Source organism: Pseudonocardia sp. T1-2H, assembly GCF_038039215.1.
GTDB lineage: Bacteria > Actinomycetota > Actinomycetes > Mycobacteriales > Pseudonocardiaceae > Pseudonocardia.
In genome coordinates, this window is the sequence record NZ_JBBPCL010000001.1 from 3809316 (window position 1) to 3865176 (window position 55861).

At 73.2% G+C, this 55861-nt stretch carries 59 protein-coding genes and 1 pseudogene (2 of these 60 only partly in view); 18 read left to right on the plus strand and 42 right to left on the minus strand.

All coding sequences use genetic code 11. The features are described from left to right. Positions 1-1004, minus strand: the start of a protein-coding gene (locus WBK50_RS18795; protein WP_341336861.1) for an ATP-binding protein. It extends 1819 nt beyond the left edge of the window; 1004 of the gene's 2823 nt are visible here — the first part of the coding sequence; its start codon is at positions 1002-1004; its stop codon lies beyond the left edge, outside the window. Between the two features lie 50 nt (positions 1005-1054). Beyond that, positions 1055-2035 (minus strand): LysR family transcriptional regulator, encoded by a 981-nt coding sequence (locus WBK50_RS18800; protein WP_341336862.1) that lies wholly within the window; start codon positions 2033-2035, stop codon positions 1055-1057. Positions 2036-2300: 265 nt separating this feature from the next. Here WBK50_RS18800 and WBK50_RS18805 point away from each other — a divergent pair, with 265 nt between their 5' ends. After that, a complete protein-coding gene (locus WBK50_RS18805; protein WP_341336863.1) occupies positions 2301-3071 on the plus strand; it encodes an IclR family transcriptional regulator in 771 nt (256 codons plus the stop codon). Here the strand turns inward: WBK50_RS18805 and WBK50_RS18810 are convergent. After that, positions 3056-4795: a PHA/PHB synthase family protein gene (locus WBK50_RS18810; protein ID WP_341336864.1), complete on the minus strand. Its 1740-nt coding sequence runs from the start codon at positions 4793-4795 to the stop codon at positions 3056-3058. The two genes, WBK50_RS18805 and WBK50_RS18810, sit on opposite strands and share 16 nt — an antisense overlap. 94 nt (positions 4796-4889) lie before the next feature. On the opposite strand from WBK50_RS18810, the gene WBK50_RS18815 reads away from it, so the two are divergent. The 4 genes from WBK50_RS18815 to WBK50_RS18830 all read left to right on the plus strand — a co-directional run bounded on the left by WBK50_RS18815 (position 4890) and on the right by WBK50_RS18830 (position 8617). Next, positions 4890-5864, plus strand: coding sequence for a magnesium transporter CorA family protein (locus tag WBK50_RS18815; RefSeq protein WP_341336865.1), 975 nt, complete (start codon positions 4890-4892; stop codon positions 5862-5864). Positions 5865-6035: 171 nt separating this feature from the next. Beyond that, positions 6036-7859 (plus strand): sugar phosphate isomerase/epimerase and 4-hydroxyphenylpyruvate domain-containing protein, encoded by a 1824-nt coding sequence (locus WBK50_RS18820; protein WP_341339438.1) that lies wholly within the window; start codon positions 6036-6038, stop codon positions 7857-7859. A gap of 61 nt (positions 7860-7920) precedes the next feature. Next, positions 7921-8406: a DUF3043 domain-containing protein gene (locus WBK50_RS18825; RefSeq protein ID WP_341336866.1), complete on the plus strand. Its 486-nt coding sequence runs from the start codon at positions 7921-7923 to the stop codon at positions 8404-8406. Positions 8407-8464: 58 nt separating this feature from the next. Beyond that, the gene (locus WBK50_RS18830) at positions 8465-8617 is read left to right on the plus strand and encodes a hypothetical protein (protein WP_341336867.1); all 153 of its coding nucleotides are present in this window, start codon (positions 8465-8467) and stop codon (positions 8615-8617) included. A gap of 10 nt (positions 8618-8627) precedes the next feature. Here the strand turns inward: WBK50_RS18830 and WBK50_RS18835 are convergent, their stop codons facing one another. The 10 genes from WBK50_RS18835 to WBK50_RS18880 all read right to left on the minus strand — a co-directional run bounded on the left by WBK50_RS18835 (position 8628) and on the right by WBK50_RS18880 (position 16570). Beyond that, the gene (locus WBK50_RS18835; RefSeq protein WP_341336868.1) at positions 8628-9665 is read right to left on the minus strand and encodes a Gfo/Idh/MocA family protein; all 1038 of its coding nucleotides are present in this window, start codon (positions 9663-9665) and stop codon (positions 8628-8630) included. Then, the gene (locus WBK50_RS18840) at positions 9662-9832 is read right to left on the minus strand and encodes a hypothetical protein (RefSeq protein ID WP_341336869.1); all 171 of its coding nucleotides are present in this window, start codon (positions 9830-9832) and stop codon (positions 9662-9664) included. The genes WBK50_RS18835 and WBK50_RS18840 overlap by 4 nt, the downstream gene beginning before the upstream one ends. A 27-nt stretch (positions 9833-9859) precedes the next feature. Further along, the gene (gene aroQ / locus WBK50_RS18845; protein ID WP_341336870.1) at positions 9860-10315 is read right to left on the minus strand and encodes a type II 3-dehydroquinate dehydratase; all 456 of its coding nucleotides are present in this window, start codon (positions 10313-10315) and stop codon (positions 9860-9862) included. Positions 10316-10358: 43 nt separating this feature from the next. Then, positions 10359-11840 (minus strand): MFS transporter, encoded by a 1482-nt coding sequence (locus tag WBK50_RS18850; RefSeq protein ID WP_341336871.1) that lies wholly within the window; start codon positions 11838-11840, stop codon positions 10359-10361. Further along, positions 11837-13261 carry an NAD(P)/FAD-dependent oxidoreductase gene (locus tag WBK50_RS18855; protein ID WP_341336872.1) on the minus strand — a complete coding sequence of 475 codons (1425 nt, stop codon included), beginning with the start codon at positions 13259-13261 and terminating at the stop codon, positions 11837-11839. The genes WBK50_RS18850 and WBK50_RS18855 overlap by 4 nt, the downstream gene beginning before the upstream one ends. Beyond that, positions 13258-14298 carry an MBL fold metallo-hydrolase gene (locus WBK50_RS18860; RefSeq protein WP_341336873.1) on the minus strand — a complete coding sequence of 347 codons (1041 nt, stop codon included), beginning with the start codon at positions 14296-14298 and terminating at the stop codon, positions 13258-13260. Before WBK50_RS18860 ends, WBK50_RS18855 begins: the two co-directional genes overlap by 4 nt. 12 nt (positions 14299-14310) lie before the next feature. Continuing rightward, positions 14311-15144, minus strand: coding sequence for a shikimate dehydrogenase family protein (locus WBK50_RS18865; protein WP_341336874.1), 834 nt, complete (start codon positions 15142-15144; stop codon positions 14311-14313). Positions 15145-15151: 7 nt separating this feature from the next. Then, the gene (locus WBK50_RS18870) at positions 15152-15427 is read right to left on the minus strand and encodes a hypothetical protein (protein WP_341336875.1); all 276 of its coding nucleotides are present in this window, start codon (positions 15425-15427) and stop codon (positions 15152-15154) included. Then, the gene (locus WBK50_RS18875) at positions 15424-16143 is read right to left on the minus strand and encodes a DODA-type extradiol aromatic ring-opening family dioxygenase (RefSeq protein WP_341336876.1); all 720 of its coding nucleotides are present in this window, start codon (positions 16141-16143) and stop codon (positions 15424-15426) included. Before WBK50_RS18875 ends, WBK50_RS18870 begins: the two co-directional genes overlap by 4 nt. 133 nt (positions 16144-16276) lie before the next feature. Continuing rightward, positions 16277-16570, minus strand: a complete 294-nt coding sequence (locus WBK50_RS18880; protein ID WP_341336877.1) for a hypothetical protein — start codon at positions 16568-16570, stop codon at positions 16277-16279. A 157-nt stretch (positions 16571-16727) separates the two neighbouring features. On the opposite strand from WBK50_RS18880, the gene WBK50_RS18885 reads away from it, so the two are divergent. Further along, the gene (locus tag WBK50_RS18885) at positions 16728-17783 is read left to right on the plus strand and encodes an amidohydrolase family protein (RefSeq protein WP_341336878.1); all 1056 of its coding nucleotides are present in this window, start codon (positions 16728-16730) and stop codon (positions 17781-17783) included. Positions 17784-17787: 4 nt separating this feature from the next. Here WBK50_RS18885 and WBK50_RS18890 read toward each other — a convergent pair whose 3' ends face one another. From WBK50_RS18890 to WBK50_RS18930, 10 genes and pseudogenes are all read right to left on the minus strand, one after another. After that, complete coding sequence (locus WBK50_RS18890) at positions 17788-18186, minus strand: hypothetical protein (RefSeq protein ID WP_341336879.1); 399 nt, start codon at positions 18184-18186, stop codon at positions 17788-17790. Position 18187: 1 nt separating this feature from the next. Continuing rightward, entirely contained in the window at positions 18188-18754 is a 567-nt protein-coding gene (locus tag WBK50_RS18895) for a hypothetical protein (RefSeq protein ID WP_341336880.1), read from the minus strand. Between the two features lie 25 nt (positions 18755-18779). Then, complete coding sequence (locus WBK50_RS18900; RefSeq protein WP_341336881.1) at positions 18780-19073, minus strand: hypothetical protein; 294 nt, start codon at positions 19071-19073, stop codon at positions 18780-18782. A 38-nt stretch (positions 19074-19111) separates the two neighbouring features. Next, positions 19112-19336 (minus strand): annotated as a pseudogene (locus tag WBK50_RS35195) (antibiotic biosynthesis monooxygenase); the annotation flags it as partial. Between the two features lies 1 nt (position 19337). Beyond that, entirely contained in the window at positions 19338-21158 is a 1821-nt protein-coding gene (locus WBK50_RS18905; RefSeq protein WP_341336882.1) for a 2-oxo acid dehydrogenase subunit E2, read from the minus strand. A 19-nt stretch (positions 21159-21177) separates the two neighbouring features. After that, positions 21178-22578 carry a dihydrolipoyl dehydrogenase gene (gene lpdA, locus WBK50_RS18910; protein ID WP_341336883.1) on the minus strand — a complete coding sequence of 467 codons (1401 nt, stop codon included), beginning with the start codon at positions 22576-22578 and terminating at the stop codon, positions 21178-21180. Then, complete coding sequence (locus tag WBK50_RS18915) at positions 22575-23561, minus strand: alpha-ketoacid dehydrogenase subunit beta (protein ID WP_341336884.1); 987 nt, start codon at positions 23559-23561, stop codon at positions 22575-22577. The genes lpdA and WBK50_RS18915 overlap by 4 nt, the downstream gene beginning before the upstream one ends. Continuing rightward, positions 23551-24570, minus strand: a complete 1020-nt coding sequence (locus WBK50_RS18920; protein WP_341336885.1) for a thiamine pyrophosphate-dependent dehydrogenase E1 component subunit alpha — start codon at positions 24568-24570, stop codon at positions 23551-23553. The genes WBK50_RS18915 and WBK50_RS18920 overlap by 11 nt, the downstream gene beginning before the upstream one ends. 4 nt (positions 24571-24574) lie before the next feature. Continuing rightward, positions 24575-25408 carry an alpha/beta fold hydrolase gene (locus WBK50_RS18925; RefSeq protein WP_341336886.1) on the minus strand — a complete coding sequence of 278 codons (834 nt, stop codon included), beginning with the start codon at positions 25406-25408 and terminating at the stop codon, positions 24575-24577. A 12-nt stretch (positions 25409-25420) separates the two neighbouring features. Then, positions 25421-25906 carry a MaoC family dehydratase gene (locus tag WBK50_RS18930; protein ID WP_341336887.1) on the minus strand — a complete coding sequence of 162 codons (486 nt, stop codon included), beginning with the start codon at positions 25904-25906 and terminating at the stop codon, positions 25421-25423. Between the two features lie 174 nt (positions 25907-26080). Here WBK50_RS18930 and WBK50_RS18935 point away from each other — a divergent pair, with 174 nt between their 5' ends. Beyond that, complete coding sequence (locus WBK50_RS18935) at positions 26081-26851, plus strand: IclR family transcriptional regulator (RefSeq protein WP_341336888.1); 771 nt, start codon at positions 26081-26083, stop codon at positions 26849-26851. Positions 26852-26869: 18 nt separating this feature from the next. Here WBK50_RS18935 and WBK50_RS18940 read toward each other — a convergent pair whose 3' ends face one another. From WBK50_RS18940 to WBK50_RS18955, 4 genes are read right to left on the minus strand one after another with little or no spacing between them, the layout of a single operon-like run. Further along, a complete protein-coding gene (locus WBK50_RS18940) occupies positions 26870-27883 on the minus strand; it encodes an MBL fold metallo-hydrolase (protein WP_341336889.1) in 1014 nt (337 codons plus the stop codon). Then, complete coding sequence (locus WBK50_RS18945; RefSeq protein ID WP_341336890.1) at positions 27880-28089, minus strand: dodecin family protein; 210 nt, start codon at positions 28087-28089, stop codon at positions 27880-27882. Before WBK50_RS18945 ends, WBK50_RS18940 begins: the two co-directional genes overlap by 4 nt. Then, a complete protein-coding gene (locus tag WBK50_RS18950) occupies positions 28086-29129 on the minus strand; it encodes a cytochrome d ubiquinol oxidase subunit II (RefSeq protein WP_341336891.1) in 1044 nt (347 codons plus the stop codon). Before WBK50_RS18950 ends, WBK50_RS18945 begins: the two co-directional genes overlap by 4 nt. Beyond that, positions 29129-30493, minus strand: a complete 1365-nt coding sequence (locus tag WBK50_RS18955; RefSeq protein ID WP_341336892.1) for a cytochrome ubiquinol oxidase subunit I — start codon at positions 30491-30493, stop codon at positions 29129-29131. The genes WBK50_RS18950 and WBK50_RS18955 overlap by 1 nt, the downstream gene beginning before the upstream one ends. A 136-nt stretch (positions 30494-30629) precedes the next feature. On the opposite strand from WBK50_RS18955, the gene WBK50_RS18960 reads away from it, so the two are divergent. Both WBK50_RS18960 and WBK50_RS18965 read left to right on the plus strand, forming a co-directional pair. Further along, a complete protein-coding gene (locus WBK50_RS18960; RefSeq protein WP_341336893.1) occupies positions 30630-31349 on the plus strand; it encodes a hypothetical protein in 720 nt (239 codons plus the stop codon). Between the two features lie 404 nt (positions 31350-31753). Then, complete coding sequence (locus WBK50_RS18965) at positions 31754-32212, plus strand: STAS domain-containing protein (RefSeq protein ID WP_341336894.1); 459 nt, start codon at positions 31754-31756, stop codon at positions 32210-32212. Here WBK50_RS18965 and WBK50_RS18970 read toward each other — a convergent pair. Next, complete coding sequence (locus WBK50_RS18970; RefSeq protein ID WP_341336895.1) at positions 32124-33380, minus strand: MFS transporter; 1257 nt, start codon at positions 33378-33380, stop codon at positions 32124-32126. The genes WBK50_RS18965 and WBK50_RS18970 overlap by 89 nt on opposite strands. A gap of 144 nt (positions 33381-33524) precedes the next feature. On the opposite strand from WBK50_RS18970, the gene WBK50_RS18975 reads away from it, so the two are divergent. From WBK50_RS18975 to WBK50_RS18985, 3 genes are all read left to right on the plus strand, one after another. Beyond that, complete coding sequence (locus WBK50_RS18975; protein WP_341336896.1) at positions 33525-34505, plus strand: LacI family DNA-binding transcriptional regulator; 981 nt, start codon at positions 33525-33527, stop codon at positions 34503-34505. A 53-nt stretch (positions 34506-34558) separates the two neighbouring features. Continuing rightward, on the plus strand, positions 34559-34774 hold the full coding sequence (locus WBK50_RS18980; protein WP_341336897.1) for a DUF2795 domain-containing protein: 216 nt from the start codon (positions 34559-34561) through the stop codon (positions 34772-34774). A 157-nt stretch (positions 34775-34931) separates the two neighbouring features. Further along, complete coding sequence (locus tag WBK50_RS18985; RefSeq protein WP_341336898.1) at positions 34932-35513, plus strand: hypothetical protein; 582 nt, start codon at positions 34932-34934, stop codon at positions 35511-35513. Between the two features lie 61 nt (positions 35514-35574). Here the strand turns inward: WBK50_RS18985 and WBK50_RS18990 are convergent, their stop codons facing one another. Continuing rightward, a complete protein-coding gene (locus WBK50_RS18990; RefSeq protein WP_341336899.1) occupies positions 35575-36321 on the minus strand; it encodes a PRC and DUF2382 domain-containing protein in 747 nt (248 codons plus the stop codon). Between the two features lie 262 nt (positions 36322-36583). Between WBK50_RS18990 and dinB the strand changes: the two genes are divergently transcribed. Then, on the plus strand, positions 36584-37798 hold the full coding sequence (gene dinB / locus WBK50_RS18995; RefSeq protein WP_341336900.1) for a DNA polymerase IV: 1215 nt from the start codon (positions 36584-36586) through the stop codon (positions 37796-37798). Between the two features lie 21 nt (positions 37799-37819). Next, the gene (locus WBK50_RS19000) at positions 37820-39001 is read left to right on the plus strand and encodes an acyl-CoA dehydrogenase family protein (protein WP_341336901.1); all 1182 of its coding nucleotides are present in this window, start codon (positions 37820-37822) and stop codon (positions 38999-39001) included. A gap of 51 nt (positions 39002-39052) precedes the next feature. Here WBK50_RS19000 and WBK50_RS19005 read toward each other — a convergent pair whose 3' ends face one another. The 8 genes from WBK50_RS19005 to WBK50_RS19040 form a co-directional block, all read right to left on the minus strand. Further along, a complete protein-coding gene (locus WBK50_RS19005; RefSeq protein ID WP_341336902.1) occupies positions 39053-39673 on the minus strand; it encodes an Rv1733c family protein in 621 nt (206 codons plus the stop codon). Positions 39674-39802: 129 nt separating this feature from the next. Next, the gene (locus WBK50_RS19010) at positions 39803-40327 is read right to left on the minus strand and encodes a hypothetical protein (protein ID WP_341336903.1); all 525 of its coding nucleotides are present in this window, start codon (positions 40325-40327) and stop codon (positions 39803-39805) included. A gap of 312 nt (positions 40328-40639) precedes the next feature. Next, complete coding sequence (locus WBK50_RS19015; RefSeq protein WP_341339439.1) at positions 40640-41377, minus strand: L,D-transpeptidase; 738 nt, start codon at positions 41375-41377, stop codon at positions 40640-40642. Beyond that, the gene (locus WBK50_RS19020) at positions 41359-43041 is read right to left on the minus strand and encodes an alpha-amylase family protein (RefSeq protein ID WP_341336905.1); all 1683 of its coding nucleotides are present in this window, start codon (positions 43039-43041) and stop codon (positions 41359-41361) included. Before WBK50_RS19020 ends, WBK50_RS19015 begins: the two co-directional genes overlap by 19 nt. Positions 43042-43218: 177 nt before the next feature. Beyond that, positions 43219-45480: a catalase/peroxidase HPI gene (katG, locus tag WBK50_RS19025; RefSeq protein WP_341336906.1), complete on the minus strand. Its 2262-nt coding sequence runs from the start codon at positions 45478-45480 to the stop codon at positions 43219-43221. Between the two features lie 79 nt (positions 45481-45559). Then, positions 45560-45994 carry a Fur family transcriptional regulator gene (locus tag WBK50_RS19030; protein WP_341336907.1) on the minus strand — a complete coding sequence of 145 codons (435 nt, stop codon included), beginning with the start codon at positions 45992-45994 and terminating at the stop codon, positions 45560-45562. A 112-nt stretch (positions 45995-46106) separates the two neighbouring features. Then, positions 46107-47888 (minus strand): gamma-glutamyltransferase family protein, encoded by a 1782-nt coding sequence (locus WBK50_RS19035; RefSeq protein ID WP_341336908.1) that lies wholly within the window; start codon positions 47886-47888, stop codon positions 46107-46109. 85 nt (positions 47889-47973) lie between these two features. Beyond that, positions 47974-48552 (minus strand): hypothetical protein, encoded by a 579-nt coding sequence (locus WBK50_RS19040; RefSeq protein WP_341336909.1) that lies wholly within the window; start codon positions 48550-48552, stop codon positions 47974-47976. 244 nt (positions 48553-48796) lie between these two features. On the opposite strand from WBK50_RS19040, the gene WBK50_RS19045 reads away from it, so the two are divergent. Beyond that, a complete protein-coding gene (locus WBK50_RS19045; protein WP_341336910.1) occupies positions 48797-49270 on the plus strand; it encodes a hypothetical protein in 474 nt (157 codons plus the stop codon). A gap of 24 nt (positions 49271-49294) precedes the next feature. Here WBK50_RS19045 and WBK50_RS19050 read toward each other — a convergent pair whose 3' ends face one another. Beyond that, positions 49295-49828, minus strand: coding sequence for a bifunctional nuclease family protein (locus WBK50_RS19050; protein ID WP_341336911.1), 534 nt, complete (start codon positions 49826-49828; stop codon positions 49295-49297). A 151-nt stretch (positions 49829-49979) separates the two neighbouring features. Between WBK50_RS19050 and WBK50_RS19055 the strand changes: the two genes are divergently transcribed. Continuing rightward, the gene (locus WBK50_RS19055) at positions 49980-50120 is read left to right on the plus strand and encodes a hypothetical protein (RefSeq protein ID WP_341336912.1); all 141 of its coding nucleotides are present in this window, start codon (positions 49980-49982) and stop codon (positions 50118-50120) included. Positions 50121-50173: 53 nt separating this feature from the next. On the opposite strand, the gene WBK50_RS19060 is transcribed toward WBK50_RS19055, so the two are convergent. The 3 genes from WBK50_RS19060 to WBK50_RS19070 form a co-directional block, all read right to left on the minus strand. After that, positions 50174-52687, minus strand: a complete 2514-nt coding sequence (locus WBK50_RS19060) for an ATP-dependent Clp protease ATP-binding subunit (RefSeq protein ID WP_445942281.1) — start codon at positions 52685-52687, stop codon at positions 50174-50176. 62 nt (positions 52688-52749) lie between these two features. Next, positions 52750-53325: a type 1 glutamine amidotransferase domain-containing protein gene (locus WBK50_RS19065; RefSeq protein WP_341336913.1), complete on the minus strand. Its 576-nt coding sequence runs from the start codon at positions 53323-53325 to the stop codon at positions 52750-52752. Between the two features lie 37 nt (positions 53326-53362). Then, positions 53363-54373: an LLM class F420-dependent oxidoreductase gene (locus WBK50_RS19070; protein ID WP_341336914.1), complete on the minus strand. Its 1011-nt coding sequence runs from the start codon at positions 54371-54373 to the stop codon at positions 53363-53365. Positions 54374-54417: 44 nt separating this feature from the next. On the opposite strand from WBK50_RS19070, the gene WBK50_RS19075 reads away from it, so the two are divergent. Together WBK50_RS19075 and WBK50_RS19080 are read left to right on the plus strand one after the other, a co-directional pair. Further along, positions 54418-54819, plus strand: a complete 402-nt coding sequence (locus tag WBK50_RS19075; protein WP_341336915.1) for a PPOX class F420-dependent oxidoreductase — start codon at positions 54418-54420, stop codon at positions 54817-54819. Positions 54820-54870: 51 nt separating this feature from the next. Beyond that, the gene (locus WBK50_RS19080; protein WP_341336916.1) at positions 54871-55521 is read left to right on the plus strand and encodes a class II aldolase/adducin family protein; all 651 of its coding nucleotides are present in this window, start codon (positions 54871-54873) and stop codon (positions 55519-55521) included. A 90-nt stretch (positions 55522-55611) separates the two neighbouring features. Here the strand turns inward: WBK50_RS19080 and WBK50_RS19085 are convergent, their stop codons facing one another. Continuing rightward, a protein-coding gene (locus WBK50_RS19085) for a glycosyltransferase (RefSeq protein WP_341336917.1) crosses the window boundary here: on the minus strand, positions 55612-55861 show its 3' portion. The gene runs 905 nt beyond the window's last position; only the last 250 of its 1155 coding nucleotides appear in the window; its start codon lies beyond the right edge, outside the window; its stop codon occupies positions 55612-55614.

Consider the following 55861-nt stretch of genomic DNA (forward strand, 5'->3'; position numbering starts at 1 on the left):
GCGTCGTAGATCGCCGAGCGCACGAGGGGATGGGGAAACGCCAGCATCCACGGCTGTCGGGCCCCGGAGGCGGACAGCAGTCCGTGCACGCCGGCGTCGTCGACCGCGACGAGCGGCTCCGGGACCTCGGCGAGCGCCGCGGCCAGCGGGAGCGGGCAGTGCAGGCCGAGGACCGCAGCGGCGTCCAGCAGCCGCCGCGTCGCGGGCGCGCAGGCGGCGTACCGGTCCCGCACGAGCAGCCGGAACGAGCGCGGGGACGGCAGCGGCTGCTGCCCGGCGCCCCACTCCCCCGGCGGGAACTCCTCCAGCACCGCCGTCGCGTGCAGCGGGTTGCCCTGCGTGCCGTGCCGCAGCCGGCGGACCGCGCTGACCGGGAAGCGGTCGATCCCGAGCCCGGCGGCGAGGCTGCGCAGGTCGTCCTCGCCGAGGCCGCGCAGGCGGAGCTCGCTGCCGCGGTGGCCGGTGACGAGGCGGCGCAGGCTCGCCGGGAGCAGGTCGGCCCCGTCGTCCCGGACCGCGACGACGGCGAGCACGGGGTCCGCGACGAGCCTGCGGAGGGCGAAGATGAGGGCCTGCAGCGACGGCGCGTCGGCCCACTGCGCGTCGTCGACGACCAGGACGACCGGGCGCCCGGGCTCGAGCCGGTCCAGCAGCGCGAGCAGCCGGGTGCCCACCGAGATCGCGTCCTCCAGCGGCCCCGGCTCGCCGTCGCCGAGGGTGGGCCTGACCGCGTCCCGCAGGTCCCTGCCGGCGCGCCCCGCGGAGCGCGCGAGCTGCTCGATCACGCCGTAGGGCAGCAGCGTCTCGGTCTCCTCGCCGCTGGACCGGAGCACGACCGGGTGCGGGCCCGTACCCGGATCGGCGAGGAAGGTCTCGATCAGGGCCGTCTTGCCGATCCCGGCGGGTCCCTCGATCTGTACGACGTGCGGGATGCGGTTCCCGACCTCGGCGAGCCGCGCGCACAGCGCGGCGAGCTCGGCGCGACGCCCGACGAAGGGGACCACCGGCACCTCCCCGACCGCTGCGGGGCCGCGGCGCCCCGGGAAGGGGAACCCTACCGCCGTGGGGGCGCGATCCGTCCGTTGTGAGCGCCGTCGGCCCTGGGATCCGGCGCCTCCGGCGCAGACAGCGGTTCGGACCCGGGCGGGGCCTCGGCGTCGAGGACGATGCGGTGCAGCTCCATGGCCGCGCCGCCGGTGACCACGCCGTCGTGCCAGTACGCGGCGACCTCCCGGGCCATCCCGGGGTCGTCGGTGTCCAGTACGACGAGGCCGTCGGTGTCGGCGGTCTCCAGCGCGACGCCGTTCAGCATCCCGACCCCGGCCCCGGCGCGGACCAGCGCGAGCACGGTGAGCGGGGTGTCGACGGCCGCGCGCGGCTGGGCGGCGAGGCCCCGCTCCGCCAGCATCGCGACCGCCTCCGGGACCGCCTCGGACGCCGCGCCGCACACGACCAGCGGATACCGGACGAGCTCCTCGGCACGGACCCCACCGTCGTGCCGAGCCAGCTCGTGGTCGGGGCGGACGACGATCCGCATGCGCTCCCGCCAGAGCATCCGTTCGTGCACCCCGGGGGGCAGCGGACCGTCCACCTTGGGGAGCACCGCGAGCACGTACCCGTCGGGCAGCGGCACGTTCTCGTCGGGCGGCCCCGAGCGCTGGGTCAGCGCGAGCCGCACCCCCGGGAAGCGCTGGACCAGCTCGCCCAGCACCGCCGGGAAGACCGCCGACCCGATGCACGGCGTCGTGAGGACGCGGAGCGCCTCGGCGTCCATCCAGCGCAGCGCACCGACTGCCGTCCGCGCGGACCCCACCCGGGCGACCAGGTCCCGGGCGTACCGCACGAAGACCTCGCCGGCGGCGGTCAGCGTCGCCGGTCGCCGGGTACGGTCGATGAGCTGCACGCCCAGGTCCCGTTCCAGCGCAGCGATGTGCGCGCTGACCCGCGACTGCGACCGGTGGACCTGCTCCGACGCAGCCGTGAACCCCCCACGGTCCACGACCGCCAGGAACGTCTCCAACCAGTCGAGCTCCACGCACCCGAGCCTCCACCGCCCGGGTCGGGCTGCGCCCCGGTGACGGACCCCAGTTTTCCCGGCCTAAACCCCAGTGGTCGACTCGTCCATTCGTGTTGCGGATCGTGTCCCCGTAATGACGCTCTGGTTCTTCGGCCATACGGTCGTGTTCGCTGAGCTGTGAGTCAGCTCACGTATTCGTACGGTACGGCCGCCGACGTCGGGGCCCGTGCGGATGACCGAGGAGGACGTAGTGGCCGGCAACTCCACCGAGTCGGGTAGATCCGTGACCAGCAAGATCACCTCGATCCTCATGACGTTCACCGAGGGGAGCGAGCACTCGTTGACCGAGATCGCCCGCCTCGCCGGGCTGCCGATCTCGACCGCCCACCGGCTCACCTCCGAGTTGGCGTCGTGGCGCCTCCTAGAGCGGACCGACGACGGGCTCTACCGCGCGGGCCTGCCGCTACGGATGATCGGGACGGGCGACGCGTGCCCGCCGAGCATCGCCGAACGCGCCCCCTGCGTGCTGGAGGACCTCTCGGCCGCCACGAAGAGCCGGGCCCGGCTCGGGGTGCTGAGCGAGCTCGAGGTGGCCTACATCGAGAAGCAGCCGGGCCACCGGCCCGTCACGGGCTTCTCCGCGGCGGCGACCCTGCCCGCCCACCCGACCGCGCTCGGCCGCGCGCTGCTGGCCTTCTCCCCGGCGAGCACCGTCGAGCTGACCATCATGCGCGGGCTCCGCCCCTACACCCCGCACACCGTCACCTCCCCCGAGCGGCTGCGCCGGGCGCTCGGGGTCACCCGGCTCACCCGGGTCGCGGTGACCCGGTTCGAGCTGGAGCCCACGACCTCCGCCGTGGCGATGCCCGTGTTCGGGCCCGGCGGGGACGTCGTCGCCGCGATCGAGCTGACCGTCCGGGACCTCGGCCGGGAGCTCCAGCCGGTGATGGCGGCGCTCGCGATCGCCTCGCGCAGCCTGTCCCGCGAGCTCGCCGGCGACGCGCGCACCGCCCGGGACGGCGACCCCGTCCGGAGCGATCAGGTCCTGACGTAGTCGCCCGGACCGGGGCCGAGCACCGGGTGCGCCGCGCTCCCCACGGCGGGCGGCCGGACCTGCGGCCCCGAGTGCTCCGCGGACCAGACGGCCCAGTCCTCCCACCACGACCCGCTCCGCCGGACGGCCTTGGCGTGCCATTCGGCGGCCGACGCGGGCGTGTCCTCGGCGACCATGTGCCAGGCCTTGGGGCCGGGCGGGCTGACGATCCCGGCGATGTGCCCGCCGCTGCCGAGGACGAAGCGCACCGGCCCGCTGACGAGTCCCACGGTCTTGTAGGCGGACTGCCAGGGCACGATGTGGTCGTTGACCGCACTCACCACGTACGTCGGGGACTTGACCACCCCCAGGTCGACGACGGTGCCGCCGATCTCCAGCGTCCCCGCGGCGAGCTTGTTCTGCACGTAGAAGTTCCGCAGGTAGAACGCGTGCATGGCGGCCGGCATGCGGGTGCTGTCGGCGTTCCAGGCCAGGATGTCGAAGGCGGGCGGGGACTGGCCCATGAGCCAGTTCGAGACCACGTAGTTGAAGATCAGGTCGTTCGCCCGCAGGATGTCGAACGTCCCGGCCATCGTCCGGCCCTCGAGGGTGCCCTCCCGCTTCATCTTCCGCTCGAGCTTGTCGACCGTCCGGGCGTCGGTGAACGCGCCGAGCGCACCCGGCTCGGAGTAGTCCAGCATCGTGTTGAGCAGCGTGAGCGCGCCGATCCGGTCGTCCCCGGCCTGGGTCAGGTAGGCGGCGGTGATCGCCGTCATCGCGCCGCCGAGGCAGAGCCCCACGATGTCGATCTTCTCGGTGCCGGTGATCTCCGTGATGACGTCCAGGGCGGTCTTCGGGCCGTGCACCAGGTAGTCGTCCATCGTGGTGCCCGACATGTCCTTCGTCGGGTTCTTGTAGCTGATCGCGAACACGGTCCGGCCGTGCTGCACCGCCCACTCGATGAAGCTGCGGTCGGGGGCGAGGTCCATGACGTAGTACTTGTTGATCCACGGCGGGCTGCACAGCAGCGGGGTGGCGTGCACCTGCTCGGTCTGCGGCTCGTACTGCAGCAGCTCCATCAGGTCGTTGCGGTAGACGACCTTCGCGGGCGTCACGGCGAGATTGCCGCCCACCTCGAAGCCGCTGGTGTCGACCTGGCGGGGCCGGCCGCCGTTGTGCCGCACGTCGTCCAGGAAGTTCCGGGCGCCCGCGACGAGGCTGGTCCCCGCGGTGTCGAAGGCCCGTTTGAGCACCGCCGGGTTCGCGGCGGCCAGGTTCGTCGGGGCGAGGGCGTCGAGCACCAGGTCCAGCGCCATCATCGCCTTGCGGGCGGTGTCCGGCTCCAGCTCCGCGGACCCGACGACGTCGCGGGAGAACCGGCATCCCGCCAGGTAGGCCTGGCGCAGGGCGAAGAAGGCCGGGTTGGTCGTCCAGGCGGGGTCGGCGAACCGCCGGTCCTTCGGGTTCACCTCGACCGGCGCCTCGGTGTCGCGGCCGAACCAGCGCGTCGCCGCGACCATCGGGATCCGGGTCAGGTCCGTGGCCAGCCGCAGCGCCGCCCGCGCCGGCGCCGCCGGGCTCCGCAGACCGGCCCCCACCGCGGCTCCCAGCGCCTGGCCGAATCCGGCGGCGTCCATGTCCTCGACGAGTGCGGACTCGGGCCCGAGCACGCTCGCGGCGCGCTCGGCGATCTGCCACGGGTTCCGCTGGTCGGCGCCCCGCGCAGGCTCCTGTTCCTGTGCCATCCGCCCATGGTGTCGCGTCCACGCCGCGCGTCCCGGACCATCCCGCTGGCTGGAACCCGACGTCCGGCGCCTCGCGGTACGGGAGCGTGGGCGCGTGGAGCTGCGGGTGGTGTCGGCGGACGGCGTGCGGGCGCACCCGGTCGACGACCTGCCCCGGCTGCTGTGCGGCCCCGACCTCGTCTGGCTCGACGTGCCGGCCTGGGACGACGACGCGGAACGGGTACTGGCGGAGCAGCTCGGCCTGCACCCCCGGGCGGTGCGGGACTGCGCGAGCCGCAACCCGGTGCCCAAGGTCCACCGCTACGCCGACCACGTCTTCGTCGTCCTGCACGCGCCCGAGCGCGGCGCCCGCGGCCACGTGCACTACGTGGAGCTCGACCAGTTCGTCGGCCCCGGCTACGTCGTGACGGTGCACGGCCCGACGAACCCGGAGGTGCCCCCGGCGTCCGCCCTCGTCGAGACCGACGCCGTCCTGCGCAGGCTGGAGTCCGGACGGCTGCGGCCGGGCTCGCCCGCGGAGCTGTCCTTCGCGATCGTCACGGCGCTGACCAACCGGCTGCGGGACTACCTGACCGCGCTCACCGAGGAGGTCTGGCGCCTCGAACGCACGGTCACCGGCGGGCACATGGGCGATCCCGAGCAGTTCCTGGAGGAGCTGTTCCAGGTGCGGCACGGGCTGCTCGCGGTCCGCACGATGGCCGCGCTCAGCCGGGAGGTCTACGGCCGGATGGCGACGCTGCAGGTCTTCGGCGACGGGAACGGGCTGCTCGTCGACGTCGAGGACCAGTTCCGCCGGATCGCCGCGATGGCGGACAGCCAGCGGGAGTACCTGCAGGGAGTGATCGAGTTCTACCAGACCCGCACGAACACCAAGATGACGATCGCGGCCGAGCGGCTGGCGGTCATCGCGGCGGTGACCCTGCCCGTCACCGCGATCTCGTCGGTGATGGGGATGAACGTGATCGTCTCCGTGGAGACGCACGCCGGCATCCTGGCCGTGCTGCTGACCGGGATGGCGGTCATGTCGGTCGCGCTGCTGGTCTGGGCGCGGCGCAAGGGCTGGTGGTGAGTCCCTCCGCTGGGCGGGAACCCCGTGCCCGAGCGCGGCGGCCGCGCGAGGCTGGTCGCACGCAGCCGAGCTTGGGGGTGGTCCGTGTCCGCTGAGTCCGCACTCGCGGGGCCCGAGGGGGCACGCCCGGGCGACGTGGCGCGCGCCGGGCTCCGCACCGCCGTCGCCACCGTGTGCCTGTCCGGCACCCTGGAGGACAAGCTCGCCGCGGCCGCGAAGGCCGGGTTCGACGGCGTCGAGATCTTCGAGCCGGACCTGGTCGCCTCGCCCTGGTCTCCCGCCGAGGTGCGCTCCCGCTGCGCCGACCTCGGCCTCGCGATCGAGCTCTACCAGCCGTTCCGGGACTTCGACGCCGTCCCGCCCGAGGTCCTGGCGACCAACCTGCGGCGGGCCGAGCGCAAGTTCGACGTCATGGAGCAGCTGGGCACGGACCTCGTGCTGGTCTGCTCGTCGGTCTCCCCCGACGCCGTCGACGACGACGACCTGGCCGCCGAACAGCTCCGGACGCTCGCCGAACGGGCCGCCGCGCGCGGGATGCGCGTGTCCTACGAGGCGCTGGCCTGGGGCCGGTTCGTCAACACCTTCGAGCGCTCGTGGGACATCGTCCGGAAGGCGGACCATCCCGCGCTCGGCCTGTGCCTCGACAGCTTCCACATCCTCTCCCGCGGGTCCGACCCCGCGGGGATCCGGGACGTCCCCGCCGACAAGCTGTTCTTCCTGCAGCTCGCCGACGCCCCCTACCTGTCCATGGACGTCCTGCAGTGGAGCCGCCACCACCGGCTCTTCCCCGGCCAGGGCGCCTTCGACCTGCCGGACTTCCTCACCCACGTGCTCGCCGCCGGCTACCGGGGGCCGCTGTCGCTGGAGGTGTTCAACGACGTCTTCCGGCAGGCCGATCCGCTGCGCGCCGCCGTCGACGCGCACCGGTCCCTGCTCGCCCTGCAGGAGGCCACCCGTGCCCACGCCCCGACCGCCGTGCTCGCGGACCCGGTGCTGCCCCCGATCCCCGTGCTGTCCGGGAACGCCTTCACCGAGATCGCGGTCGACGCGGACGCCGCTCCCGCGGTCGCGGACACGCTCGCCGCGCTGGGCCTCGGGCACGTCGCGCAGCACCGGAGCAAGCCCGTGCAGCTGTGGCGGCACGGGGCGGCGCGGATCCTGCTGAACACGTCCGCGGACCCGGGCGCGGCCGTGGCCGCGATCGGCGTCGAGACCGCGGACCCCGCCGGGTACGCCGCCCGGGCCGAGGCGCTGTTCGCGCCCCTGCTCCCCCGGGTGCACGGCGCGGGCGAGGCGGACCTCCCGGCCGTCGAGGCCGCGGACGGGACGGCGATCTTCTTCTGCCACAGCGGGAGCGAACCGTCGAGCTGGCTCTCCGACTTCGCGCCCACCGGCGAGGGGGATCCGGAGGGGACGATCACCCACGTCGACCACGTCGCCCTGACCCAGCCCTACGACCACTTCGACGAGGCCGCGCTCTTCTACCGCTCGGTGCTCGGCCTGCAGACCCAGCACAGCTCCGAGATCGCGGCGCCGTTCGGCCTGGTCCGGAACCGGACGGTCGCGGATCCGGCGCAGACGGTGCGGATCGGGCTGAGCGTGTCCGTCCTGCGCCGGGGCGAGGAGTGGGGCCCGCGGGTGAGCGATCCCCAGCACGTCGCGTTCGCCTCGACGGACGTCCTGGCCGCGGCCAGGGCCGTGCGGGCCGCGGGAGCAGCGCTCGTGGACGTCCCCGACAACTACTACGACGACCTCGACGCCCGGCTCGCCCCGCCGCCGGACCTGCTCGCGGACCTCCGCAAGACGGGCGTGCTGTTCGACCGCGACGCCCACGGCGAGTTCCTGCACTTCTACACCGCCGTGCTGGGCGGGCGGGTGTTCTTCGAGGTCGTCCAGCGGATCGGCGGGTACGCCGGCTACGGCGAGGCCAACTCGCCGGTCCGGATGGCGGCCCACAGACGGCAGCGCCTCCGTTCGGCGGGGAGCCCGCGATGAGCGGGCGGCGGCGGACCTCCCGAGCCGGCCGGCAGCGGCGCTCCTCCCCGGGGACGACCCGATGACGGGCCGGCGGCGGACGTCCCGGACCCGGAAGCCCGTTCGCACCGCGCGGCCGGTCCCGCCCGAACGCCCGCGGTCGCCGGGCCCGGCGAACACCGCGGCGGCCGCCGCGACGGCCGCCGGGCCGGTCGACGCGGACCTGCAGCCGCGGGACCGGGGCCCCGTCCGCGCCCTCGTCCGGGACCTCGTCGACGCCCGGCGCCGGCTGGTCGGGCTCTTCGCACCCGTGTTCGGCCTGGTCCTCATCACGACGTTCGGCCCGGCGTCCGACCTGCAGCACCAGCTGTGGCTGGGCGGCCTCGCGGCCCTCGCGGTGATCGCCGTCGACGCCCTGCTGCTCGGCCGGGCGGTCACCGCGGCGGCGCGTGCGGAGTTCCCGGACGCCCGGGTCAGCGCGCCCGCGACGACCTGGTACGCGTTCATGCGCGCCCACCGGCCGCGGAACACCCGCCGCCCCGCTCCCCGGGTCCGCCCGGGCTCCTGACCCGGCTCCCGTCCCTGGTGGACGGGCCGGCGTCGAGATCGCCGTCGACCGCGAGCGCATGACCCGCGAGATCGAAGCGACGGCACCGGGCTCCCCTGCGACAGTCGCCGCGCTCGGGGCCCTGCGTGCCGCCGAGATCGCCGACTCCGCCGTCCTCTGGCTGTCCTGGCGCCTGCGCCCGCGCACGATGGGGCTCGGCGGCCACGCCTAGGGAGAGACAGCTACACGTCGGTCGGCCGGCCGGTCTGCGCCGCCTGCAGGACCGCGTCCACCACTCGCAGCGTCGTGAGGCCGTCCCGGCCGCTGACGATCGGCTCGGCCTCGCCCCGGATGACCGCGGCGAAGTGCGCGACCTGGTTCGCCAGCGGGTCGCTGCGCTCCACCTCGACGACGGAGTCCTCGTACGGCTCGTACCAGCTGCGCTTCCCCGGGAACGTCCGCAACCGCATCGTCGGGATCGACAGCGAGCCGTCCGTCCCGGCGATGTGGTAGGCGTCCTCGTCTGGGTAGGTCGGGTAGTCCGTGTTCTCCTGCGACGTCTGTTCCCAGCTCCGGGCCGAGCCTGCGGTGTCCGACAGCAGGAAGGTGCCCAGCGCGCCGCCGGCGAAGGTGAAGATCATCGCGGCCGTGTCCTCGACCGGGAACCCGCGGGTCGCGTTCGACGTCACCGCCTGCACGCGGACGACGTCCCCGACGAGGGACTGCAGGTTGTTCACCTCGTGGATGAGGTTGAGCAGGATCGGCCCGCCGCCGGGCTCGCGGCGCCATCCGCCGCCGACGTCGAAGTAGTCGTCCGGTTTGTAGAACATCGCGGTCCCGGTGACGGCGACGATCCGGCCGAGCACCCCGCTCGCGACGATCTCGCGCGCCTTCCGCATGATCGGGCTGTGCTGCCGATGGTGGCCGGTCAGCACGGGCACCCCCGCCGCCACCCCGGCCTCGACGAGCCGGGTGGCCCCCTCGACGGAGTCCCCGACCGGTTTCTCGACGATCACCGGCACGCCCGCCGCGACACATTCCAGCCCGCCGTCGACGTGTAGCCGGTTCGGCGTCGCGAGGATGACCCCGTCCGGCCGGTCCGCGGCGAACATCTCCGTGAGCGAGCCGTACAGCGCGACGTCGTACTTGCTCGCCAGCTCGGGCCCCGCGGGCCCGGGATCGACGATCGACGCCAGCTCGGCGGACCTGCTCGCGTCGACCTCCTCGATGTGTCGCCGGCCGATCAGCCCGGCCCCCGCGACGGCGATCCGGACCGTCAACGGTGGTCCCTCCTGCTGCCCGTCGGCGCGGGCAGCAGGAAGGACGCCACCAGGCCGAGCGCCCCCAGCCCCGCGAGGAGCCAGCCGAGCGGCTGGGCCCCGGCGGAGCCGGACGCGTCGAACCAGAGCGCGAGGAGAAGACCCAGCACGAGGGTCCCCCCGCTCATGACCCGTTGGAGCATGACCTGCACGGCTCAGCCCTCCTGGGCCAGCTGCGCCAGGCCCTGCAGGGCCAGGACGTAGCCGAGGACGCCGAACCCGACGACGATGCCGCGGGCGACCGGGGAGATGAAGGAGTGGTGCCGCCACTCCTCGCGGGCGTGCACGTTGGAGATGTGCAGCTCGATCACCGGCAGGCTGGCGCCCTCGATCGCGTCGTGCAGCGCCGCCGAGGTGTGGGTGAAGGCGCCGGGGTTGAAGACGGCGCCGATCGACCGCCCCGCCTTCACCTCGGCCCCGAACTCGTGCACCCAGTCGACCAGCTGCCCCTCGTGGTTGGACTGGCGGAACTCGACCTCGAGGCCGAGCTTGCCGCCCTCCTCCCGGCACATCTCCTCGACGTCGGCCAGGGTGGTGCGGCCGTACACCTCGGGCTTGCGCGTGCCGAGCAGGTTGAGGTTGGGGCCGTTGAGCACCAGGACGGACGCCATCGGGTTCCCTTCGCGGGTCGTTCGGGCGGTCTCGCCGAGCAGGTCAGACCGAGGCCCGCAACCGGGTGTACTCGTCGGCGGGCACCGGGACCGCGTTCTTGTTGCCGAGGTCGTTGAGGTGCACCCGGAAGGTCTCCCGGGCGGTGAAGCACGCGATCGCCGCGATGATCGCCAGCCCGAACGTGATGCTCCCGACGGTCCAGACGACGTCGGTCTCGATCGCGTCGGCCGCCGCCCGGCAGGTCTCGCCGGAGGGCAGGACGACGTCCGGGGCGAACTTCTTGTCCACGACGCACGCGCTCGGCGTGGGTCCGACGAGGGCGGCGTAGATCGTCGGCAGGAACGCGGTGATCAGCGTGCCGATGTTCTGCGACACGGCGAACGCGGTCACCCGGGTCTTGGTCGGGAAGAGCTCCTGGTAGAACGCCGGGAACACGGCGTTGTAGCCCTGGTAGACGATGCCCCACATCAGGATCGCGAACAGGAACGCCATGGCGAAGTTCGCCTGGGCGACGTAGTACAGGTAGGCGTAGCCGAGCGCACCCGACCCGAGGCAGCCGACGATGAAGACCGGCCGGCGCCCGATCTTGTCCGACAGGTTGCCCACGAACGGGATCAGGAGCACGGCGACCACGTTGCCGGCCACCGAGATCCAGAGGTAGTTCGTGGACGTCAGCCCGACGCCGTAGCCCGCGTTGGTCGCGAAGGTGGCGCCGAAGACGGTCACCGCCGTCGGGATGGCGTTCATCAGGGCCATGCAGGCCACGCGCACCATGTCGATGCCGTTCTCCTTCACGGCCTGGACGATCGGGGCCGCCGGGATCTCCCCGTGCTCGGCCTCCTCCTGGAACGCCGGGGTCTCGTCGACCCGGCGCCGGATGACGTAGCCCGCCACGACGACCAGCGCGCTGAGCAGGAACGGGATCCGCCAGCCCCAGGTGGTGAACGCGTCGGTCGACATGACGGCGGACAGTGGGAGGAACACCGCGGCAGCGATGATCTGGCCGGCCTGCACGCCCTGCAGCGTGAAGCTGCCGAAGTAGCCGCGCCGTCCGAACGGCGCGTGCTCGAGGATCATCGCGCTCGCCCCGGAGATCTCCCCGCCGACCGCGAAACCCTGGATCAGCCGCAGCGCCACGAGCAGGATCGGCGCCCACACCCCGGCCACCGCGTAGGTGGGCAGCAGCGCGACGAGGAACGTCGAGGCGCCCATCAGCAGCATGCACAGCACCAGCACGTTCTTGCGACCGTGCGTGTCCCCCCAGTGCCCCAGCACGAAGGCGCCGATGGGGCGCGCGACGTAGCCGACGCCGAACGTCGCGAACGACGCCACGATGGCGACCTGCGGGTTGTTCGACGGGAAGAAGATGAGGGGGAAGACCAGTGCGGCTGCCTGGGCGTAGATGAAGAAGTCGTAGTACTCCAGCGCGCTGCCGATCCAGCCGCTCGCCGCGGCCTTCTTCGGCGTCTTGGCGTGCGCTGTCGGCTCTCCCGAGCCGGGCGGCTCGATGATCTGGTCGCTCACGTGCCCTCCTGACGGCGGAGCCCGGGATCGTGCTGCGGGCTGTGGGGGAAGTGCATCGCCTGCGGTTGGCGCAGGTCAACGGGCCGGGCGGCGGTTTCCGCTGGACGGCAGTCCTCGTCCGGCGGCGGTTCGGCGGCCTGCCGGAACGTGATGATGCGGTGGCCGCGGTTGTTCGAGAACGTGAGCGCGCGGGCCCAGGTGTAGAGCGTACCGAGGCGGTTGCCCCAGCCGATCAGGTAGAGGACGTGGATGAAGCCCCACATCGTGTAGCCGATCACCCCGGTGAACTTCATGCCGAACGCGTCCGCGACCGCCGAGCGGTGGCCGATCGTCGCCATGCTTCCCTTGTCGAAGTACTCGAAGGGCTCGACGCGCTCGTCGCCGGCCAGCCGGGCCTTGATCACCTTGCCGACGTACTTGCCCTCCTGCATCGCCGGCTGGGCGACGCCCGGGAGCTTGTTCAGCGACACCATGTCCCCGACGGCGAACACCTCCGGATGCCCGGGCAGCGTGCAGTCCGGGTTCACCGGGATCCGGCCGGCCCGGTCCGTCTCCAGCCCCGCGTGGGCGGCGAGCTGCGCCGCCAGCGGTGACGCCTGCACGCCCGCGGCCCAGATGCGGGTCCGGGTCCGGATGGTGTCCGCCCCGTCGGGTCCCTTCACCGTCACCGACGAGTCGTCCATGTCCGTCGCGAGGGTGTTCAGCTTGATCTCGACACCCATCTTCTCCAGCCGCTCGTGGGTGTAGCGCCGGAGCTTCTCGTCGAAGGGCCCGAGGACGGTCCCGGCGCCCTCCAGCAGCAGGATCCGGGCCTCGCGGGTGTCCACGGACCGGTAGTCCTGCGGCAGGACCTTGTGCGCCAGTTCGGCCACCTGCCCCACGAGCTCGACGCCGGTGGGCCCGGCCCCGATCACCACGAACGTGAGCCACTCGGCCCGTTCCTCCGGGTCGGTGCACAGCTCGGCCGTCTCGAAGGCGACGAGGATCCGGTCCCGCAGGTAGCGGGCGTCCTCGATGGTCTTCATACCGGGCGCGTACCGGGCGAACTCGTTCCGGCCGAAGTAGGAGTGCGTGGCGCCGCCGGCCACGACGAGGGTGTCGTACGGCAGCTCGACGGAGTGGTTGTCGGGGCCCTCCGCGCGGACGACCCTGTTCTCCAGATCGAGGTCGGTGACCTCGGCCAGCAACGCCCGCGCGTTCCGTTGCTTCTTGATCACGCTGCGCAGCGCCGGAGCGATCAGTCCGGGCGGCAGGATGCCGGCCGCCACCTGGTAGAGCAGCGGCTGGAAGAGATGGTGGTTGGCCCGGTCCACGACGGTCACGTCGACGTCGGCGTGGGCCAGGGAGCGGACCGCGTTCAGCCCGCCGAACCCGCCGCCGACCACGACTACCCGGTGCCGTTGCTGCTCGCTGGTGGTCATGGACCGGTCTCCTCGTGGTCGGCGGGGCGCCAGACGAAGACCCCGTCCGGGCGGCGGACGCGCTCCAGGACGCCTCGGGTCTCGTGGTGGGCGAGGTAGGCCAGGATCTCGGCCATCGCGAAGTGTCGCTGGGCGCCGGAGAGAGCCTGCCGGAACACCGTCCCGGTGATGTCGGTGACCGTGCGCGCCCGCTCCTCGACGAGTTCCCGGACCTGCGCCAGCCGGCGCCGCTTGTTCCCGGCGATGGACGCCGCGCGGCGGGCCCCGTCGCGGAAGGGCGGGCCGTGCCCGGGCAGGACGAGGTCCGGCGCCAGCGCCTCGACCCGCTCCAGCGAGTCCAGGTAGGCGCCCATGGGGTCCCGGGCGAAGCCGCGCTCGAACGTCACCGGCGGGGACACGACCTGCAGCAGGTGGTCCCCGGAGCACAGCACGCGATCGGCCGCGGACCAGAGGCAGACGTGCCCGTCGGAGTGGCCGGGCGTGTGCACGACCTCCCAGCTCCGGTCCCCCGCGGTGATCCGTTCCCCACCGGTGAGCATCCGGTCGGGCCGGCCGATCGACGGCATGACGGGCATCCAGTCCCGCAGCCCCTCGGAGCTCTCGGCGAGCTCGGGGCCGTAGAGGCCGTGGTCGGCGAGCATCAGCATCCGCTGGTCCACCGCCTCGTCGGGGTCGGAGTACTTGTCGAGGTCCAGCCGGGTGTCGCGGTGCATCCAGAGCTCGCCGCCGCTGCGCCGCACGACCTCGCCGGCCAGGCCGAAGTGGTCGATGTGGGCGTGGGTGACGACGAGCAGCGCGATGTCCTCCAACCCCCGGCCGCAGGCGGCGAGCGCCGCCTCGATCGCGGCCGTGCCGTCCGGGCCCGGGTCCCCGTCGGGGGTCGTGGCGGCCGCGATCCCGCAGTCCACCAGCACGTCACCGGCGCCGGCGGACCCGCGCAGCAGGTACGCCCCGACCGTCGGGACGCCGTGGATGCCGAGCGGCAGGGCGAGCCGGTGCACCCCCGGCGCCACCTCGGTGACGTCGGGGGCGCTCACGGCGTGCACCGCTCAGGCCTTGATCTGCGAGACCGCGCGGAGCTCCTCGGGCGTCGCCGTGCCGAACCCGAAGAACTCGAGGTAGGCCGGGATCATCTCGAACAGCATGTCCGAGCCGACCTGGATGGGGCAGCCCTTGGCCTGTGCGGCCGCGAGGAACGGCGTGATCGTCTGCTTCATCACGACCTCCCCGACGAAGGTCGTCGGGGCGATCCGGTCGACGTCGCACGGCAGCGGGTCGCCGTCGTTCATCCCGAGCGGCGTGGCGTTGACGACGAGGTCGTAGCCGTCCGGGTCCTTCGAGCCGACGGTGACGGTGATGCCCGGGTACTGGTCGGCGAGCCGGCCGGCGAGCGCCTCCGACGCGGAGGTGTTCGGGTCGAACAGGCCGATCTCGCCGACGCCGGCCCCCGCGAGCGACGCGGCGATCGGCGACCCCACCCCGCCGTTCCCCACGACGAGCACCCGCTTCCCGGCGAGGGCGAACCCCTTGCGTTCCACGCCGCGGACGAAACCGGCGCCGTCGAACTGGTCGCCGAGCAGCGTGCCGTCCTCCCGGCGCAGGACCGCGTTCGCCGCCCCGGCCACCACCGCGACCGGGCTCAGCTCGTCGACCAGCTCGCAGGTGACCACCTTGTGCGGCATCGTCACCAGCGCGCCGCGGATGTTCGTCAGGGCGAACAGCCGGGGCAGCGTCTCGCGGTAGTCCTCCGCCTTCACCCCCATCGGCACCACCACGGCGTCGATGTCGTTCTTCTCGAACCACGGGTTGTAGATGAGCGGCGCTTTGAACGCGAACGTGGGATAGCCGATGTGGGCGATCAGGGTCGTGGTTCCGCTGATCACGGGCGACTCACTTCTTCATCTGGTCGCGCATGACCCCGAACACGACTTCGGAGGTCTCACGGACGAAGTTGGCGTGCGTGCTGGCCAGCGTTTCCGCCCAGTCCGCGCCGGTGCCCTTCGCCGCCTGCTCCTCGAGGTCCAGCATGTTCTTCAGGACGCGCTCGTAGCCCTCCAACCAGGCCAGCCCGTTGGACTTCGCCTGCTCGACGACCCGCTCGCTGAGCTCGCGGACCCGCTGGGTGGCCGCCTCGACCTGGTCACTGACGTCCGATGTGCTGGTCATGCCGGCTCCTCCTCGTTCTGCGTGGTTGCTGCCTGGGTTCCGATGGTCTCCCAGTGTGCGACGCCCATGCCCGTGATCCACGGGTGGACGGGCTCGTAGGCGAGCGTCGTCGACGTCAGCGGCGCCACCGCCCCCGCGACCGCGAGCCAGCTGCGCATCTCGTGGTTCCCGTTGCCCGCCAGCTCGATCTCGCTGTCCGGCATGTCGAGGATCTGCTCGACCTCGCCGCGCTCCAGCCGTTCGAGGAACCACCGGTCGTGGTCCTCGACGATGTCGCCGACCCGGGGGTTGCCGATGAAGTGCGACAGGCCGCCGGCCCCGATCACCGCGACGCGCTGCAGCCCGGTGTAGGAGCGGATCGCGTCCCCGAGCTGCTTGCCGAACTCGTAGGCGCGGCGCACCGGCATGAGCGGCGGGACCGCGCAGTTCTGCACGATCGGCACGAGCGGCAGCTTCATCTCGTTGTCCAGCTCGTAGTAGACGGTCATGATCCCGTGGTCGAGCTCGAGCTGGTGGGAGAACGCGGGATCGAAGCCGTGGTCGAGGGTGTAGCGCGCGATGTGGTTCGCCAGGCCCTCGTGGCCGGGGATCCACACCTTGTCGATCGGCAGCCACTCCTCCGTCGGGCCCCAGTTCTTCTCCCCACCCCGATGCAGATCTGCGGGAAGTTCTCCAGGAAGAAGTTCGTGAAGTGCTCGTTGGAGAGGACGACGCACGCCTGCACGCCGCGCTCGAGCGCCTGGTCCCTCAGGTACTCCAGGGCCCCGAAGAAGTTCTTCCGCTGCGCCTCCGGCGCCGCCATCCTCGCCGAGGACATCATCGGCGCGTGCGAGGCGCAGTACGCCAGGACTATCTCTGCCACCGGCCCCTCCTCTCCTCCGTCTCCCCGAACGGCTCGAGGATCTTGCGGTAGTCGTCGCGCGCGAAGCCGGCGGCGCGGCAGAACCGGTTGAGCAGGACCTCGTGCAGGCCGAGCTGGTAGAGCCCGGCGACGTCGCGGTCCACGAACGCCTTGCGCTCGTCGACGCTGAGCTCGTAGGCGGTGTCGTCGAAGTTCAGCCGGCCGTCGACGTCGGTGCCGCTGTTCACCTCACCGGCGCGGACCCAGTCGTACACGCATCGATGCAGCTGATAGAGACTCATCGCTCTCCTCCTGATGGCTCCGACCGCAGATTCGCACGCGCGCCCGGCTCCCCACACCGCTCCGTGCCCGTCTTCCGACCAGTGAGAGGACGTGGTGGCCCCGCGGCCCGGCGGCGACAGTGGGTCGGCCCGACTTCGGGGACGAGGGGGATCACGGATGGGGCTCAACGGTTCACAGCAGGCACCGGCCGCGGCGGTCACGGCCCCGGCGGCCGGTGCGATCGACGTCCACGCGCACGCCATGCCGCTGCCGCTGCTCGAGCGCCTCGCCGTGCGCGGCCTGGCGGACCTGACCGGGGTGTCGGACGGCGTCGTGCGGCTGGATCCGCGGGTGAGCGGGGTCGGGCCGCGGGCACCGCTGCCGCTGGCCCGGTCCCAGTACGACGTCGACGTCCGGCTCTCGGAGATGGACGCGGTCGGGGTGGAACGGCACGCGGTGTCGTTGCCGCCCTTCCTCTTCTGCTCCACGGCGGACGAGCGGCGCTTCGCCGCCGACATCGTGGCGCAGGGCAACGACGAGCTCGCCGCGTACGTCGCGGACGCCCCGGACCGGCTGCTGGGCCTGGGCTCGGTCCCGCTGGGCTGGCCGGAGGCCGCCGGCGAGGCCCGCCGGGCGCTGGACGACCTCGGCCTCGCCGGCATCGCGATCGGCAGCCGCGGCGGCGGCCGGGACCTCGACGACCCCGTCAACGACGACCTCTGGGCGCTGCTGTCCGAGCGCCGCACCTTCGTGTTCCTGCACCCCAGCGGCGTCCCGGACCCGCACCGGCAGGCCGACTTCTGGCTCCCGCAGCTCGTCGGGTACCCCATGGAGACCGCGCTCTCGGTGGCCCGCCTGGTCTTCGGCCGGGTCCTCGAACGGTTCCCGCTGAACCTGTGCCTCGCGCACGGCGGCGGCTGCCTACCGGCGCTGCGCGGGCGCCTGGACATGGGTTGGGAGCGCAAGGACGTCGCCCGCACGACCCGGGTGAAGCCGAGCGAGTTCACCGACCGGCTCTACTACGACACCGCGGTGTTCGACCCCACGCTGCTGCGGCGCCTCGTGGAGGACGTCGGCGCGGGGCACGTGCTGCTCGGGACGGACCATCCCTTCGAGCTCGGGGACCGGGCGCCCCTGGACACGGTGCGCGGCCTCGGCCTGGACCGGGCGTCGACGCGGGCGATCCTGTGGGACAACGCGGCCGGGCTGCTGGGGTTGCACGTCGCGCCCTGACGGGTCAGGGCCGCTCCGGTGGGCGCCACATGCTGGCGGCCGCACCCTCGACGTCCGCCCAGGTCTTCGCCCAGTCGTGCAGCGGCCGCAGGCTCGCCTCGAGCGCCGCGAGCTGCTCGTCGAACGCAGAGAGCTGGGTGCACAGCGCCTGCACCTGGGCACGGCGGGCACCCAGGTCCGCGAGGACGCTCTGCAACTGGTGGGCCGAGGCGGTCGCGGGGGGCAGCGGCATCGCCGACGCCGCGCCGGGCACAGCGGCCGCCGGCGGCTTCGGCATCCCCGGCAGCCCTGGCATCCCCGGCCAGCCCGTCATCATCCGGTCGGCCGCGTCCCGCAGCTGCTGGGCGAACGCGGTGACCGGGTTCTCCGGGCCGGTCCTGTCCCGTTGCTCGTCGTCTGCCATGTCATCCCTCCACGGACATCAGGCCCAGGATCTCCACGCGCCAGTCGGCGTAGGAGTCACCGGCGTACCCGTCGGCCCGGTGGCCGCTGGCCCGCCGCCGCCCCGACGCCGTCTGCGCGATCTCCTCTGCGGACGTACCCGACTCGAGCACGCTCACCCGCAGCCCCTCGGGTCCGTCGGCCCGCGAGGCGTGGCCCAGGATCCGGACGAGCGCCGCGCGGGCCGCGACGTCGTCGTCGGTCGAGACCTCGGGCGGCAGCAGCCCCAGGACGAACGTGAGGCGCGCGTCCGGGGTCAGGCACGGCAGCGCGGCGGACACCGCCGGGAAGCGGGCCAGCACGCCGTCGGCGAAGAAGTGGTGGACGCGCTGCACGACGCTGCCGCCCTGGACCTCGAAGCTCGCGGGCAGCTGGACGTAGCCGTCGAACGCGCCCGGCCCGGCCTCGTCGCAGGCCTTCGAGACGTCCGCGAGGTCGTCGACCTCCACGACGGTCGCGCCGTTCTCCCGTAGCGCGGCGGCCACGTCCGACACGAGCTCGGCGATGCCGGAGACCAGGAAGTGGGGCATAAGTGTTCCCTTCGTCGGTACAGGGTCAGATCCTGCGATCGGGGGCGTAGAGCCAGCTCTGCAGCAGCCGGGCCGCGCGCGGCATGACCAGCCAGGTCATCAGCGCCGTCACCGGGACCGACACGGCGGCGATCCGCACCGGCAGTGCCCAGTGCGCCACCGACCCGCCGTAGGCCAGCGCGAGCAGCACGTTCAGCAGGTAGATGCCCGCCGCGGAGACGACGAACATCTTCCAGCGGGGCGGCGCCGGAGCGGTCCGCCCGGGCAGGGCGAACCACGTCTCGAGACCGCTGATCCGGTGGACGTCCGTGGAGTGCACGAGCTCCTCCCCGCGTCGAGCACCGAGCGGCGTTCCGGCGAGGACTCCCATCCGGCGAGGTGCGCGGCGCTGTCGAACCGGAAGACGACGTGCCAGGGCTCGCCGACGTGCCCGGGCCGCAGCATCCCGGCGCCGAGGTAGCCGGGGAAGGTGGACGCGGTGGCGGTCAGCCCCGCGCTCCACTCCTCGAAGTCCGCCTCGCGGCCGGGGGCGACCCTGCGCGCGACCGTCACGGTGACGGGCTCGGCACCGGTTGCGGGCACCTCAGCCGACCTCCGCCTCCCAGTCGCGCTGCTCCAGCGAGTCCCGGATGTGCATGAGGAACAGCGAGGCCGTCGAACCGTCGAACGCCCGGTGGTCGTAGACCAGCCCGATGATCCCGGTCGGGTGGATGGCGATCATGTCCCCGACCGCCACCGGACGCCGCTTGACACCGTCCGTGCAGAGGATGCCGGTGTTGGGCTGGTTGATGATCGGGGCGGACGCCCAGCTCGCGAACGGGCCGGGGTTGGTGATCGTGAACGTCGACCCGGTCATGTCCGCCATACCCAGCTTCTTGCTCCGGGCCGCCGCGGCCATCGAGGTGATGCCCTTGGCGATCCCCCGCATGTTCAGCCCGTCGGCGTCCTTGAGCACCGGGACGACGAGGCCCTGCTGGTCCAGGTCCACCGCGATGCCGAGGTTGACGTACGGGTGCAGGGTCATCGTCTTCGCCTCGATGTCGATCGAAGAGTTGACGGTGGGGTACGCGCGGAGCGCGTCGACGACGGCCCGGGAGATGAAGGGCAGGTAGCTCAGCGACGAGCCCGTCTCGGACTTGAACCGGTCCTTGTGCTTCCTGCGGACCTGCTCGACGTTGTCGAAGTCCACCTCGACCGACGTCCAGACGGACGCGGTGGCGGTCTGGGACGCCTTCATCCCCGCGGCGACGGCGAGGCGCATCCGGGAGAGCTGGACGATCTCGTCGCGGGGGTCGGTGGGCGCGGCGGGCGTGGTGGCGGCAGCGGGTTTCGGCGCCGCCGGGGCAGGTGCGGCTGCGGCCGGTGCTGCTGCGGCCGGTGCTGCTGCGGCCGGGGCTGCTGCGGCCGCGGCGACCGGGGCCGCCGCCGGGGCGGGCGACGCCGCGGGTGCGGCCGCTCGGACTCCGCCCGCCGCCACCGCCTGTTCGACGTCCTCGCGCCGGATCCGGCCGCCCGCTCCCGTCCCGCTGATCGCGGCGGGATCCAGGCCCGCCTCGGCCACCAGCCGTCTGACCAGCGGGGACAGCAGGCGACCGTTCCCGTCGGCCCGCAGCGGCGCGCCGCCGGCCGGTGCGGCGGCGGGCGTGCCGCCGCTGGGGAGGCCGCCCGGAGCGGTCGGCGCACCGACCGCGGCGGGAGCGGACCCGCTGACCGCGCCGTTGCCGCCGGAGCCGGGCGTCCCGCCGGGCTCGCCGATCCGGGCCAGCACCGTCCCCACGGGGACCGTGTCACCGGGCGGAACCAGGACCTCCAGCAGCACCCCGTCGTACGGGCTCGGGATCTCGGAGTCGACCTTGTCCGTGGAGACCTCGAACAGCGGGTCGTCGAAGGCGACGCGGTCCCCGACCTGCTTGAGCCAGTTCCCGATCGTGCCCTCGGTGACGGTCTCGCCGAGCTTGGGCATCGTGATGTCGTGGACCTCGCCCGTCGGCGTGCCGACGCCGGGATCCTCCCCGGCCATGCCCTCGGAGCCCCCCATCGAGGGCGACGCCGGGTTGCTCAGCGAGGGGCCGCCCGCCGCCGCGGTCGCCGGGGTCGCCGCGGCGGGGGCGTCGACCCCGGCGCGCCCGGCCTGCCCCGAACCTGACGACACCGCGTAGCCTGCCGGCCCGATGCGCACCAGCGGCGTCCCCACCGGCACCGTCTCCCCCGAGCCCACCAGCACCTCGACGATCACGCCGTCGTAGGGGCTGGGGATCTCGGAGTCGACCTTGTCCGTGGAGACCTCGAACAGCGGGTCGTCGAACGCGACCTCGTCCCCGGCCGCCTTGAACCAGTTGGTGATCTCGCCCTCGGTGACCGTCTCGCCCAGCTTGGGCATGGTCACGACCCACTCGTCGCTCATGTCTTCGGTGCCCTCCGGGTCAGCCGTGCAGGGAACGGCCGGAGAAAGTGATCATGGTTTCGCCGATCGCCTCGGCGAGGCTCGGATGCGCGTGGACCAGCCGGCCGACGTCGGACGGCAGGGCCTCCCAGTTCACGGCCAGGTACCCCTCGTGCAGGAGCTCGCTGGCCCACGGGCCCACCAGGTGGAAGCCGAGGATCGGCCCGCCGCGGGCGGCGACGACCTTCACCAGGCCGTCCGTCTCGCCGAGGATCATGGCCCGGCCGTTGCCCGCCATCGCGTGCTTGTGCACCTCGACGTCGCGCCCCGCGGCCCGCGCCTCGGCCTCGGTCATGCCCGTCCAGGCCACCTCGGGATGGGTGTAGACGACCCAGGGCACCTTGGCGTAGTCGACGGGCGGCGGGTTCTCCCCGAGGATGTGGTCGACCGCGACCATCGCCTCGGCGTACGCCACGTGTGCGAGCCCGGGCGTGCCGACGCAGTCCCCGATCGCGTAGACACCCGGCCGCGACGTCTGCATCGTGGCCGTGTCCACCTCGACGAACCCGCGCTGGTCGATCCGCACGCCGGCCTCGGCCGCGCCGATGTCCTCGGTCACCGGGCGGCGCCCGATCGACACCAGGACCTGGTCGACCTCGATCTTGTCCGAGCCGCGTGGGGTCTCGAAGGGCACCACCACGCCGTTCGACGTCTGCTCCAGCGTCCCGACCCGGGTCTCGGCGTGGATCGTGGTGCCGCGCTTCTTGAGCGAGCGGGCGAGCACGTCCGCGACGTCCCGGTCCGGGCCGATCGGCAGCACGCCGTGCGGCAGCGCCTCCAGCAGCGTCGTGTCGACCTTCAGATCCGTGTAGACGGAGGCGAACTCGGCGCCGATCACACCGCCGCCGATCACGGCGACCCGTTCGGGCAGCCGGTCGGCCTCGCTGTTGGTGCTCTGGTCCGAGGTGACGACGCGGACGCCGTCGACCTCCATGCCCGGGATCGCCCGGGGCGCGGACCCGGCGCAGACGATCACGGCCCGGCCCCGCAGGTTCTGGCCGTCGACCGCCACCGCGCCGTCGGCCGTGAGCCGTCCCCAGCCGTTCACCACGGTCACCTTGCGCCGCTTGAGCAGCCCGGACAGTCCCTTGTGGAGCTGGTTCACGATGCCGGCCTTGCGCGAGTTCGCCGCCGGCCAGTCCGGCTCCGGCTCCACCCCCTCCGGCAGCCGGACCCCGTGCGCGCCCGCGTGGGAGACCGTGCGGAACACCTCCGCGGCGTGCAGCAGCGCCTTGGCCGGGATGCAGCCCCGGTGCAGGCAGGTGCCGCCGACCTTCTCCTTCTCGACGAGGGCGACGGTCAGCCCGGCGGAGGCGGCGTACAGCGCGGAGGCGTACCCGCCGGGCCCGCCGCCGAGCACCACGACGTCGAAGTCGCTCATGCCCGCGCCACCTTCCGCAGCGTCTCCGCGATCTGGGCGGGCTGCGGGATCACCGCGTCCTCCAGTGGCGGGCTCGTCGGCGTCGGGGTGTTGAGCGCCGCGATCCGGACGACCGGCTGGTCCAGGTGCCAGAAGGCCTCCTCCTGGATGGTCGCCGCGATCTCCGCGCCGTACCCCAGCCGCTTCGCCGCCTCGTGCAGCACGACCGCCCGGGACGTCTTCTTCACCGAGTTCACGATCGTCTCGACGTCCAGCGGGACGAGCGTCCGGACGTCGACGACCTCGACCGAGATCCCGTCCTTGTCCAGCTCCTCGGCGACCTCCAGGCCCTGGTGCACGCCCGCCGAGTAGGTCACGAGCGTGACGTCGCGGCCCTCCCGGACGACCTTCGCGACACCCAGCGGGATCGGGTCCAGCGAGATCGGGCCCTTCGCCTTGAGCCGCCGGTAGAGGTACTTGTTCTCCAGGTAGAGCGTCGGGTTGTTGTCCCGGATGGAGCTGACCAACAGGCCTGCGGCGTCCTCCGGCATCCCCGGCATCACGATCTTCAGGCCCGGGACGTGGGCGAAGTAGCTCTCCACGCTCTGGCTGTGCGTCGGCCCGGCGCGCAGCCGGCCGCCGAACGGCGCCCGCATGGTGACGGGCATCGGGTCCCCGGTGCGCCAGTGGTGGCGGGCCAGGACGTTGACGATCGGGTCGAAGGCGCAGGAGATGAAGTCCGCGAACTGGAACTCCACCACCGGGCGCAGCCCGACGAGTGCGGCTCCCGCGGCGAGCCCGGTGAAGCCGGTCTCGGCGATCGGGGTGTCCACGACGCGGCGCGGCCCGAACTTGTCCAGGAAGCCCTTGGTCACCTTGAAGGCGCCGCCGAACTGGCCGACGTCCTCGCCGATGATGAAGACGTCCGGGTCCCGGTCCATCTCCGCGTCGAGCGCGAGCCCCACCGCCTCCAGGTAGGTGGCGGTACCGGAATCAGTCGGCATAGACACCGTCCTCGATGTCGCGCGGGTCGGGCATGGGGTCCGCGAGCGCCTTGCGGCGGGCGGCGATGGCGTACTGCCGCGCGTCCTCCCGGACCTGCTTGGCGGCGTCGACGTCCAGGACGCCGGCCTCGATCAGCACGTTCTCGAAGAGCTCCACCGGGTCCTTCTTCGAGTACTCCTCGTAGAGCTCCTTGAGGACGTAGTCCGCCGGGTCGTGCTCGGCGTGGCCGTGCATGCGCATCGTGACGCCCTCGATCAGGGACGGCCCCTCGCCCGCCCTAGCCCGGGCGACGGCCTCGGCGGTCGCGTCGTGCACGGCCAGCGCGTCGGTGCCGTCGACCTTGACCCCGGGCATGCCGTACGCCGCGGCCTTGGCCGCGAAGCTCTCCGACGCCGAGGTGAGCCGCAGCGGGGTCGAGTAGGCGTACTGGTTGTTCTCGACGAAGAAGATGTTCGGCAGCTTCTGCACCGACGCGAGCGTGAGGGACTCGTGGAAGTCCGCCCTCGACGTCGAGCCGTCGCCGCAGAACGCCAGGCACACCCGGTCCTCGCCCCGGTACTTCGCGGCGAACGCCATCCCGGTCGCGACGGGGAAGTTGGCGGGGATGTGGCTGGGCAGGTTGTAGATGTTGAGGTCGAGCCGCCCGTAGTGCAGGGTCCCGTCCCGGCCGCCGGTGGGCGAGGTGGCCTTGCCCATGAAGCTGGCCATGACCTGCCACGGCTCCATGCCTCGCCACAGGTGCGCGCCGAGGTCCCGGTGGATCGGGGCGAGGTAGTCGTCGGGGCGCAGCGCGGAGGCCGCGCCGACGCTGATCGCCTCGTGCCAGTGTCCGGTGTAGAGGGAGCCGAGCAGGTCGCCGCCCTTGTACATCGCCACCATCCGGTCCTCGACCGCACGGGTCAGGACCATGAACTTGTGGATCCGGCGCAGCAGGTCCGGATCGCGGTCGCCCACCGCCGTGGCGGCGGGCTTGCGCCGGGACCGGGTGCCGGTCGTCCGCGTCGCCATGCGCTCAGTCGCCCTTGAAGAAGTCGCGCACGAGGCGGTTGAAGTCGTCGGTCCGCTCGATCATCGACCAGTGCCCGCAGTGCGAGAACACCCCGAGATCGGCGTTGTCCAGCAGCTCCTCGAGCCTGTAGGAGTTGGACAGCGGGATGACCTGGTCCTCCCGGCCGTGCAGGACGAGGGCCCGGTGCGGGAGCGCGCTGATCTCCTTCTCCGGCGTCGTCATCGCCTCGACCCAGCGCTGGCGGGGCTCGGGGAACATCGACGAGAAGGACTCCTGGAAGCCCGGCTGGGTCGCGCCCTCGTAGCGGACCTGCGCCAGCTCGGCGCCCGTGAGCTCCTTGTCGTAGGCGAAGTAGCCCATCACGCTGCGCATGCCCTCGAGCGTGCCGTCGTAGCCCCACACCGCGTCGAGGCCCTCGGTGATCGGGAAGTCGACGCCCATGCTGCCCATCAGGACGAGCTTGTCCACCCGGTCGGGATGCTGGGTGGCCAGCCGCAGCGCGATGGCGCCGCCGAAGCTGTTGCCGATCATGTGGGCGCGTTCGATGCCCAGCGCGTCCATGACGCCGAGGGTCTGGTCGGCCCACGTCTGCACGGAGTAGTCCGGGTTCTCGGGGCGTTCCGAGTAGCCGAACCCGACCATGTCCGGTGCGACGCAGTGGAAGTCCTCACCCAGCACCGGCAGGACGAGCCGCCAGTTCGCGTAGGACGTCACGCCCGGGCCGGACCCGTGGACCAGCACGACGTGCTCGTCTCCCGAGCCGGACTCGAGGTAGTTCGTCCGGATCCCGTTGGCCTCGACGTCCTTGCCGATCGCCGGGTTCTCCGTCGTCGTCATGCGGGTTCCCTCTCAGGAGTAGTAGCGGAAGACGAGGTCGGCGACGCAGCACGGCTTGGGCTCGCCCTCGATCTCGTAGGTGAGCCGGTAGACGGCCTCTGCTCCGCCGGCGAGCTCGCGGACGTCCGCGAGCGCGACGTGCATCCGGATCCGGCTCCCCACGCGCAGCGGCGACGGGAAGCGGACCTTGTTCAGGCCGTAGTTGAGGACGACCCCGAAGCCCTCGACGGTGCAGACCTCCCAGAGCAGGCCGGTCGCCAGCCCGAGGGTCAGGAACCCGTGCTGGACGGTCGTCCCGAACGGGCCGGCCTCCGCCCGAGCGGGGTCGACGTGGATCCACTGCTCGTCGCCGGTGAGCTTCGCGAACAGGTCGATCTGCGCCTGCTCGACGGTGCGCCAGCTGCTCGTCCCGATGTCCCCGCCCGCGCGTTCCCGCAGGCCCTCGATGCCGTGCAGGACCACCGGTCCCGATCGCTGTGTGGTGGTCGGTTCGCCCATCGTCGCGCCCTCCGTCCTCGGCGTGGCTCTTCCGGCTGACCTCGCGCCGAGTCAAACACCGCGCGACGCGGCGGCGGGCCGGCCCGAGGTCGTTTCCTGCTGAGTGGGAGTGCCGGCGGGGTCGTGGCGACATGCGCCGCGAGGTGGCCACCATGGGCCGGGACGAGGAGGGCCATGGCCGGGGGCAGCACGCAGTGGCGGGGACGGTCGGTGATCAGCAAGGTCGTCTCGCTGCTCGACGCGTTCGGACCCGAGGCGCCGGAGCTGTCCCTCGGCGAGCTGGCCCGGATCACCGGCCTGCCCGTGTCCACGACCTACCGGCTCGCGTCGGAGCTCGTCGACTGGGGCGGGCTCGAACGGGCCCCGGGCGGCTCGGGCTACTGCATCGGCATACGCCTGTGGGAGCTCGGCGCGCTGGCTCCGCGCACCGCGGAGCTCCGCGAGGTCGCGCTGCCGTACATGCAGGACCTCGGTGCGGCGACGCGGGAGAACGTCCACCTCGCGGTCCGCGACGGGCACGAGGCGCTCTACGTCGACACGATCGCCGGCCGGGCCGCCGTGCCGACCCGCTCGCGCCGGGGCGGCCGGCTGCCGTTGCACGCCACGGGCGTCGGCAAGGTGCTGCTCGCGCACGCTCCGGACGCCCTCCTGCAGGAGCTCCTGGACACCGGACTGCAACGCTTCACCCCGCACACGATCATCGAGCCGGCCCGGCTCCGGCGGACGCTCGCGGAGGCGCGGCGCACCGGCGTCGCGTGCGCCCGCGAGGAGATGAGCCTGGGGTCGCGGTCGGTGGCCTCGCCGGTCACCGGTCCCGGCGGCGAGGTCGTCGCGGCGCTCGGGCTCGTCGTCCGGACCGGGAAGGGCGACGTCCGCCGCCTCGGCCCCGCGGTCCGCACGGCCGCGCTCTCGATCTCCCGCTCCCTCGGCTTTCGTGCGCGGTGATCGTCGCCCTGCAGACGACTACCGCGCACGGGCACCGGAGGTGCAGTACCACTCGTACACGCCGTCGGGACGGGTCCGCCGCTCCACCTCCCCGGACCAGCGCAGGTACGCGATGTGCGCCAGGGTCTCGGAGAGCGCGAGCTGGCGCTGGTGGGCCAGGATCGCCTTCGCCACCAGCGTGTCGGCCAGCTCGGTGACCGTGCTCGGCCTCGCCTCGATCGCCCGGCGGATCTTCTCCAGGCGCCGCGTCTTGGTGCGCAGGATCGCCTCGATCCGGCCGACCGCGTCACCGAAGGGCCGGCCGTGGCCGGGGTAGACGAGGGTCGGGCCCCGGTCCGCGATCGTCCGCAGGGAGTCCAGGTAGCTGCGCAGCGGGTCGGCGTCGAAGCCGCGCTCGAAGGCGACCGGCGGTGTGATGCCCGGGAGCAGGTGGTCCCCGGAGAGCAGCAGTCCGCGCGCGGGTGACCAGAGACAGACGTGCCCGAGCGAGTGCCCCGGGGTGTGCACCACCTCCCAGGTGTCCCCGCCGATGTCCAGCTTCTCGCCACCGCGGTAGCGGGTCGACGCCTCGACGACCGAGTGCAGGTAGGGCAGCCAGCGGGTCAGGTGGTCCGCGAGATCGGTCCGCTCCAGTTCGGAGACGCCGTGGTCGGCGTAGGTGTCGCGGCGCCGGGCCCGCGCGGTGTCCGGGTGCCGGTACTTCTCGCAGTCCAGGTCCGTCATCGCGTGCATCGACAGGCCCGCTCCGGTCAGCTCCATCAGCCGTCCGGCCAGGCCGTAGTGGTCGATGTGGGCGTGGGTGACGAGGATCCGGGAGACGTCGCGCAGCGCGTACCCGGCGCCCTCGAGCCCCGCCTCCAGGGCGGCGAGCCCGCCGTCGGGCAGGTCCGGCCGCCACACCCCGCAGTCGACGACGGTGACCGAGTCCCCGTCCGCGAGGACGTACATGTTCACGCTCTCGACGGCGTTGACCCCGACCGGCAGCGCGACCCGGGTGACGCCGGGGACGGCGTCCATGACGAGCTCGCTCATCCGTGCAGGCGCTCGAGGAGGGTGAACCAGACGCGCAGCTCCACCCGGTAGGCGGCGGAAGCGCCGTCGACGATTCCCGAGATGTCCTTGACCTCGAAGGACGTGATGCCCTGCAACGACTCCCGGGCCCGGTCCAGCGCCTCGGTGACGGCGTCCTGGATCGAGTCCCCGGTCCCGACGAGCTCGACGGCCTTCTGCACGCTCACGTGGTGTCCTCCGATGGTCCGGGCTCGGCCGCGGCGGGTCCGCGCTGGAAGAGCGAGTACAGGTAGATCAGCGACGGGACCAGCACGAGCGTCCCGATCACCAGGGAGACGAGCATCGCCACCAGCGTGGGCCGGCCGGCGGCGGCGTCGTCGATCGTCAGGGCGGGCGGGAGCAGGTACGGGTACTGCCCGGCGGCCCAGCCGACGAGGATCGTCGCCACCGCCAGCGCCGAGGCGATCCGCGCCGGGGCGTAGCGGCGCATCGCCAGGAGCACGATCGCCGCGACCCCGGCGACCACGGACACGACGATCACGGGCAGCCCCCGCCCGAGGAGACCGTCGAAGAGCAGGGGCGCGTCGGCGCGCAGGACGAAGAACCCCACGAGCCCGGCGGCCCCGGTCACCGCCGCGGTGCCGAGGGCACGGACCCGGAACTCCTCGGCCAGCTCCTCGTGGCCGTCGCGCACCGCGTCCCCGCAGAGGAAGACCGCGGCGAGGTACGCGCAGACCAGTACCGCGAGGACACCGCCGAGCGTCGACGTCGGGTTCGCCCAGCTCGTCACGACGTTCCCGGCCGCGATCCCCGGCGGCACCCGCCCGGACGCCACCCCGCCGACGACCGCGCCCAGGAAGTAGGGCGTGACCAGCGACGACAGTGCGAAGGAGGCGCCGAGGAAGCGCCGCAGGCCGAGCTCGGTGGTGCTCTTGCGGAACGCGAACGCCGCCCCGCGCGCGATCATGCCGAAGGCCGCGAGGGTCAACGGGACGTAGAGCGTGGTCGCCACCGAGACGAAGCCGCGCGGGAACGCCGTCCAGAGCACCACCAGTACGAAGATCAACCAGACGTGGTTGGCCTCCCAGACCGGGCCGATGGAGTGCTCGATCAGGGCCCGGCGCCGCGCCCCGGCGCGGGTGCCGCCGGAGAGCAGGTCCCAGATCCCCGCGCCGAAGTCCGCGCCGCCGAAGAGCCCGTAGGCGATCAGGCCCACGAACATCAGGCCGAGCACCACCTCCGGCAGCGTCACCGAGAACGAGCTCATCACGCGGCCGGTACCGGGTCGTCGCGCTCCTGCGGCGCCGCGGCGGCCTGGCCCCGGGCCAGCCGTCGCAGCACGTAGACCGTCAGCGCGGTGAGCACGAGGTAGATCACGACGACGGCGTAGAAGCCCAGGAAGAGGCCGGGCGCCGGGCTCACGGCGTCGGCGGTGCGCAGGATGCCGTACACGATGAACGGCTGCCGCCCGACCTCCGTGGTGATCCAGCCCGCCTCCATCGCCAGCACGGCCGCCGCGCCCGAGACGGCCACGGCGCGCAGGAACCAGGCGGTGTGCGGGATGCGCCGGTGTCGCCACCAGCTCCACCCGAGCCAGAGCGCGAGCAGCAGCAGGGCGGTGCCGATCCCGACCATCGCGTTGTAGGCGAGGTGGACGATGTTGACCGGCGGCCGCAGCTCCGGGGCCACGCTCTCCAGGCCGGTCACCGCGCCGTTCGGGTCGTGGGTGACCAGCAGCGACAGGCCCCAGGGGATCTCGAGCACGCCGCGCAGCTCGTCGTCGACGTAGATCCCGCCGAGCGAGAGCGGGACGGCGGTGGAGCTGCGGTACAGGCCCTCCATCGCGGCCAGCTTCACCGGCTGGTTCTCCGCGACGGCGTTCGCGATCCAGTCCCCCACCCCGATCTGGATCGGGGCCGCGATCGCGGCGAACGTCAGCGGGACGAGCAGCCCGAAGCGGTGGTAGCGGTCGCGTCGCCCGCGAAGCATCCCGATCGCGTAGACGGACGCGATGGTGAACCCGGTGACCATGTAGGCGGCGATCAGCATGTGCACGAACTGCGGCCAGGTCGACGGGCCGAACATCGCGCCCACCGGGTCCGCGTTGACCACCCGGCCGGCCGGGTCCAGGTCGAATCCGGTGGGGTTGTTCATCCAGGCGTTGGCGGCGATCACGAAGAACGCCCCGGCGACCCCGGACACGATCATCGGGATCGCGCTGAGCATGTGTGCGCGCGGCGACATCCGGTCCCAGCCGAACAGGTAGATGCCGACGAAGATCGCCTCGATGAAGAAGGCGAAGCCCTCCAGCACGAACGGGAAGCCGAAGACCTCGCCGAACGGCTCCATCAGCCCGGGCCAGAGGATGCCCATCTCGAACGACAGCAACGTCCCGGACACGGCCCCGGCGGCGAACAGGATGCCCATGGCCTTGGCCCAGGTGTGGGCGAGCCCGCGCAGGTCGGGGTTGCCCCGCCGGTGGGCCCGCCACTCGGTGAACACCACGATCGTCGGGAACGCGATGCCGAAACAGGAGAAGACGATGTGCCAGCCCAGCGACAGCGCCATCTGCATCCGCGCGGGATAGAGGTTGTCCGCTGCCCCGGCGAGGACGAGCGCGTACTGCTCCACGTCGGCGACCTCCGTGTTGATGATCCGGACAGCGGGCCAAGGATGCGGTGTCCCGGCGGCCGGGACGGGGCGTTCCCGCTCGATGGAAGCGGAGTACCCCACCCGGTGAGCCGCGAATACTGGAACGGTGGACCCCATGCCCGAGGAGCCGTCGCTCTGGCCGGACCCCGCCGCGCTCCGCGCGCTGATGGCCGGCCCGGCCGGCGCGCTGCTCGACCGGCTGCTCCGCCGGGCCGCCCGCCGGTTGATCGGGAGTCGGTTCACGGTGCCGGGGACCGGGGGTGAGCTGGTGCTCCGGCTCGACGCGGTGCGGGCCCGCCCCGAACCGCTGTCCGTCGCGGTCGGCCAGTTCGGGGACGTCGGGGTGAGCGCCTCGGACGTCGAGTGGCGCGGCGTCCCGATCCGCCGGCTGGACCTGGACTGCCGCAACGTGCACGTCCGCCCGACCGGCACCGCGGTGGCCGCACCGGTGACGCTGGCGGTCGCCGTCGGGATCGACGTCGTGCGGGACCTCGTCGCCGCCGCCCGGCCCGCCGTCCGGATCGACGCCGGCGCCCCCGGGCAGGCGCGGGTGGCCTGGTCGCACCGCCCGGGGACGGCCGCGGTCCATGTCGTCCCCGAGATCGCCGGACGCGCGCTGCAGCTGAGGCCGGCCGTCCTGGAGATCCGCTCACGCCGGTTCCGGCTGCCCGGCTGGCTCCCGCCGGCCCGGATCACCCTGCCGGATCTCCCCCGGGGTCTGCGGTTGCGCGACGTCGAACCCGGGGCCGACGAGGTCGTGCTGCGGCTCGTCGCCGGGGAGTGGGCGGAGGAGCTTCCCGCGTCGCCGCTGCTCGACCTGTTCACGATGTCCTGAGGCGGACCCGGTTCCCGCTCAGCGGAACCGCACGGAACGGGCGAGGCCCCCCGGAAGTTCACGGGACATGGCAACGGAATCGATCCAGTGCGGCCCTCACCTCGAGGCAGCGGCCGAGTCCCTCTATCGCCGGTACGGGGCGGCGCCCTGGCGTGATCTACCCGAGGACACCCGTGCGCATTTCCGAGATCTCGTGCGGGCGGGCGTCGACGGCGCCGGGAACCCGCTCACGGACACCCGGCAGCCCTCGGTCTCGGACCTCCCCCATCGGTCAGGGACAACCCGCCGCTGAGCCCGTTCGCCCCGCCGCCGCCCTACCCTCGCGGGGAACCGCCTCCTCGGCCCGTGCGTTCCACGCACCTGAGGCAGTCGGCGGGGCCGGGTGCGAGGCGTCGGGAGGGGCAGTGCACGAGCGCAGGACCGGCGCGTCCGTCGACAGCGTGGCCGTCGACGGCTCGGTGTCGGTGCAGCGGCACCGGCCGCACCAGGACCTCGTCCTCGTGCAGGTGCGGGGAGACGTCGGCGACGCCGCGGCCGCGGACCTCGGCCGGCGGCTCACCGCCGTGGCAGCGCGGGGCATGGACGCGCAGGTGGTGCTGGACCTAGCCGGGGTCACCGCCCTGTCGCGGGCCGGCCTGGACGCGGTCCTGCGAGCGCAGAAGTCGTTGGAGGCGGGCGGCGGCAGCCTCGAACTTCTCGAGCCCTCACCATCGGTGGTCCTGCTCCTGCACGACGCGGCGGCCGCGGAGGACGAGGCCCACCCGCAGCGGCGGGTCACCGCTTCGGGCGCGCCAGCACCTGCCGCAACCGGCGCGGCACGACCCCGCGGGCCGCGTCCAGCCGCCGGGCCTTGCGCCGGGTGACGATCACGCCGACCACCGCGAACGCCCACACCGGGTACTGCACCAGCCAGGCGATCCGGAACGCCTCCGGTGTGAAGCCGCCGAACGCCGTCATCAGCGCCCCCATCACCGCCAGGACCAGGAGCGTCGCGAGGAACCCGCCGAGGTTGACCATGCCCTGCGCCACGGCCAGGTTCGCGCTGGGGTTCGAGGTGCGCGCGATGTCGAACCCGACGACCGAGCCCGGCCCGCCCGCGGACAGCACCAGCACCAGCACGACGAGCAGCCAGATCGGCGCGGGGCCGGGCAGCAGGAGGATCGCGGTCCAGACGGCCACGTCGGCCGCGATCACCCCGAGCAGCAGCCACGAGCGCCGCATCGGGTGCCGCATCGTGAGCACCCCGAGGACGGGGCCCAGGCAGATGGTGCTGATCACCAGCAGCGAGATCAGCCCGCCGGCCGCCGCCGTCGACAGCCCTTGCCCGGTCACCAGGTAGGGCAGACCCCAGAGCAGCGAGAACACCATCATCGAGAACTGCGTGCCCATGTGGCCGAAGAAGCCCAGCCGGGTGCCCGGCCGGCGCCAGACGGCGACGAGCCGGCGGCCGACCTCGCGGGCGGACACGGTCTCGCCGGGACGCCACCCGTCGCCGGGGGCGTTGCGGACCACCAGCAACGCCAGGACGGCGACGAGCGCGCTCCCTGCCGCCGCGATCCCGAACGCCGGGGACCAGCCGAGGCCGTGCAGGAGCACCAGGAACGGCACGGCGGACAGGATCTGCCCGAGCTGGCCGAGGATCGTCGTCAGCTGCGTCACCAACGGGACCCGCCGGGCCGGGAACCAGCGGGGCACCAGCGCGAGCACCGACACGAAGACCATCGCGTCCCCGGTGCCGACGAGCACCCGGGCCAGCGCCGCGAACGGCAGCGTCGTGGCGAACGCCAGCAGCAGCTGCCCGGCCGTCAGCACGATCCCGCTGGCCACCAGCACGGCGCGGGATCCCCAGCGGTCCACCAGCACGCCGGCCGGCAGCTGGCCGGCGACGTAGACCGCGACCTGCAGGAACACGAAGAGGGCCAGGGCGCCGGGGCTGATCCCGAAGCGTTCCGCCGTGTCCAGCCCGGCGGCGCCGAGCGTCGTCCGCTGCATGACGGTGAGGACGTAGGCGAGCACACCGACGGTCCACACCGCCGCCGCGAGACCTGGCCGTGCTGCCGTTCCACCCGCGGTGGCCTGCATCGATGATGCCCCTCACGCTCGCCCGGCCCCGATCGTGGGAACAGTATGGCAAACGTTTGCCATCTTGTGCCGGAAGCGTGGTACACCTCGCGCGTGGACCAGTTCCGAGCGGTGACCCTGCACGACGTCGCGCGGGAGGCCGGGGTCGCCGTGTCGACGGTGTCGCGCGCGCTCTCGAACCCGGACCGGGTGAGCGCCCGCACCCGCGAGCACGTCCGGGCGGTCGCCACGCGGCTGGGCTACCGGCCCAACCGGATCGCGCAGGCGCTGCCCTCGGGGCGCACCCGGATCCTCGCCCTGCTCGTCCCGGACATCACCAACCCGCACAACTTCGGCCTGGTCCGGGGAGCGGAGGCCCAGGCGGGCGCCGCCGGCTACACCCTCGTCCTCGGGGACACCCAGGAGAGCCCCGAACGCGAGTCCGCCCACGCCGACCGGCTCGCCTCGGCGGTCGACGGGTTCGTCCTGATCTCGAGCCGGCTGCCCGACGACGAGCTGCGCGAGCTCCGCAGGCGGCATCCGGTCGTGCTGTTCAACCGCGAGCTGGAGGACTTCCCCAGCGTCGTCCTGGACTCCCTCGACGGGAGCCGGCAGGTCGTCGAGCACCTCGTCGCGCTCGGCCACCGCCGCCTCGCCTACCTCGGCGGCCCGGCCAGCGCGTGGATGGACGCCGAGCGCTGGCGGTCCCTGTCCGCGGACGCGGCCCGCGCCGGTGTCGAGATCACGCGGCTCGGCCCCTTCTCCCCCACTCTCGACGGCGGGGCCGCCGCCGCGGACGTCGGCCTCGGCAGCGGGGCGACGGCGTTCGTCGCGTTCAACGACCTGCTCGCCATCGGGGTCCTGCAGCGGCTCGAGCGCCGCGGCGTGGACGTGCCGGGCCGGATCAGCGTCGTCGGTTTCGACGACATCTTCGGCTCGGACTTCTGCCACCCGCCGCTGACCACGGTCACCAACCCCGCCGAGCAGGCCGGCCGGATGCTGATCGACATGCTGCTGGGGACCTGCGCGCCCGGCCGGGCGGTGCTTCCGACCCCGCTGCACGTCAGGGACTCCACCGGGGTCGCAGCCGGGTGACCCGACGGCCCGGATCCCGGGTTGACCACCGCCTCGCGGGGTAGCCGCACGCCATGGGATTCCAGGTGACCGAGGTACAGAAGGCACTCAAGGGTGCGGACTATCCGATGAAGGGCGACGAGCTCGCCAAGCTCGCCGAACGCAACGGGGCCGACAAGGATCTCGTCGAGGCGCTGCGCAAGGTGCCCGAGGTCGACGGGCCGAACGGGGTCATGAAGCACCTGTCCGGTGAGCTCGGCGGGCCGACATCGGACGACTCCGGCAGCTGAGCCCCGGCCCGACGACCCCTCCCCGGTCACGGGCCGTCGGGCCGGCCGGTCCTCGCTTCCTCATGGCGGCCCGGCGCGGCGGCGGCACCGCGGACGTCGTCCGGCGGCCGCCGCGGTGCAGGCCCAGGTGGCGTCGTCGGCCCGAGCAGGCGGTCGCGTGCCGGCTCCTCGGGCGACCGCCGACGTGGCCGGCGCGCTCGCGGACCGGACGGTGCTCCGGACCTGGGCCGTCGACGGCGGGTCGCTCGGGATCGAACTGTTCGCCGGGGCCGGGCCGGTCGACGCCGCGGGCTCGGCGGCGGGTCCGCGCGCCGACCGCGCGACCGCCACCGCTCGGCCCCCGTTCGGCCCGACCGGCGACCTCCGGTGTCGCCGCTGCCCCGGATGGGCGACGCTGGCGACCGTGCGTGACCGCGAGCCCCACGACCCCTACGCCGAAGTCCTCGACCAGGCCGCCGCCGATGCAGTGCGCCCCCTGCTCGCGGACCCGGCCGACGGGCAGGCGGTGCGCGCCGTCGTCGGGTACCTCGGGGAGCGGTTCGGGCCGGAGGCGGTGCGGGACCTCGCGGAGGTGCTGGCCGCGGACGTCGCGGAGCTGATGACGGTCCTGGCCGAGATCCAGGGCCGGGACCCGCACGTCCTCCTCGACGAGTGGACCCACGACGAGCCGCGGCCGGACCTGCCCGAGGTGCCCGAGGCCAGCGACGGCCGCGGGTCCGCGCGCGAGACGCCGGGGTGAACACCCGCGTCGCCGGGCCTCGGGTGAGGCCCGGCGACGCGTGGGGGGTGACAGGTGCCGCTCAGTGCGTGTCGCGACCCCGCAGCTGGTGCTGCGGGTCGTCGACCTCGACCTGCTCCTTGCGGACCGTGCCGGACACCGTCTCGTCCTCGGTCACGGTGCGGGTGCCGAGCCGGACCGTCTCGACGGCCTCGGTCGTCTTGTCGACCACCGGCTTCTCCGCGTGCAGGGTGACCTCGTGCGTCTCCTCCTCGATCTTTCCGCGCCCGGCGTGCGCCCCCTCGGTGACGGGCTCGCGCTCGAGGCGGACCTCCTCGTGGCTCACCGGGACGGTGACCTGCTGCTCCTCGGTGACGACGTACTTGCGCAGCCGCACCCGTCCCGTCTCCTCGGACTCGGTACCGACCCGCAGCCGCTCCTCGGAGCGCGTCATGGAGTCGTCCGCGCCGCGCGCGCGACCGGTCGTGTCCCGGTCCACGTCCGTACCGCCCGTGGCCGGGCGGCCGTAGTGGCGGCGCAGCTCGGACTCCTCGCGGCCGCTCAGGTGGTCCGCGTCCGCGCCGACGTGCGGCGCGTCCTTCACCTTCGCCTTCCGCACGCCCAGCGCGACGTCCCCGCCCTTGACGTCCGCGCCGTCCAGCGGGACGAAGCTCTCCTTCGTGCCGAAGAGGCCGGTGTGGACGGTCGCCCAGGTCGGCGCACCGCTGTTCTCGTCGACGTAGACCTGACCGATCTTGCCGACCTTCTCCCCGTCCCGGTCGTAGGCCTGGCGGCCGATCAGGTCCCGGGTCATCGTCTCCGTGATCATCTCGCGTCCTCCTGCTTCGTGGGTCGTTGAGCTGACGTCAACGGAGTGCTCGAAGATCGGCTCTCCGAACCGCGAAAGCCCGGACGTCCGGCCCATCGAGGGACCCGGCAGGGCCGAACGGGGCTCCCCGCGTCCCGCAGATGATCACCCAGGGCGAGCGGCGCCCCGTCCCGTGGGACCGCCCGGCGCGGGACCCCCGGCCTCCGCTCGCGGTGGACGGCGGACGCAGGACTACCCGAAACACCGGTGCCGATGCGAACATATGTTCGTGTCCGACGACCCGGCCGAGCAGCACGCGACGATCCTGCACGCGGACCTCGACGCGTTCTACGCGTCGGTGGAGCAGCGTGACGCGCCCCGGCTGCGGGGCCGGCCGGTGATCGTCGGCGGCGGGGTGGTGCTGGCGGCGAGCTACGAGGCCAAGGCGTGCGGCGTCCGCACCGCGATGGGCGGGCGGCAGGCCCGGGCGCTGTGCCCCGGCGCGGTCGTCGTGCCGCCGCGGATGGAGGCGTACTCGGCGGCGAGCAGGGCGGTGTTCGCGGTCTTCCGGGACACGACGCCGCTGGTGGAGGGCATCTCGATCGATGAGGCGTTCCTGGAGGTCGGCGGCTTGCGGAAGATCGCGGGGGCGCCCGTGGACATCGCCGCGCGGCTGCGCCGGGAGGTCGCCGAGCGGGTCGGCCTGCCGATCACCGTCGGGGTCGCGCGCACCAAGTTTCTCGCGAAGGTGGCCAGCGGCGTGGCCAAGCCGGACGGGCTGCTGCTCGTCCCACCCGAACGGGAGCTCGCGTTCCTGCATCCGCTGCCGGTCGAACGGCTCTGGGGCGTCGGCAGGGTCACCGCGGCCAAGCTGCACGCCCTCGGCATCCGGACCGTCGGCGACGTGGCGGGGCTGGGCGAGGCCACCCTCGTCTCGATCCTGGGTCGCGGTTCGGGCCGGCACCTGCACGCGCTCGCGCACAACCTGGACCTGCGCGCCGTCGACACCACCCACCGGCGCCGGTCGATCGGCTCGCAGCGCGCGCTCGGGCGCCGGGCACGGTCCCCGGTGGAGATCGACACGATCCTCGCCGGGATCGTGGACCGGCTCGGCCGGCGGCTGCGCGGCGGGAACAAGGTCTGCCGCACGGTGGTGCTGCGGCTTCGGTTCGGGGACTTCACCCGAGCCACCCGCTCGCACACCCTGCAGCAGGCGACCGCGCACACCGGGACGTTGCTGGAGGCCGCCCGCTCGCTGCTGCGCGGCGTGCTGAGCACCGTCCTGGACCGCGGTCTCACCCTGCTCGGCGTCTCGCTCGCCGAGCTCGCCCCGGACGACGGGGTGCAGCTCGCCCTCCCGTTCGACCAGCAGAGCGGGCCCGCCCTGGACACCACGCTCGACGCGCTGCGGGCCCGGTTCGGCGGCGAGGCCGTCACCCGGGCGGCCCGGCTCGGCCACGACCCCGGGATCAGCGTGCCGATCCTGCCGGACACCTGAGGGGGGTGTGAAGATGGCGCCATGGACTTCGCCCTCTCCGAGCAGGCCGTCGCCGTCCGGGACGGGATGCGCGAGCTCTGTTCCAAGTTCGGCCTGGACTACTGGTCCCGCTGCGACGCGGAGCACCGCTGGCCCGAGGAGCTGTGGGCCGAGCTCGGTGCCGGCGGCTGGCTCGGCCTCGCGGTTCCCGAGGAGTACGGCGGCGCCGGCCTCGGCCTGCTGGAGCTCGCCGTCGCGCAGGAGGAGCTGTCCGCGAGCGGCGCGGGCAGCGCCGGGGCGTTCCTGTACCTGCTCACGCCCGGGTTCGGCGGCGTCACCCTCACCCGGCACGGGACGGACGAGCAGCGTCGCGAGCTGCTGCCGGGGATCGCGGCGGGCACCACGCAGACCTGCTTCGCCCTCACCGAGCCGGACGCCGGCAGCAACGCCCTCGCGATCAGCACCAGCGCGCGGCGGGACGGCGAGGACTTCCTGCTCCGGGGGCAGAAGATCTGGATCTCCGGGGTGCAGCGGGCGGACTGGATGCTCGTCGTCTGCCGGACCACGCCCGCCGCGGAGGCGGGCGGGCGCACCCGCGGCTTCTCCGTCCTGCTCGTCGACGTCAAGGAGGCGCAGGCCGCCGGGACGCTGGAGTTCACCCCGATCCCGAAGGCCGGGAGCCGGATCGTCCAGTCCAACACCGTGCACTTCGACGACGTGCGGGTCCCGGCCCACCGCGTCCTCGGCGAGCCCGGCGCGGGCTTCGCCGTGCTGTGGGACATCCTCAACCCGGAACGGATCCTCGCCTCGGCCAGCGCGGTCGGCGCCGCGGACCTCGCGCTGCGGATCGCCGTGGACTACGCCCGGGAACGCACCGTCTTCGACCGGCCGATCGGCGCCAACCAGGCCGTCGCCTTCCCCTTGGCGCAGGTCAAGGCCCAGACGGAGCTGGCCCGGCTGATGGCGCACAAGGCGGCGTGGCTGTGGGACCGCGGGGAGCCGTCCGGGCACGAGGCCAACATCGCGAAGCTGACGGCGGCCAACGCCGCGTGGGACGCCGCGGACCGGGCGTTCCAGACGTTCGGCGGGATGGCCTACTCGGAGGAGTACCCGGTGGCGCGGCTGCATCGGGACGCGCGGATCGCGAAGAACATCCCCGTGGCCGAGGAGCTGGTGCTCGCACACATCGCGACGCAGGGACTGGGGCTCCCCCGCAGCTACTAGGGTCTGTCCTGCGGAGACATGCCGGCTGGAGATCCGCAGGACAGACCCTCGTCAGCGGTCGGCGCCGTGCCCGCGGCGTCCGGACCACCGTGGCTCGACCCGTTCCCACTCCCGGGTCCAGTTCCGGTCGTTCGCCGATGCGGTGCACCGGACCGTCGCGCCCCACAGCACCCGCAGCAGGCCGAGCCCGCAGAGCAGCGCCAGGACGCCGGCGGACCAGCCCACCAGCGTCGCCTCGTCGGCGCTCATCGGGCGCCCGGCCGGCTCGCCGTCCTCGCCGATCCAGAGCTCCACGCCGCTCCCGGCGCGGGCGCCGTCCGGCGCGGGGACGAGGCCGGTGTGCTCACGCCCGCTCGCGTCGGTCCATCGGGCGGGAGCGGGGGCACGCGCGGCGCCGGCCGGGCGGTCCGCGGAGGCCGGGGGCGGGTCCGCGGTCAGCACCGCGGTCACGACGCTGCGGTGCGCGGCCTCGTACTCGACGCGCTCGAGGAGCGCGCCGTGCGTCCCGACCCCCAGCACGACGGACGCCACCGCGGCGGCCATCCCGAGCAGGATCACGACCAGGGCCACGACCTCCTCGACCCGGTCGGTGGTGCGCCGCGGCAGGCGGGCGCTCCTCGACGGGTCGCGGTCCTTCGACGGGTCGCGGCGAGGCGGCTCGGCCTGGGTCACGGTTCTTGACTCGTCAAGGGCACCCCGCGCCGTTAACGGCCGGCGGCGCCCGGCCCGGCAGGTGCCCCGAACGACCGGACGCCGGCGCACCCCGGAAGGGTGCCCCGGCGTCCGGTCGGGCGGGTGCGGTCAGCCGGTGACGGGCAGGCTGTACTCGGTCACCGCCGGCTTCGGCGCCTCCGGGTGACCGGTGGCGGGCTCCGGGATCCGAGTGGGCTCGGTCTTCTCGTCGGCCGGGCCGCAGGTCGCGGAGCCGACGGTGAGCGACAGCACCGAGCCGCCGGCCGGCAGGAGCGCCGTCAGGTCCTCGACCGTCTTCGCGTCGGCCAGCTTCGGCAGGTGCAGCGCGCCGGCGAGGTCCGGGAGCGCACCCCGGGTCTTCTCGTCGAGCGCGGCCTTCGGGTCCTTGCCCGCGGTGACCAGGTCCAGCGTCAGCCCGGTGTAGGTCGACGTGCCGTCGCGGTGCTCGTCGCGCTGGTTCAGCGTGAGCTTCAGCAGCGGTGAGGCGGGAATGACGAGGCTCGGCGCGGGCGTCTCCGGCAGCGCGACGCCGAGCACCGATCCGTCGACGATCTGCAGGCCGCCGTCCCCGTCCTCGCACCAGGTGCGCAGGAGCTTGGCCTTGAGCAGGCCGCCGACCTCCAGGTCCGCCACCGAGCTTCTCCGCGGAGTGCTCGTCCGCCTCCGCGGTCACGAGCCGGACGGAGAACGGGGCGTCCTTGAGGCTCCCGTCGGTGCCGACCAGCTCGTCGGACGCCTTCTCACCGTCGTACTCGACGTACGGCACGGCGGGAAGGCTCGCGACGGGGCTGTCCACCTTGATCCCGAACGCGTTCGACGGCCGGGGGCCGTCCGCTGCCGAGGCCGTTGCGGTCCCCAGGAGCAGCACCGCCGCGGTGGTGGCCGCGCCGACCGCGGCCGCTCCCGCACCCGCCCACTTCGAGGTCTTCACGCGACTGGTCTCCTTCATGCTTCGTCGATCCGGACGAGGGTGCCGAGCGGCACGCTCGTGAGGGTGGTGAGGGCGTCGGCCGGCACCCGGATGCAGCCGTCGCTCGTGGCGGTGCCGAACACGTCGGCGGTCGGCCAGGTGTGGATGGCGACGGTGCCCGGGCCGCCACCGAAGGTGTCGTGCGTGGGGCTGTGCGTGCCCAGCGGCAGGATCACCGGGGAGTACTTCTGCTTCGCGTCGCTGAACGCGCCGAGCAGGAAGGTGCGTCCGGTCGGCGTGGGGGCCGAGGCCTTGCCGATGCCGACCGTCCAGCGGTCGACCCGCTGCCCGTTGCGCAGCAGCTCGAGGGTCATCGACCCGAGGTGCACGTCGATCACGTAGGGCGAGACGGCGGTCTCGAGGTCCGCGGCCGGCAGCCACCCCGTCGACGAGCTGGGCCGCGACGGGAGCAGGACCTGCACCCAGCCGCTCTGCTCACCGATCACCGGGAGCCAGGTGTCGCCGATCTGTGTCGCGGGCATGCGGGCGATCGGCGTGCCGCCCGGGGCGTCGTGGACCACGGTCTCCGTCACCGGGTGCACGACCCGGCCGTCCGTGGCCGCACCCGGGGACGGGTCCGCCGGGGCACCGTCGATCGTGGTGAAGGTGGTGCTCTCCGGCAGCGACGCGACGTCGACGGCGGCGGTGGCACCTACCGAGGGGCTGTTCGCCGGCGCCGGCGACCCCCCGCCGGTCAGCAGCCCTGCACCCAGGACGAGCGCGAGGACCGCGGCAACACCCGCCGCGGCCCAGCCGACGAGTGCCGCCCGCCCCCGTCGCGGGCGGCCCTGCTCTGCGTCGTGCGGCGGGGCCGGCCGCACCGTGGAATGGCTCGCCATCTACCGGCCCCCCGTTCGGAGGTCACCGGTACGCGTCCGGAGGAAGATCGTGTGCACGTTCGGTAGAACGATGACCTCACGAACAGGTGACGCGGGGTGGACGGATGACCCCACCGCGTTGCGACGGGCGGCTCATCCGGAGCGACGGACGGCCGAATCCGCCGTCCGGCGATCGGAGGCCGTTCCGAGGCAACCACCCACGGTGAACCGATCAGTCCCCGACGACGACCCAGCCGTGCGGGCCGAGCCCGGCCTTCCCCTCGTGCAGGCCGCCGGGCCCGGCCAGCACCTCGGCCGCGCCCGGGACCGGGAAGCTCGGCAGGCTGCTCGTCGAGGTTGAGGGCCAGGCGCAGCCGCCGGGTGCCGTCGGCGCTGCGGCTCTCGAGCACGGCGCGGGTGTTCTGCAACTCGACGGCGGTGGTGCGGGCCGTGTGCAGCCACGGGTGGCGGCGGCGCAGCCCGATCAGCTCCTGGTGCACGTAGAAGATTGGCATCCCGAGCTCGGAGAGCGACTCCGGCCCGTCGACCGGGAACTCGGGGCGGATCTGGTCGTCCCCGCCGGCGCGTTCCTCCTTGACGCCGCGGTAGGCCTGCTCGTCCCCGTAGTAGACGGCCGGGGTGCCGGCGACGGTGAACAGCACCGCCAGCGCGTGCGGCAGCAGCTGCTCGGGCAGCGCACTCGCGAGGCGGGTGACGTCGTGGTTCCCGACGAACGTCATCGGCACGAAGGTCTCGAGGAACTCGTTGTGCCGTTTCAGGTTCCAGTCCAGCTCGAAGAGGTTCCCGTCGGCGAGCGCGTTCCGGATCGAACTCCACAGCTCGTACTGGGTCACGGCATCGACGCCGCTCGCCTCCACGAAGGCCGGGTAGTCGCCGTGGATCACCTCGCCGACGACGTAGACGTCCGGGTGCTTCTCCCGCACCCGCGGCAACACCCGCGCCCAGAACGCCTCGGGCACCGCGTAGGCCGCGTCGAGCCGCCAGCCGTCGGCGCCCGCGTCGAGCCAGTGGTTCATGACCTCGACGACGTGGTCCACCACGGCCGGTGAGTCGTGGTTGAGCGCGACGAGCTCCGAGTGGCCCTCGAAGTCCCCGTAGCCCGGCTCCGTCCCCGGGCCCGCGCCGTCCGGCCAGGTGAGCCGGAACCAGTCCGACTCCGGCGCCGACGGCCCCTGTTCCAGCACCCGCCTGAAGGCCGGGAAGCCCCGCCCGACGTGGTTGAACACTCCGTCGAGCAGCAGCCTCAGGCCACGCCCGTGCGCCGCCTCGACCAGCCGGGCGAACGAGGCCGCGTCGCCCAGACGCGGGTCGATGCGCAGGTGGTCGACGGTGTCGTAACCGTGGGTCTGTGAGGCGAAGATCGGCCCGAGCGCGATCCCGGAGGCCCCGAGCTCGACGGCGTAGTCCAGCCACTCGACGACCCGGTCCAGCCGCTGCCGCACGGGCCCGTCGGGGTCTCCCTGCTGCTCGGCCCCGGTGAAGCCGAGCGGATAGACCTGCCACCAGATCGCGTTCTGCACCCACTCCTCGCTACTCACGACCGAAGTCTCGCAGTAGCGCCGCGTGCCCGCCTGGCGGCGCTCGTGCTCGTGGTCACGCTGGTATGGGGCACCACACCTGGACCGGCCCGTCGCGGAAGCACGGTCCGCATCACAGCGACGGACGCCCCGGCCCACCGCGGGGGGCGGCGGACCGGGGCGTCGTCGGACGGTGGGTCAGCGCAGGTCGAACCGGTCCAGGTTCATGACCTTGTCCCAGGCCTTGACGAAGTCACGGACGAACTTCTCCTTGGCGTCGTCGGCGGAGTACACCTCGACGATGCCGCGCAGGATCGAGTTCGAGCCGAAGACCAGGTCGACCGCGGTGGCGGTGCGCACCACGGTGCCCTGGGCGTCGCGCGCCTCGTAGACGCCCTCGTCGTCGACCGACGTGCTCCACTCGACCCCGAGGTCGAGCAGGTTGCGGAAGAAGTCCTGCGACAGGACGCCCGGGCGGTCGGTGAAGACGCCGTGCTGCGTGCCGCCGGTGTTCGCGCCCAGCACGCGCAGGCCACCGACCAGGACGGTCAGCTCCTTCGCGGTGAGCTCGAGCATGTACGCGCGGTCGACGAGCAGCGTCTCCGGCGCCAGCTTCACGTCCGGCTCGATCCAGTTGCGGAACCCGTCGGCGCGCGGCTCGAGGTACTGGAACGTGTCGACGTCGGTCTGCTCCTGCGAGGCGTCGGTGCGGCCGGGGCTGAACGGCACGGTGACGTCCACCCCCGCGTCCGCGGCGGCCTTCTCCACGGCCGCGCAGCCGGCCAGCACGATGGTGTCGGCGATCGAGACGGGCTTGCCGAACGCGGCGCGGACCTCCTCGAGCTTCGCGATGACCTCCTGCGTGCCGGCGTTGACCGCCCAGCTCGCCTGCGGCTCGAGGCGCAGCCGGCCGCCGTTCGCGCCGCCGCGCTTGTCGGTGCCGCGGTAGGACGCGGCGGCCGACCAGGCGGTGTGCACGAGCTGCGGGACCGTCAGGCCCGAGGCGAGGATCTGCTTCTTGAGCTCGGCGGCGTCGGACTCGGACAGCAGCTCGTGCTCGACCGGCGGAACCGGGTCCTGCCAGAGCAGCTCCTCCTGCGGCACCCAGGGGCCGAGGTAGCGCGACACCGGGCCCATGTCGCGGTGCAGGAGCTTGAACCAGGCCCGGCGGTAGGCCTCGGCGAACTCCTCGGGGTTGTCGCGGAACCGCTCGGAGATCCTGCGGTACTCCGGGTCGGCGAGCAGCGAGAGGTCGCTCGTCGCCATCATGGGCGGGTTCTTCTTGCCCTCGATGTGCGCGTCGGGGACGAGCTCCTGGCCCTCGGCCTCCTTGGGCTTCCACTGCTTGGCGCCCGCCGGGCTCTGGGTGAGCTCCCACTCGAAGCCGAACAGCATGTCCCAGAAGCCGTTGTCCCACTTCGTGGGGTTCGGGGTCCAGGCGCCCTCGAGGCCGCTGGTGACGGTGTCGGCGCCCTTACCGGTGCCGTTCTGGTTCTTCCAGCCGAGGCCGCCGGAGAACACCGGGCAGCCCTCCGGCTCCGGGCCGACGAGGTCCGGGTTCCCGGCGCCGTGCGCCTTGCCGAAGGTGTGGCCGCCGGCGATGAGGGCGACGGTCTCCTCGTCGTTCATCGCCATCCGGCCGAAGGTCACGCGGATGTCGTGGGCCGTCGCGACCGGGTCCGCCTCGCCCTTCGCGCCCTCCGGGTTGACGTAGATCAGGCCCATGGTGACGGCGCCGAGGGCGCCCTCGAGCTCGAGCGGGGTGTCGCCGCTGTAGCGCTCGTCGCCGAGCCAGGTGTCCTCCGGACCCCAGAAGACCTCCTCGGGCTGCCACACGTCCTCGCGGCCGAAGGCGAACCCGAAGGTCTCGAAGCCCATGTCCTCGTGGGCCACGTTGCCGGCGAGCACCAGCAGGTCGGCCCAGGACAGGCTGCGGCCGTACTTCTGCTTGACCGGCAGCAGCAGGCGGCGCGCCTTGTCGAGGTTGCCGTTGTCCGGCCAGCTGTTGAGCGGGGCGAAGCGCTGGGCGCCGTCGCCGGCGCCACCGCGGCCGTCGAGCTGGCGGTAGGTACCTGCGGCGTGCCACGACATGCGGATGAACAGCGGGCCGTAGTGGCCCCAGTCGGCGGGCCACCAGTCCTGCGACGTGCGCATGACCTTGACGATGTCGGCCTTGACCGCGTCGAAGTCAAGCTGGGAGACGGCCCTCTTGTAGTCGAAGTCGTCGTCGCCCAGGGGGTCCGAGTCGCGCGAGGTCTTGTTGAGGACGCCGAGGTCGACCTGGTTGGGCCACCAGTCGCGGTTGCTCCGCGGCCGGTCCTCCGGGTGGAAGCTGGGACCGGCGAGGGCCGGGTTCTCGCTCTCGCTGCGGCTCGCGGTGCTGTCGGTGCCCTGCGGGCTCGCGGAGGAGTCGCGGGGCTTCGGGTCGGCCAGGGCCGGGTTCTCGCTCTCGGGGGGCACGTCGGTCCTTCCTCGAAGGGGGACGCCGGTCCCGTGGGACCGGCGACCTGGTGGTGTGTCGGTTGGTGGATGGGTGGGCTCAGCGGCCCGGCGGGGACTGGCAGGCGGGACAGAGGCCCCAGTACACGACCTCGGCCTCGTCGATCCGGAAGCCCGCGTCGTCGGCGGCGGTCAGGCAGGGGGACTCGCCGACGGCGCAGTCGACGTCGCCCACCGCGCCGCACAGACGGCAGACGACGTGGTGGTGGTTGTCGCCCACCCGCGCCTCGTAACGGGCGACCGAACCCGCCGGCTGGAAGCGGCGGACCAGGCCGGCATCGGTGAGGACGCGCAGCACGTCGTACACGGCCTGGTGCGACACCGAGCTGAGCTGCACCCGGGTCGCCGCGATCAGGGTCTCGGTATCGGCGTGCGGGTGGTCGTGCACCGCCGCCAACACGGCCTTGCGGGGCGCGGTGACGCGCAGCGCGGCGTCACGGAGGGAACGTTCGATCTGCGTGCTGCTGCTGTGCACGGGACAAGCTCAACACAGAAGGTGGACTGGATCAAGTCCAGAACAGCGATTGGATCATTCTGGGCCGCCACGAGACCCGAGGCGATTCATCTCACCGGTCTGTCGCGCAGGTCTACCTGCCGACGGCGTAACCCTGCATCCCCCGGGGGTTGGCGCCGGCCGACAGGATCCTCGTCTCCGGGTCCCGTGCGACCGCGCTGATCCGGCCCTCGGACCAGGGGCCGCCGACGGTGACGTCGTGCCCGCGGCGGGTCAGCTCGTCGATCACCACCTCCCCGGTCCGCGACTCGACGACGACGCCGCCCGCGCTCATCGCGCGCGGGTAGAACGAGCTGGGGAAGCTCTCCGTGTGCCAGTTCGGCGCGTCGATCGCGCCCTGCAGGTCCGGCCCGCCGCGCACCGGCTCGCGCAGGGCGACGGCGAGCAGGAAGTGCAGGGTCCACTGGTCCTGCTGGTCCCCGCCGGGCGTCCCGAACGCCATCACCGGCTCGCCGTCGCGGAGCGCGAGGGAGGGGCTGAGTGTGGTCCGCGGGCGCTTGCGGGGTGCCAGCGAGTTCGGCAGGCCGGGCTCCAGCCAGGACATCTGCAGCCGGGTCCCGAGCGGGAAGCCCAGCTCGGGGACGACCGGGTTGGACTGCAGCCAGCCCCCGCTCGGCGTCGCGGAGATCATGTTGCCCCACCGGTCGACGACGTCGACGTGGCAGGTGTCGCCCCGGGTGGCGCCGTCGCGGGCGACGGTCGGCTCCCCCGCACCGGCTCCGGGTGCCACGGTGACCGCCCCGCTCGCCGCGGCGAGGGCCTGCTTGCTCAGCCGCGGTTGCCGCCCGCCCGGGCTACCGGGCTGCAGCTCGTACGAGGCGTGCTCGCCGATCAGGGCGCGGCGCGCCGCGCTGTAGGCGGGATCGAGCAGCGCCTCCAGCGGGACGGGGGCGTCGTCGCCGTACCAGGCCTCGCGGTCCGCCATCGCGAGCTTCGCCCCCTCGACCAGCGTGTGCACGTACTCCGGGGTCCCGTACTCCAGGCCGCCGGGCAGGAGCGCGAGCTGCTGCAGGAACACCGGGCCCTGGCTCCACAGCCCGGGCTTCGCGATCGTCCAGCCGTTCCAGGTGAAGGTCGCCGGCTCCTCGTAGCCGGCTTCGAACCCCGCCATGTCCTCGACCGTGAGGGTGCCCGCGTGTCGATCCCCGGAGGTGTCCATGGTCGGCCGGGCCGCCGCCGCGGCGAGGTGCTCGGCGACGAACCCCTCCCGCCAGACCCGCCGGGCGGCGTCGATCTCGGCTTCCCGGGTTCCCCCCGCGGACTCCGCGAGGAGCCGGCGCCAGGTGGCCGCGAGGGCCGGGTTGCGCAGCAGCGCCCCGGGCCTCGGCGGTGCGCCGCCCGGCAGGTAGACGGCGGCGGAGGTGGTCCACTCCGTCTCGAACAGCTCCCGCACGGCGGACACCGCCGCCCCGACCCGCTCGACGGCCGGATGCCCGTCCTCGGCGTACCCGATGGCGTACCTCAGGACGTCGGCGAGGGACTTCGTGCCGTGGTCCCGCAGCAGGACCAGCCACGCCTCGACGGCGCCGGGCACGGCCGCCGCGAGCGGCCCGGTCCCGGGGACGAGATCCAGGCCCAGGCCCGTGTAGTGCGCGATCGTCGCGCCGGCCGGCGCCGGACCCTGCCCGCAGAGGACCTGCACCCGACCCCCGGCCGGCGCCAGGATGATCGGCAGGTCCCCACCCGGCCCGTTCAGATGCGGTTCGACGACCTGCAGCACGAACCCCGCGGCCACCGCGGCGTCGAACGCGTTGCCGTCGTCCTCGAGGACCGCCATGGCCGTCGAGGAGGCGAGCCAGTGCGTCGACGCGGCCATGCCGAACGTGCCCTGCAGGGTGGGCCGGGTCGTGAACACGGGAGCAGCACCTCCGGTCGTGAGGGCGAGGACACCCGATGATCCCCCACGTCCAGGGCGTCCGCCGGACGCGGGTGGCCCTGCATCAGGGCTTCGCCTTGCTCCCGTCCGGGGCGACGGCGAACCAGGTGCCGTCCGTGCCGTTGCCCGCGGTGGTCGTCAACGAGCCGTCGTCGGCGGCGTTGCGGTAGAGCGGCCAGCCCTTCAGCGTGAGCTGCGCGGAGCCGTCCGCGCGCGTCACCGTGCCGACCGCGGAGTCGTCGACGCCCATCAGGCCGGGGGTCTGCCCGGCCGGCAGCAGGATCGGGACCCAGGAAACCGCGCAGGCGTCCGTGCAGGTGGACGTCGGTGGCGTCGCGCTGTCCGAGTCCGAGCGGAACAGGACGTGCCCGCCGCCGTCGGTGACGACGGTGCCGAGCGGTCCGGTCTGCACGGCCCAGAGCTCGACGGACCCACTCCCACCGCCGTGGTGCATGCCCTCCATCCCGTGCATGCCCTCCATCCCCTGCATGCCCTCCATCCCCTGCATGCCGGGCATGTCATGGCTGGTGGCGGCCGCAGGGGCCGCAGCCGGGGCGACGGGCTCGTTCGCGCACGCCGACAGCACGGTCAGGCCCGCGGCGGTCAGCAGCGCGGCCGCCCACGACCGGTTCCTGCGCGTCATCTCCGGACCGCTCCTCGCCTCGACTGTGGTGCACGAGAACGGTAGGCGGGCGGCTCCCGGAAGCCGGCCAACCTGAGCAACCCCCTCCGCCGGACCCGCCCAACCGCTGTTCGACGGCGACGAACGGGCCCGCGTTGCTCCGTCCGGTCCAGGCTCGACGGCCGGAAGCCGCGCCCGGTCCACAGGAACGCCCACGGGACCCGCGCCTACCCTGGGAAGTCCATCGATCCCGCCAGGAGTGCCCGTGCCGCAGCGCCCCGACCGCTCGTCCCCGAGGAACCGGCGCCTGTCGGACCCGTTCTCCGCGGCCGCCGCGGCCCTGCCGACCGCCGCGACCCGCCCGACGGTGATCGTCGTGCTGCTCGCGATCGCGGCCGTCGTCCAGGCCGGGCTGGCGGTCACGACCTTCGGCGCGGGACCGGTACCGGCCGTCCTCGCCGCGGTGATCGCGCTGGCCGAGGTCGCGCTGGCCGTCATGATCGCGCGCAGGCACAGCCCAGGGCTGGTGCTCGGCGCCGCGGTGGTGGGGATGCTCGGGATCGCCTGCTTCGTGCTGGTCGCGGTGCTGTCGGTGTCCGGGTCGGTCGCGACCGAGGGCTGGGTCGGGCCGTGGGGCATCGGCGCGGCGCTGGCGGACTCGATGGTGGTCCGGATCGCCGCGGTCGTGCTCCGCCGCCCGCCGGCCGCACCCCTGATGGGCGCGCCGAAGCGGACGTAGCCTCGTGGGTCCGCGGTTCGGGGACTACGACGGTTTGTCGAAGTCCTCCGGCGACGCCTGGTCCAGGAACTTCCGGAACGCCTCGACCTCGTCCGGGTCGACGACCGGCTCCCCGGACTCGTCGACCGCGATCTCCTCGTCCGGGTCGTCCTCGACGTTCACCACCGCGAGCTCGGTGGCTCCCGCCGCGAGGACGTCCTCCTCCACGAGGATCGGCAGCTCCAGGTGCAGCGCCAGTGTGACCGCGTCGGTGAGCCGCGAGGACACGGTGACGCCGCGGTCGAGCCGCAGCTCGGCGTGGTAGATGCCGTCCCGGATCTCGGTGATCCGCACCCCCTCGATCCGGTGACCCAGCGCCTCGACGACGTTGCAGATCAACGCGTGGGTCTGCGGGCGTTCGGGCCGGGCGCCGCTGCGTTCCAGCTCGACGGCCTGCGCCTCGGGGATACCGACGGCGATCGGCAGCACTCTCCCCCGGCCGTCGGTCTCCTGCAGGACGAGCAGCGGCCGTGACCCCTGCGGGTCGACGCCCAGTGCCATGACGCGTACCTCGGGCACCGGCCCACCCCCCTTCGCGTTTGATCGCGCGGAGTGCCGGGCACACCGCGCCATGTTCGAGTCGACACCTGACCACGAGTCCGCGTCCGGCGCATCTCGCGATCCCGACCAGGATCCCGCAAAGAGGCACCTGGAGGACACCGTCGACGAGATGGAAGAACGGGCCGTCGGCCACACGGTGGACCAGGTCCGGGACGAGGACGACGCCGAGACCCCTGCCGAGGAGCAGGATCTGGACCCGGACGACAGCGGAACGGGTGCCGGCCGGGGCCCGGGCGCCGAACCCGCCTGACGGCTCGTGCGCGGTGGGTGGTGCGGGGCGCCGCTCACCGCGCACGGCCGACGTCAGCTGCTGCCGGTGACCTGCAGATCCAGCTCCCCGTCCCGCACGTCGACGTGCACCGCGCCGCCGTTCTCGATCTCACCCGAGAGCATGAGCGACGCCAGCCGGTTGTCCAGCTCGCGGCGGATCGTGCGGCGCAGCGGGCGGGCCCCGAACTCCGGCTGGTAGCCGCGCTCGGACAGCAGCGAGATCGCGTCCGGGGTGACGTCCAGCTCGATGTCCCGAGCGGCCAGCCGGGCCCGCACCTCGTCCAGCAGCAGCTCGGTGATCGTGCTCAGCTGCTCGGGCTCCAGGCGCCGGAAGACGATCGTCTCGTCGATCCGGTTGAGGAACTCCGGCCGGAACACCTCGCGCAGCCGCGGCAGCAGGCGTTCCCGCAGTACCGCGTCCTCGCGCGCGCCCTCGTCGGCCTGCCGCTCGGCGGTGGAGCCGAAGCCGAGCGTCGAGCCACGACTGGTGATCAGCTCGGAGCCGACGTTGGACGTCATGATGATCACGGTGTTGCGGAAGTCCACCGTGCGGCCCTGCCCGTCGGTGAGCCGGCCGTCGTCGAGGACCTGCAGCAACGTGTTGAACACGTCCGGATGGGCCTTCTCGATCTCGTCGAGCAGCAGCACCGAGTAGGGACGGCGGCGCACGGCCTCGGTCAGCTCGCCGGACTCGCCGTAGCCGACGTAGCCGGGCGGGGACCCGACCATCCGGGCGACGGTGTGCCGCTCGCCGTACTCGCTCATGTCGAGGCGGATCATCCGGTCCTCCTCGCCGAACAGCGCCACGGCGAGCGCCTTCGCCAGCTCGGTCTTGCCGACCCCCGTCGGCCCGAGGAACAGGAAGCTGCCGAGCGGCCGGTCCGGGTCCGCCAGCCCCGCACGGGACAGCCGGATCGCCTCGGCGACGGCGTGCACCGCCTCGTCCTGCCCGACGACCCGCCTGTGCAGCTCGTCCTCCAGGCGCAGGAGGCGTTCGCGCTCGGTCTCGGTCAGCTGCGACACGGGGATGCCGGTGGACCGGGCCACGACGTCCGCGATCTCCTCGACACCCACCTCCGGAACGCTCCCCGGGCCCCCGCGGGTCGCCACCAGCTCGGCCCGGACCTGCGTGATCTCGTCCCGCAGCTCCACCGCGCGCTCGAACTGCTCGTCCGCGACCGCCTGGTCCTTGTCCCGGATCAGCTGCTCGAGGCGCTGTTCGAGGCCGCGGCGGTCCGTCGACGGCGTGCCCGTGCGCAGCCGCACCCGGGCCCCGGCCTGGTCGACGAGGTCGATGGCCTTGTCCGGCAGGAACCGCTCGGTGATGTACCGGTCGGACATCTCGGCCGCCGCCCGCAGCGCGTCCTCGGTGTAGCGGACCTGGTGGTGGGCCTCGTAGCGGTCGCGCAGGCCACCGAGGATCGCGATCGCGTCCTCGACGCTCGGCTCCGGCACCAGCACGGGCTGGAAGCGACGGGCGAGCGCGGCGTCGGACTCGATGTGGCGGCGGTACTCGTCGACCGTCGTGGCGCCGATGACGTGCAGCTCGCCCCGGGCGAGGGCGGGCTTGAGCATGTTGCCCGCGTCCATGCTGCCACCACCGCCGTTGCCACCGCCCCCGGCGCCGACCATGGTGTGCAGCTCGTCGATGAAGACGATGAGCTCCGCCGAGTGCGCGCGGACCTCCTCGATGACCGAGCGCATGCGCTCCTCGAAGTCGCCCCGGTACCGCGTCCCGGCGACGACACCCGAGAGGTCGAGCTGGACGACGCGACGGTCCTTGAGGGTGTCCGGCACCTCGCCGTCGGCGATGCGCTGGGCGATGCCCTCGACCACGGCGGTCTTGCCGACACCCGCCTCCCCGACGAGCACCGGGTTGTTCTTGGTGCGCCGGGACAGCACCTCGATCGTCTGCTCGATCTCGTCCGCACGGCCGATGACGGGGTCGAGACGGCCGTCGCGGGCGGCGGCCGTGAGGTCCTGGCCGTACTGGTCCAGGGTCGGTGTGCTGCTCGGACCCTGCTGTTCGGGGGCCTGAGCGGGCTGGCCCAGCGTGGCCGCCGCGGGGGTGAACCGCGCCTCGGCGAGCAGCCGTCCGGCCGCGGACTCGTCGTTCGAGGCCAGGGCGAGCAGCAGGTGCTCGGGGCCGATGTAGGTGGCGCCGAGCGAGCGCGAGATCTGGTGTCCGTCGAGCAGCGCGCGCTTCGCCGCGGGCGTCAGGACGGGAGGCCGGCCACCGGACCGGCCGTGCGGCAGGCTCTCCTCGAGCGCCTTGATCACGGTGTCCGGGTCCGTCCCCGCCCTGGTCAGCCACTGCCGGGTGGGGTCGAGCCGGGCCGCGGCGAGCAGCATGTGCGTCGCGTCCAGGTCGGCGTCCCCGCGTTCCATCGCCTCGCGTGCGGCGGCCGCCATGATCTCGCGGGACCCCGCGCTCATCAGGCGGGTCAGGTCGATCCGGTGCGCCGGGCCGCGGGGGTCGTCGGGACCCATGTGCGGGAACTGGTCCCCGGGGTCCGGAGGGCCTCCCGGCCCGAAGAAGCCGGTCACGTGAGTACTCCTCTCACCTCGTGCGCGGGCACGCCGCCGGGCGACGGCGCCCGCGCACGGGTTCAGCTCGTTGCGCCCTCGTCGTGCACCTTGTGCGGACCCTCGGCGAACTCCTCGACGACCTTCGCGCAGAACGCGGGCAGGTCGTCCGGGTTGCGGCTGGAGACGAGTCCTCTGTCGGTGACGACCTCCTCGTCCACCACGGTGCCGCCGGCGTTGCGGATGTCCGTGCGCAGGCTGGGGAACGACGTCAGGGTGCGCCCCCGCACGAGGTCCGCCTCCACGAGCGTCCACGGCCCGTGGCAGATGACGCCGACGGGCTTGCCCGCCGCGAACACGTCCTTGACGAAGGTGAGCACGTCCGCGTCCATGCGGAGCCGGTCCGCGTTGACGGTGCCGCCCGGCAGGAGCAGCGCGTCGTAGTCGTCGGCCGAGACCTTCGACGCGACCTTGTCCACGGGGTAGGTGCCCGCGGGGACGATGTCGCCGTTCATGGCCTGGATCGCGTCGTCGGAGAGGGACACGATCTCCGTCGTGGCGCCCGCGTCCTCCACCGCCTTCCGCGGCTGGGTCAGCTCGACCTCCTCGACACCGTCCGTCGCCAGGATCGCGACGCGCTTTCCGGTCAGGGTGCTCATGCGTTCTCCTCTCGTGGGTCGTGGGGGTGTACCCCGCTCAGCGCTCGCTACGCAGGCCGATCGCCCGGTCCTTGGCCTCGCCGAACTCCTCCCGCAGCGCGGGCAGCAGCTCGTCGCGGGCGAAGTCGCAGAAGGCGGGCTGGGTCTCCCCACCCACCTGGGCGAGAGCGACATGGGTGAACCCCGCGTCGACGAACGGCCGGACCGCCTCGACGTGTGCGGACACGTCCGGCCCGCACGGGAACGCCTGCGCGACGTCCTCCTTCCGCACGAACGAGGTCGCGGCGGCGAACCCGGCGGTCCCGGGCAGCTCGGCGTTGACCTTCCAGCCGCCGGCGAACCAGCGGAACAGCTCGTGCGCCCGATCCACGGCCGTGTCCCGGTCCGGGTCCCAGCTGATCGGCTGCTGGCCGATCTTGGGCAGCTCGACCCCGGCAGCCCGGTCGAAACCCTGCACCAGCGCGGGTTCGGGCTCCACCGCGACCATGGCGTCGCTCACCGGGGCGAAGTGCTCGATCGACTGCGTGCCGGACACCGCGACGGCGATCGGCACGCCGCCCTCCGGGAGGTCCCAGAGCTTCGCCGAGTCCACCCGGTAGTGCCGCCCGACGAAGTTGACGTAGCCGCCCCCGAACAGCTCGCGGATGATCGCCACGGCCTCGTCGAGCATCTCGTGCCGGACGTTCGCCGGCGGCCAGCCCTGCCCGACGACGTGCTCGTTCAGGTTCTCCCCCGCGCCCAGCCCGAGGGTGAACCGGCCGTCGGCGAGCAGGGCGACCGTCGCCGCCTTCTGCGCGACGACGACCGGGTGGTAGCGGATCGTCGGGCACGTCACGTAGGTCATCAGCCCCACCCGCTCGGTGGCCGTGGCGACCGCGCCGAGCACGCTCCAGGCGTACGGCGCGTGCCCCATGGAGTCCAGCCAGGGGAAGTAGTGGTCGCTGATGACCTCGAAGTCGAAGCCGGCCCGTTCCGCGGCGACCGCGTCCGAGACCAGCTCGCGAGGGCCGCGCTGCTCGCAGAGCAGGGTGTATCCGAAAGCCGTCATGGCGGGGGCGGTACCCGCGGCCCCGGCTCCCGTAACGTCCGGCCATGGCCACCCCACCACCGCTTCCCGGCCCGATGCTCGAGCTCCTGCGCCGGGCCAGCCCCTGCTACCTGGCGACCGTCATGCCGGACGGCTCCCCGCAGCTCACCCAGACCTGGGTGGACACGGACGGCACGCACATCCTGATCAACTCTGTCCGCGGCCACCAGAAGATCCGCAACATCGAGCGGGACCCCCGGGTGGCGGTGAACGTGTCCGATCCGGACGACCCCGCCCGGTACTTCGGGATTCGCGGCCGGGTCGTCGACGTCACCACCGAGGGTGCGGCCGAGCACATCGAGTCCCTGGCGCAGCGCTACCTCGGCGGCCCCTACCCCTGGTACGGCGGCCGGAACGAGACGCGGCTGCTCCTGCGCATCGAGGCGGACTCGGTCCTCGCGATGTAGCCGTGCCGGGGCGGCACCCGATCCAGGAGTACCCACCGGCAGACTGGCGCCATGCTGCTGGCCGACGAGCGGGCGTCGATCGTCGGGTACTGCCGCCGGATGGACGCCGACGGGCTCACCGTAGGGACGTCGGGGAACCTGAGCGTGCGGGTCGGCGACCTCATCGCGGTGACGCCCAGCGGCGTCGACTACGCGGCGCTCACCCCGCCGGACGTGTGCGTGCTCGACCTCGACGGCGGCCCGGTCGACGCGCGGCGCGAGCCCTCGTCGGAGGTGCCCATGCACCTGGCGGTGTACCGGGGGACGGACGCCCGGGCCGTCGTCCACACGCATCCGCTCCACGCCACGGCGCTGTCCACGCTGCTCGACGAGCTGCCGCCGATCCACTACCTCGTCGGGCTGCTCGGCGGGCCGGTCCGGGTGGCGCCCTACGCCACCTACGGTTCCGCCGAGCTGGCCGAGGCGAGCGTGCGCGCGCTCGAGGGCCGGTCCGCGGTGCTGCTGCGCAACCACGGCGCCACGACGTACGGCGCCACGCTCGCGGAGGCGTACACCCGCACGACCTACCTGGAGTGGCTCTGCCGGCTCCACCACCAGGCGTCGCTCCTCGGCACGCCGAGCCTGATCCCGCCCGACGAGCTCGAACGCGTCATCGCGAAGCTGCGGACCTACGGGCAGCGTCCGCCGGAATCCGGGGAGTGACCACCACGACCTTCGTCCTCGTGCACGGATTTCGCACGTCCGCTTCCAGCTGCACCCGGACGAGTCGGTGATCATCGACGGGCTCGCACGCTAGGTCGCCAGACCCTCGACTGCTCCGACGACGACCTCCGCCCCGGGCAGCGCCGCGGCCTCGTCCGCGAGGGTCCGGGCGGCGCCGGCGAAGGCGGGTTCGCGCAGCACCCGCAGGGTCGCGGCGCCGATCTCCGCGGGCGTCGCCGTCAGCGGGTCGAGGACGAGCCCGGTCCCGAGGTCCGTGACCCGTCCGGCGTTGCGGTCCTGGTCCGCGCCCATCGGCAGCACCACCACCGGGACGCCGTGG

Coding starts and splice junctions, on each gene's coding strand:
- WBK50_RS18895 (WP_341336880.1), bottom strand. CDS start 18,754: ATGCCCCACTTCCTGGTCTCCGGCATCGCCGAGCTCGTGTCGGACGTG.
- dinB (WP_341336900.1), top strand. CDS start 36,584: ATGTTCGTGTCCGACGACCCGGCCGAGCAGCACGCGACGATCCTGCAC.
- WBK50_RS19055 (WP_341336912.1), top strand. CDS start 49,980: ATGGAAGAACGGGCCGTCGGCCACACGGTGGACCAGGTCCGGGACGAG.
- WBK50_RS18915 (WP_341336884.1), bottom strand. CDS start 23,561: ATGCCGACTGATTCCGGTACCGCCACCTACCTGGAGGCGGTGGGGCTC.
- lpdA (WP_341336883.1), bottom strand. CDS start 22,578: ATGAGCGACTTCGACGTCGTGGTGCTCGGCGGCGGGCCCGGCGGGTAC.
- WBK50_RS18890 (WP_341336879.1), bottom strand. CDS start 18,186: ATGGCAGACGACGAGCAACGGGACAGGACCGGCCCGGAGAACCCGGTC.
- WBK50_RS18920 (WP_341336885.1), bottom strand. CDS start 24,570: ATGGCGACGCGGACGACCGGCACCCGGTCCCGGCGCAAGCCCGCCGCC.
- WBK50_RS18950 (WP_341336891.1), bottom strand. CDS start 29,129: ATGAGCTCGTTCTCGGTGACGCTGCCGGAGGTGGTGCTCGGCCTGATG.
- WBK50_RS19000 (WP_341336901.1), top strand. CDS start 37,820: ATGGACTTCGCCCTCTCCGAGCAGGCCGTCGCCGTCCGGGACGGGATG.
- WBK50_RS19070 (WP_341336914.1), bottom strand. CDS start 54,373: ATGACGGCTTTCGGATACACCCTGCTCTGCGAGCAGCGCGGCCCTCGC.
- WBK50_RS18825 (WP_341336866.1), top strand. CDS start 7,921: ATGACGGGCCGGCGGCGGACGTCCCGGACCCGGAAGCCCGTTCGCACC.
- WBK50_RS18880 (WP_341336877.1), bottom strand. CDS start 16,570: ATGAGTCTCTATCAGCTGCATCGATGCGTGTACGACTGGGTCCGCGCC.
- WBK50_RS18930 (WP_341336887.1), bottom strand. CDS start 25,906: ATGGGCGAACCGACCACCACACAGCGATCGGGACCGGTGGTCCTGCAC.
- WBK50_RS19075 (WP_341336915.1), top strand. CDS start 54,418: ATGGCCACCCCACCACCGCTTCCCGGCCCGATGCTCGAGCTCCTGCGC.
- WBK50_RS19080 (WP_341336916.1), top strand. CDS start 54,871: ATGCTGCTGGCCGACGAGCGGGCGTCGATCGTCGGGTACTGCCGCCGG.
- WBK50_RS18855 (WP_341336872.1), bottom strand. CDS start 13,261: ATGACCACCAGCGAGCAGCAACGGCACCGGGTAGTCGTGGTCGGCGGC.
- WBK50_RS19065 (WP_341336913.1), bottom strand. CDS start 53,325: ATGAGCACCCTGACCGGAAAGCGCGTCGCGATCCTGGCGACGGACGGT.
- WBK50_RS18980 (WP_341336897.1), top strand. CDS start 34,559: ATGGGATTCCAGGTGACCGAGGTACAGAAGGCACTCAAGGGTGCGGAC.
- WBK50_RS18885 (WP_341336878.1), top strand. CDS start 16,728: ATGGGGCTCAACGGTTCACAGCAGGCACCGGCCGCGGCGGTCACGGCC.
- WBK50_RS18905 (WP_341336882.1), bottom strand. CDS start 21,158: ATGAGCGACGAGTGGGTCGTGACCATGCCCAAGCTGGGCGAGACGGTC.
- WBK50_RS18925 (WP_341336886.1), bottom strand. CDS start 25,408: ATGACGACGACGGAGAACCCGGCGATCGGCAAGGACGTCGAGGCCAAC.
- WBK50_RS18830 (WP_341336867.1), top strand. CDS start 8,465: ATGACCCGCGAGATCGAAGCGACGGCACCGGGCTCCCCTGCGACAGTC.
- WBK50_RS18840 (WP_341336869.1), bottom strand. CDS start 9,832: ATGAGCGGGGGGACCCTCGTGCTGGGTCTTCTCCTCGCGCTCTGGTTC.
- WBK50_RS18810 (WP_341336864.1), bottom strand. CDS start 4,795: ATGGCACAGGAACAGGAGCCTGCGCGGGGCGCCGACCAGCGGAACCCG.
- aroQ (WP_341336870.1), bottom strand. CDS start 10,315: ATGGCGTCCGTCCTGGTGCTCAACGGCCCCAACCTCAACCTGCTCGGC.
- WBK50_RS18960 (WP_341336893.1), top strand. CDS start 30,630: ATGCCCGAGGAGCCGTCGCTCTGGCCGGACCCCGCCGCGCTCCGCGCG.
- WBK50_RS19040 (WP_341336909.1), bottom strand. CDS start 48,552: ATGACGCGCAGGAACCGGTCGTGGGCGGCCGCGCTGCTGACCGCCGCG.
- WBK50_RS18990 (WP_341336899.1), bottom strand. CDS start 36,321: ATGATCACGGAGACGATGACCCGGGACCTGATCGGCCGCCAGGCCTAC.
- WBK50_RS18870 (WP_341336875.1), bottom strand. CDS start 15,427: ATGACCAGCACATCGGACGTCAGTGACCAGGTCGAGGCGGCCACCCAG.
- WBK50_RS18935 (WP_341336888.1), top strand. CDS start 26,081: ATGGCCGGGGGCAGCACGCAGTGGCGGGGACGGTCGGTGATCAGCAAG.
- WBK50_RS18940 (WP_341336889.1), bottom strand. CDS start 27,883: ATGAGCGAGCTCGTCATGGACGCCGTCCCCGGCGTCACCCGGGTCGCG.